This window comes from Calyptranema fuscum S582 (assembly GCF_055793305.1).
Window position 1 is genome coordinate 1 of sequence record NZ_JBSLYH010000048.1, and the last position, 56,243, is coordinate 56,243.

46 protein-coding genes and 1 tRNA gene are annotated in these 56,243 nt (G+C 48.4%); 25 read left to right on the forward strand and 22 right to left on the reverse strand.

Annotated features, from left to right (window positions below; translation table 11 throughout):
• The first annotated feature begins 337 nt into the window (after positions 1-337).
• The 3 genes from sir (at position 338) to ACR6Z4_RS25295 (ending at position 3,506) form a co-directional block, all read left to right on the forward strand.
• A complete protein-coding gene (sir, locus tag ACR6Z4_RS25285) occupies positions 338-2,263 on the forward strand; it encodes a sulfite reductase, ferredoxin dependent (protein ID WP_479720114.1) in 1,926 nt (641 codons plus the stop codon).
• Between the two features lie 98 nt (positions 2,264-2,361).
• Positions 2,362-2,559, forward strand: a complete 198-nt coding sequence (locus ACR6Z4_RS25290; RefSeq protein WP_479720115.1) for a hypothetical protein — start codon at positions 2,362-2,364, stop codon at positions 2,557-2,559.
• A gap of 185 nt (positions 2,560-2,744) precedes the next feature.
• Positions 2,745-3,506 (forward strand): 16S rRNA (uracil(1498)-N(3))-methyltransferase, encoded by a 762-nt coding sequence (locus ACR6Z4_RS25295; protein WP_479720116.1) that lies wholly within the window; start codon positions 2,745-2,747, stop codon positions 3,504-3,506.
• Here ACR6Z4_RS25295 and ACR6Z4_RS25300 read toward each other — a convergent pair.
• The 8 genes from ACR6Z4_RS25300 to psbV form a co-directional block, all read right to left on the reverse strand.
• Positions 3,498-4,088, reverse strand: coding sequence for an HD domain-containing protein (locus tag ACR6Z4_RS25300; protein ID WP_479720117.1), 591 nt, complete (start codon positions 4,086-4,088; stop codon positions 3,498-3,500). The genes ACR6Z4_RS25295 and ACR6Z4_RS25300 overlap by 9 nt on opposite strands.
• Before the next feature lie 28 nt (positions 4,089-4,116).
• Positions 4,117-4,866 carry an ABC transporter permease gene (locus ACR6Z4_RS25305; RefSeq protein WP_479720157.1) on the reverse strand — a complete coding sequence of 250 codons (750 nt, stop codon included), beginning with the start codon at positions 4,864-4,866 and terminating at the stop codon, positions 4,117-4,119.
• A gap of 133 nt (positions 4,867-4,999) precedes the next feature.
• The gene (locus ACR6Z4_RS25310) at positions 5,000-5,911 is read right to left on the reverse strand and encodes an ABC transporter permease (protein WP_479720118.1); all 912 of its coding nucleotides are present in this window, start codon (positions 5,909-5,911) and stop codon (positions 5,000-5,002) included.
• 47 nt (positions 5,912-5,958) lie between these two features.
• Positions 5,959-7,146, reverse strand: a complete 1,188-nt coding sequence (locus tag ACR6Z4_RS25315; RefSeq protein ID WP_479720119.1) for an ABC transporter substrate-binding protein — start codon at positions 7,144-7,146, stop codon at positions 5,959-5,961.
• 118 nt (positions 7,147-7,264) lie between these two features.
• Entirely contained in the window at positions 7,265-8,392 is a 1,128-nt protein-coding gene (locus tag ACR6Z4_RS25320; protein ID WP_479720120.1) for an ABC transporter ATP-binding protein, read from the reverse strand.
• A gap of 571 nt (positions 8,393-8,963) precedes the next feature.
• Positions 8,964-9,371: a plastocyanin gene (petE, locus tag ACR6Z4_RS25325; protein WP_479720121.1), complete on the reverse strand. Its 408-nt coding sequence runs from the start codon at positions 9,369-9,371 to the stop codon at positions 8,964-8,966.
• 113 nt (positions 9,372-9,484) lie between these two features.
• Positions 9,485-9,982: a photosystem II cytochrome PsbV2 gene (gene psbV2, locus ACR6Z4_RS25330; protein WP_479720122.1), complete on the reverse strand. Its 498-nt coding sequence runs from the start codon at positions 9,980-9,982 to the stop codon at positions 9,485-9,487.
• Positions 9,983-10,364: 382 nt separating this feature from the next.
• Positions 10,365-10,862 (reverse strand): photosystem II cytochrome c-550, encoded by a 498-nt coding sequence (psbV, locus tag ACR6Z4_RS25335; protein ID WP_479720123.1) that lies wholly within the window; start codon positions 10,860-10,862, stop codon positions 10,365-10,367.
• A 1,034-nt stretch (positions 10,863-11,896) separates the two neighbouring features.
• Here psbV and ACR6Z4_RS25340 point away from each other — a divergent pair.
• The 3 genes from ACR6Z4_RS25340 to mutS all read left to right on the forward strand — a co-directional run bounded on the left by ACR6Z4_RS25340 (position 11,897) and on the right by mutS (position 15,903).
• Entirely contained in the window at positions 11,897-12,268 is a 372-nt protein-coding gene (locus tag ACR6Z4_RS25340) for a response regulator (RefSeq protein WP_479720124.1), read from the forward strand.
• Positions 12,269-12,345: 77 nt separating this feature from the next.
• Positions 12,346-12,777, forward strand: coding sequence for an NUDIX domain-containing protein (locus ACR6Z4_RS25345; RefSeq protein WP_479720125.1), 432 nt, complete (start codon positions 12,346-12,348; stop codon positions 12,775-12,777).
• A 399-nt stretch (positions 12,778-13,176) separates the two neighbouring features.
• The gene (gene mutS / locus ACR6Z4_RS25350) at positions 13,177-15,903 is read left to right on the forward strand and encodes a DNA mismatch repair protein MutS (RefSeq protein WP_479720126.1); all 2,727 of its coding nucleotides are present in this window, start codon (positions 13,177-13,179) and stop codon (positions 15,901-15,903) included.
• Positions 15,904-15,947: 44 nt separating this feature from the next.
• On the opposite strand, the gene ACR6Z4_RS25355 is transcribed toward mutS, so the two are convergent.
• Positions 15,948-16,400 carry a tetratricopeptide repeat protein gene (locus tag ACR6Z4_RS25355; protein ID WP_479720127.1) on the reverse strand — a complete coding sequence of 151 codons (453 nt, stop codon included), beginning with the start codon at positions 16,398-16,400 and terminating at the stop codon, positions 15,948-15,950.
• 729 nt (positions 16,401-17,129) lie between these two features.
• On the opposite strand from ACR6Z4_RS25355, the gene ACR6Z4_RS25360 reads away from it, so the two are divergent.
• The 5 genes from ACR6Z4_RS25360 to ACR6Z4_RS25380 all read left to right on the forward strand — a co-directional run bounded on the left by ACR6Z4_RS25360 (position 17,130) and on the right by ACR6Z4_RS25380 (position 22,644).
• Positions 17,130-17,273 carry a hypothetical protein gene (locus ACR6Z4_RS25360; protein WP_479720128.1) on the forward strand — a complete coding sequence of 48 codons (144 nt, stop codon included), beginning with the start codon at positions 17,130-17,132 and terminating at the stop codon, positions 17,271-17,273.
• A gap of 100 nt (positions 17,274-17,373) precedes the next feature.
• Positions 17,374-19,722 (forward strand): DNA helicase PcrA, encoded by a 2,349-nt coding sequence (pcrA, locus tag ACR6Z4_RS25365; RefSeq protein ID WP_479720129.1) that lies wholly within the window; start codon positions 17,374-17,376, stop codon positions 19,720-19,722.
• 188 nt (positions 19,723-19,910) lie between these two features.
• Positions 19,911-21,344, forward strand: coding sequence for an MFS transporter (locus tag ACR6Z4_RS25370; RefSeq protein WP_479720130.1), 1,434 nt, complete (start codon positions 19,911-19,913; stop codon positions 21,342-21,344).
• Positions 21,345-21,367: 23 nt separating this feature from the next.
• Positions 21,368-21,880, forward strand: coding sequence for an N-acetyltransferase family protein (locus tag ACR6Z4_RS25375; RefSeq protein ID WP_479720131.1), 513 nt, complete (start codon positions 21,368-21,370; stop codon positions 21,878-21,880).
• A complete protein-coding gene (locus ACR6Z4_RS25380) occupies positions 21,874-22,644 on the forward strand; it encodes a TPM domain-containing protein (RefSeq protein WP_479720132.1) in 771 nt (256 codons plus the stop codon). Before ACR6Z4_RS25375 ends, ACR6Z4_RS25380 begins: the two co-directional genes overlap by 7 nt.
• Before the next feature lie 116 nt (positions 22,645-22,760).
• Here the strand turns inward: ACR6Z4_RS25380 and ACR6Z4_RS25385 are convergent, their stop codons facing one another.
• The gene (locus ACR6Z4_RS25385) at positions 22,761-24,038 is read right to left on the reverse strand and encodes a serine hydrolase (RefSeq protein WP_479720133.1); all 1,278 of its coding nucleotides are present in this window, start codon (positions 24,036-24,038) and stop codon (positions 22,761-22,763) included.
• Positions 24,039-24,207: 169 nt separating this feature from the next.
• On the opposite strand from ACR6Z4_RS25385, the gene ACR6Z4_RS25390 reads away from it, so the two are divergent.
• From ACR6Z4_RS25390 to crtD, 3 genes are all read left to right on the forward strand, one after another.
• Complete coding sequence (locus ACR6Z4_RS25390) at positions 24,208-24,507, forward strand: putative quinol monooxygenase (protein ID WP_479720134.1); 300 nt, start codon at positions 24,208-24,210, stop codon at positions 24,505-24,507.
• A 411-nt stretch (positions 24,508-24,918) separates the two neighbouring features.
• Positions 24,919-25,971: a glycosyltransferase family 4 protein gene (locus ACR6Z4_RS25395; protein WP_479720135.1), complete on the forward strand. Its 1,053-nt coding sequence runs from the start codon at positions 24,919-24,921 to the stop codon at positions 25,969-25,971.
• A 184-nt stretch (positions 25,972-26,155) separates the two neighbouring features.
• The gene (gene crtD, locus ACR6Z4_RS25400; RefSeq protein WP_479720136.1) at positions 26,156-27,661 is read left to right on the forward strand and encodes a C-3',4' desaturase CrtD; all 1,506 of its coding nucleotides are present in this window, start codon (positions 26,156-26,158) and stop codon (positions 27,659-27,661) included.
• A 210-nt stretch (positions 27,662-27,871) separates the two neighbouring features.
• Here the strand turns inward: crtD and ACR6Z4_RS25405 are convergent, their stop codons facing one another.
• From ACR6Z4_RS25405 to ACR6Z4_RS25435, 7 genes are all read right to left on the reverse strand, one after another.
• Positions 27,872-28,516: an ABC transporter ATP-binding protein gene (locus ACR6Z4_RS25405; RefSeq protein ID WP_479720158.1), complete on the reverse strand. Its 645-nt coding sequence runs from the start codon at positions 28,514-28,516 to the stop codon at positions 27,872-27,874.
• Positions 28,517-29,055: 539 nt separating this feature from the next.
• Complete coding sequence (locus ACR6Z4_RS25410) at positions 29,056-30,294, reverse strand: FtsX-like permease family protein (RefSeq protein WP_479720137.1); 1,239 nt, start codon at positions 30,292-30,294, stop codon at positions 29,056-29,058.
• 594 nt (positions 30,295-30,888) lie between these two features.
• The gene (locus tag ACR6Z4_RS25415) at positions 30,889-32,097 is read right to left on the reverse strand and encodes a 4-hydroxy-3-methylbut-2-enyl diphosphate reductase (RefSeq protein WP_479720138.1); all 1,209 of its coding nucleotides are present in this window, start codon (positions 32,095-32,097) and stop codon (positions 30,889-30,891) included.
• Between the two features lie 182 nt (positions 32,098-32,279).
• The gene (locus ACR6Z4_RS25420) at positions 32,280-33,113 is read right to left on the reverse strand and encodes an SGNH/GDSL hydrolase family protein (protein ID WP_479720139.1); all 834 of its coding nucleotides are present in this window, start codon (positions 33,111-33,113) and stop codon (positions 32,280-32,282) included.
• A 437-nt stretch (positions 33,114-33,550) separates the two neighbouring features.
• The gene (locus ACR6Z4_RS25425; protein WP_479720140.1) at positions 33,551-35,170 is read right to left on the reverse strand and encodes an ammonium transporter; all 1,620 of its coding nucleotides are present in this window, start codon (positions 35,168-35,170) and stop codon (positions 33,551-33,553) included.
• Positions 35,171-35,856: 686 nt separating this feature from the next.
• The gene (locus ACR6Z4_RS25430) at positions 35,857-36,246 is read right to left on the reverse strand and encodes a cupin domain-containing protein (RefSeq protein ID WP_479720141.1); all 390 of its coding nucleotides are present in this window, start codon (positions 36,244-36,246) and stop codon (positions 35,857-35,859) included.
• Between the two features lie 126 nt (positions 36,247-36,372).
• Positions 36,373-37,587 carry an anion transporter gene (locus tag ACR6Z4_RS25435; RefSeq protein ID WP_479720142.1) on the reverse strand — a complete coding sequence of 405 codons (1,215 nt, stop codon included), beginning with the start codon at positions 37,585-37,587 and terminating at the stop codon, positions 36,373-36,375.
• Positions 37,588-37,783: 196 nt separating this feature from the next.
• Between ACR6Z4_RS25435 and ACR6Z4_RS25440 the strand changes: the two genes are divergently transcribed.
• The 7 genes from ACR6Z4_RS25440 to ACR6Z4_RS25470 all read left to right on the forward strand — a co-directional run bounded on the left by ACR6Z4_RS25440 (position 37,784) and on the right by ACR6Z4_RS25470 (position 44,987).
• Positions 37,784-38,356, forward strand: coding sequence for a metal-dependent hydrolase (locus ACR6Z4_RS25440; protein WP_479720143.1), 573 nt, complete (start codon positions 37,784-37,786; stop codon positions 38,354-38,356).
• 186 nt (positions 38,357-38,542) lie between these two features.
• Positions 38,543-39,397 carry a protein phosphatase 2C domain-containing protein gene (locus tag ACR6Z4_RS25445; RefSeq protein ID WP_479720144.1) on the forward strand — a complete coding sequence of 285 codons (855 nt, stop codon included), beginning with the start codon at positions 38,543-38,545 and terminating at the stop codon, positions 39,395-39,397.
• Positions 39,397-40,179 (forward strand): ADP-ribosylglycohydrolase family protein, encoded by a 783-nt coding sequence (locus tag ACR6Z4_RS25450; protein ID WP_479720159.1) that lies wholly within the window; start codon positions 39,397-39,399, stop codon positions 40,177-40,179. The genes ACR6Z4_RS25445 and ACR6Z4_RS25450 overlap by 1 nt, the downstream gene beginning before the upstream one ends.
• Before the next feature lie 160 nt (positions 40,180-40,339).
• Positions 40,340-40,885, forward strand: coding sequence for an opioid growth factor receptor-related protein (locus ACR6Z4_RS25455; RefSeq protein WP_479720145.1), 546 nt, complete (start codon positions 40,340-40,342; stop codon positions 40,883-40,885).
• 62 nt (positions 40,886-40,947) lie between these two features.
• A complete protein-coding gene (locus ACR6Z4_RS25460; protein WP_479720146.1) occupies positions 40,948-42,885 on the forward strand; it encodes a hypothetical protein in 1,938 nt (645 codons plus the stop codon).
• Positions 42,886-43,007: 122 nt separating this feature from the next.
• Positions 43,008-44,048 (forward strand): cysteine hydrolase family protein, encoded by a 1,041-nt coding sequence (locus ACR6Z4_RS25465; protein WP_479720147.1) that lies wholly within the window; start codon positions 43,008-43,010, stop codon positions 44,046-44,048.
• Between the two features lie 150 nt (positions 44,049-44,198).
• Positions 44,199-44,987: a hypothetical protein gene (locus ACR6Z4_RS25470; RefSeq protein ID WP_479720148.1), complete on the forward strand. Its 789-nt coding sequence runs from the start codon at positions 44,199-44,201 to the stop codon at positions 44,985-44,987.
• A gap of 147 nt (positions 44,988-45,134) precedes the next feature.
• On the opposite strand, the gene ACR6Z4_RS25475 is transcribed toward ACR6Z4_RS25470, so the two are convergent.
• Positions 45,135-45,207: transfer RNA gene (locus ACR6Z4_RS25475), tRNA-Val, on the reverse strand.
• 58 nt (positions 45,208-45,265) lie between these two features.
• A complete protein-coding gene (locus ACR6Z4_RS25480) occupies positions 45,266-46,753 on the reverse strand; it encodes a DASH family cryptochrome (protein WP_479720149.1) in 1,488 nt (495 codons plus the stop codon).
• 96 nt (positions 46,754-46,849) lie between these two features.
• On the opposite strand from ACR6Z4_RS25480, the gene ACR6Z4_RS25485 reads away from it, so the two are divergent.
• Complete coding sequence (locus ACR6Z4_RS25485) at positions 46,850-48,178, forward strand: class I SAM-dependent methyltransferase (RefSeq protein ID WP_479720150.1); 1,329 nt, start codon at positions 46,850-46,852, stop codon at positions 48,176-48,178.
• Positions 48,179-48,556: 378 nt separating this feature from the next.
• Here ACR6Z4_RS25485 and ACR6Z4_RS25490 read toward each other — a convergent pair whose 3' ends face one another.
• Both ACR6Z4_RS25490 and ACR6Z4_RS25495 read right to left on the reverse strand, forming a co-directional pair.
• A complete protein-coding gene (locus tag ACR6Z4_RS25490; protein ID WP_479720151.1) occupies positions 48,557-49,555 on the reverse strand; it encodes a putative 2-dehydropantoate 2-reductase in 999 nt (332 codons plus the stop codon).
• Between the two features lie 463 nt (positions 49,556-50,018).
• Positions 50,019-51,332 carry a glycosyltransferase family 4 protein gene (locus tag ACR6Z4_RS25495; RefSeq protein WP_479720152.1) on the reverse strand — a complete coding sequence of 438 codons (1,314 nt, stop codon included), beginning with the start codon at positions 51,330-51,332 and terminating at the stop codon, positions 50,019-50,021.
• 733 nt (positions 51,333-52,065) lie between these two features.
• Here ACR6Z4_RS25495 and ACR6Z4_RS25500 point away from each other — a divergent pair.
• Both ACR6Z4_RS25500 and ACR6Z4_RS25505 read left to right on the forward strand, forming a co-directional pair.
• A complete protein-coding gene (locus ACR6Z4_RS25500) occupies positions 52,066-52,530 on the forward strand; it encodes a hypothetical protein (RefSeq protein ID WP_479720153.1) in 465 nt (154 codons plus the stop codon).
• Between the two features lie 261 nt (positions 52,531-52,791).
• A complete protein-coding gene (locus ACR6Z4_RS25505; RefSeq protein ID WP_479720154.1) occupies positions 52,792-53,586 on the forward strand; it encodes a DUF5602 domain-containing protein in 795 nt (264 codons plus the stop codon).
• 754 nt (positions 53,587-54,340) lie between these two features.
• Here ACR6Z4_RS25505 and hisH read toward each other — a convergent pair.
• Positions 54,341-54,991, reverse strand: coding sequence for an imidazole glycerol phosphate synthase subunit HisH (hisH, locus tag ACR6Z4_RS25510; RefSeq protein ID WP_479720155.1), 651 nt, complete (start codon positions 54,989-54,991; stop codon positions 54,341-54,343).
• A gap of 257 nt (positions 54,992-55,248) precedes the next feature.
• Here hisH and ACR6Z4_RS25515 point away from each other — a divergent pair, with 257 nt between their 5' ends.
• Entirely contained in the window at positions 55,249-55,998 is a 750-nt protein-coding gene (locus ACR6Z4_RS25515) for a hypothetical protein (protein ID WP_479720156.1), read from the forward strand.
• Positions 55,999-56,243 lie beyond the last annotated feature (245 nt).

The window sequence follows — 56,243 nt, forward strand, 5'->3', positions numbered from 1 at the left end:
AATCCACGATCCTTAGTGATTTTTTGAAACGCTCACGGCGTGAGCGTTTCAAAAAATCACTAACCTATTTGCCACACAACCCCCACTTTGTCCGCTATGACCGGGTAATTACTGCTAAGTTGGAGGATAGCGAAGAGTGGGGAGTGACCTGAGACTGAAGCCAATGGTGGCTTTTGTAACAAAGCATATGAACCCTCTTCAAGATTCGAAACTTTTGCTAAACACCTGGCTTTGAACAGCCTAAGGAATGGGATGATATGATCAGAGATTGCATCCCCCAAATTCCGATCGGCTTACCGGGGATCGCAACCTACTGTTCAATTCACGCACTCGTCTAATGGTTACATCTCCGCCCATTTCTACTCAGCCCAAGCTTTCGAAAGTCGAAGGCATAAAAGAACGTAGCAACAGTTTGAGAGAGCCTGTTGCGACTGAAATATTACAAGATACGACCCACTTCAGCGAAGATGGGATACAGATTCTGAAATTTCACGGCTCTTATCAGCAAGACAATCGTGACAATCGGGTTAAGGGTCAGGAGAAAGACTTTCAGTTTATGTTGCGGACGCGCAGTCCGGCTGGCTATATTTCGCCAGAGTTGTATCTGGTCTTAGACCGACTTGCCGATGAATATGGCAACCAGACCCTCAGAACAACGACTCGTCAGGGGTTTCAGCTACACGGTGTGCTCAAGAAAAATCTGAAAGTGGTGATGTCTAACATCATCCGAGCAATGGGGTCAACCTTAGGAGCCTGCGGGGATTTGAACCGCAATGTCATGGCTCCCCCTGCGCCGTACCAGAATCGACCGGAGTATCTCTATGCCCGCGAGTATGCCAACAATATTGCTGATTTGTTAATGCCCTTGACGGGTGCCTATTATGAAATTTGGTTAGATGGAGAAAAATCGATTACCTCTGAGGTTAATCCTGAGATCGAAGCCATACGTCAGCAAAATAGTAATGGCACCGTCTTCTCAGACAAAGAGGAACCCATCTATGGCACTTACTATATGCCGCGCAAGTTTAAATGCGCAGTGACGGTTCCTGAAGATAATTCTGTTGATCTGTTTTCTCAGGATGTCAGTCTGGTTGTTATGACCAATGATCAGGGTGAGTTGGCAGGCTTTAATGTCTATGCAGGTGGCGGGTTAGGTCGAACCCATAACAAGGAAGAAACCTTTGTGCGGGCTGCTGATCCCCTTGGATATGTTGCTAAGGCCGATGTTTATGACCTGCTGAAAGCCATTGTTGCTACTCAACGGGATTATGGCGATCGCACCAATCGTCGTCATGCCCGGATGAAATATTTGTTGCATGACTGGGGCATTGAGAAATTCCGCCAGACGGTCGAAACCTATTTTGGCAAGTCGATTGAGCCGTTTAAGCCTCTACCTGAGTTTAAGTACCTGGATTATCTGGGCTGGCACGAGCAAGGGGATGGCAAGCTATTTTTAGGGATCTCGATCGAAAATGGTCGAGTTAAAGATGACGGAGCATTCCAACTCAAAACTGCCCTCAAAGAAATTACCGAACGGTTTGCGTTGCCTATGCGGTTGACGCCCAACCACAATGTCGTGTTGTACGAGATTGATGCGGCAGATCAGGCAGCCATTCAAGCCATTCTCGATCAGCGGGGAGTGAAAAAAGAAACGGAGATCGATCCGCTGGTGCGCTATTCCATGGCATGTCCTGCATTGCCTACCTGTGGACTGGCAATTACCGAATCAGAGCGCGTTCTTCCCAGCATTTTGGAGCGGGTTCGCGCTGTTCTTAAGAAAGTCGGGTTGCAGGATGAACATTTTGTCATTCGCATGACCGGATGCCCCAATGGCTGCGCTCGTCCCTATTTGGCTGAGTTAGGGTTTGTCGGGCAATCGCCCAAAGCCTATCAAATTTGGTTGGGAGCGGATCCCCATCAAACTCGAATGGCAGAACCCTATCTCGACAATATGGCGATCGCCGATTTGGAGAAAACCCTAGAACCTCTGTTCGTCTACTTCAAAAAAGACCAGAAGCCAGACGAAAGTTTTGGAGATTTTTGCCATCGGGTTGGATTTGACGCCCTGCGAGCATTTTCTGCTGCCTACAAACCTAAATCGACTAAACGTCAGCATGTGGGTGGCTCTAACCGACATCGCTTAGGGGTGCGGGAGGATGTGTTTGATCGGCTCAAAGCCGCATCTAGCAGTAAAGGCATCCCGATGACAGAGTTGGTCAACAAAGCGATCGAGACGTATCTAGAATCATTAGATGCAGAGTAAGCAGCGATCGGAGCCATGATTTTGCACGCCCTGCGGGCGTGCAAAATCATGGCTCCGTCACTGTTCAGATAGATTGCTGTCCAGATAGATTTTAAGTGATGTCTGAGATCCCGCCTCAACTCACCCCCGAAGAAAGACAGGAATGGCAGCTGATTATTGCAGCTGCTAACCTGCACAATATTTTGCATCACTGCCGTCAGTGCGATCGCGAATGGGTGGCATCTGTGGCAGAAGCTTGTCAGTGTGGCAGCAGTAATATTGAACGCATTGCTTGCTGGCAATTTCCGGATGACTAGCGTTTTGGTGATGGCTATGAACCCGGATGCGAGATGCAGCAATCCTCGTCATCACCATCCTATATAAAATTCGGTATTACTCAATCTTGGTATGAATTTGAATGGGAAACCTTTGGTTTCCCATTCAAATTCATACCCAAACCCAGTAACGCCTAAAATTCTTATCGAAATATCAGGCTAAAGTCGTGCCTCAGTTGCAACGGTTGGCGATCGCGCTTGACCAACTTTCACACAATCTGATTCGCCTCACAGAACCGCAGCAGCACTATCTTGGGCGAGTGTTACGGTTGCGTAGTGGCGATCGCTTCATTGCCATGGATGGACAGGGTCATTGGTGGTTAGCCGAATTAGAAGCATCACCTGATCAAGCCCGTGTTGTCCTGCCCCTTGACTACCATACGGAACTGGCTACCTCGATCATCCTGTTGGTCGCGATGCCCAAAGGCAACGGCATGGAAGAGATCGTCAGACAAACTACAGAATTAGGCGTCGCAACCATTGTCCCGGTCATCAGCCGTCGTACCCTGCTAAAGCCCAGCCCAGCCAAATGCGATCGCTGGCAACGAATTGCCCAAGAAGCCGCAGAGCAATCTGAACGACAACTGATTCCTACCATCCTGGAGCCGCTCACCTGGTCTGAGGCACTGGTTCAATGGAATTCGAGCAACGCCATCTGCTATCTCTGTGCAGCTCGTGGCAATCCGCCTCACCTGTTGACCCAGTTACAAGGAAGTCTTCATTCGCCATCGCCACCACTGCCGATCGCACCGACTCCTCTCCTGATCGCTACGGGTCCCGAAGGAGGCTGGACAGACGACGAAATGGATCAGGCGATCGCTGCTGGGTATCAACCAGTCTCATTAGGGCAACGAATTTTAAGAGCGGTCACAGCCCCCGTTGTTGCGATGTCTCTGGTTGCTGCCGTGATCGAGAGTCGTTCAGACTAACGGTACTTCCGCCTCATAGATCGTGGCAAGTCTCTCGATTTCTGAAACCACCCGATCTAACTCCTCAATCAACGCCGTTGATTCCACCTGACGAAACGCCTGGACTAACGCCCGGTAGTACCACAAGGTTCCTTGTTTGCCCCCTTTAAACCGATCCCATACTGATTCCCCGATCAGCCGATAATCTTTTAAGATCGAGCGGGCATTGTGCAACTTGTCACAGGCAGACACTAAGCGAACGGAAGCCGACGCTGCTGGCAAGTGACTGATATATATCTGTTTTCGCTCTCGCCACGGAGGTTTTGGCGTGGCATCAGAATCTGTGCAGCCATCGACGATCGCCGTCACCGTTTCTCCAAACTTTTGCCGGATCACCTCTCGGACAACAACGCCACCCTGATCTTCAATCGCATCGTGCAATAGAGCCGCGATCGCCTCGTCTTCGTTCGCCCCGTATTCCAACGACAGGCTGCATACCGACATCAGATGGGAAATATAGGGAATTCCAGACCCTTTACGCGTCTGTTCGCTATGCAATTCTGCGGCATACACTAATGCCTCCGTAAACCGATGGGTCAGCATAGGTAATCCCAGACTCAATTCCCCAGACTCAATTACTCAGGCGCTTTTGATCGCCCCTGTAGCGAATATATTCTGCCAAAAACGCTAATAAACCAGACCCCAAAATCAGCACAACACTCAAGGCATTAATGTCCGGTTTGATCCCCGTTCGCACTCGACTAAAAATTTCCATCGGCAGTGTATTGGCTCCGCCACCCGCCGTAAAACTAGAAATCAGCAAATCGTCCATACTCAAGACAAATGCCAGCAAACACCCCGAAACGATCGCTGGCATCAATTCAGGCAGTAGCACTTTAATAAATGCCTGAAATGGAGTTGCTCCCAAATCAAGTGCTGCCTCTTCAAGATGGGGATTTAAGCCTGACAACCGAGCAGACACAACAACAGCAATATAAGAGATGCAAAAAACCATATGGGATGCCACGATCGTCCATAGGCTTAAGGGAATTGCGAGGGATGCCAAAAACACCAGCGTAGCCACTGCGATCGCAATATCTGGAATGATTAACGGTAGATAAGAAACCCCCCGATATAACCCTTTCCCCAAAAACTGATACTTTGCCAACCCGACAGCCATCATCGTTCCTAAAACCGAAGAAACAGCCACCGCACAAATAGCCACTGTTAAGCTATCTTGCAAGGCTGAAAAAATTCTGGCGTCGCGAAACAACGCGTCATACCACTTGAGGCTAAACCCTTCCCAATTCGAGCTAAATCGGGACGCATTAAAACTGTAAAAGCCCAAAATTAAAATGGGCAGATACATAAAAGCAAACATGATGGCAGTAAACAATGCTTGCCAGGATAGACGCAACTTAGAGAAAGATGAGAGGCTGTTCACGGCTGTTGAATAGACTAAGGACACACTAAAAAACAGGGGAGTACTATCTGAATTTGGCTTGAGCCATCATCTAGACAGCTTCCGCATCTTTGTCACCGTATTTGATCAGTAAGGCGATCGCAACACTAACCGCCAAGATCAAAATCATACTGAGACTAGACCCCAAACCCCAGTTACGCGTAGCTCCCAAAAACTGGTTATAGATCAATCGGGCGGTTGTCATGCTAGACGCCCCACCCAACAACTCTGGCACAACAAAGTCTCCGAGCGTGGTGATGAATACCAAGAGACACCCTGCCGCGATCCCTGGCATAGTTTGAGGCACCGTAACTTTCCAGAAAGCTTGTCGTGGATTCGCCCCTAAATCGGCGGCAGCTTCAAGTAACCGTCGATCGAGCTTCTCCAGAGAAGCATATAGGATCAGCACGATATAGGGTAAAAAGCTGTAACTCATACCAATGAAAACAGCAGGACTACGGTTCAGCCAATCTTGGGTAGGCAAGCCAACCGTTGTCAACAGAGAATTGAGAATGCCGGTAGGGCGCAGAATCGTAATCCAGGCATAGGCTCGCAATAAGGATGATGTCCATAAGGGCAAGACAAAGCTGACGAGCAATAAACTCTGCCATCGTTTGGGTGCCATCAGTGCAATCCAATATGCCACTGGAAACCCCAGCAATAAGCAGAGAAACGTCGTTCCCACCGCAAAGGAAACCGATCGCCCAATCACTCGCAAATAAACAGGCTGGAAAATTTCTGTATAGTTACCCAAGCCATAGCCACCGGCGGGCTGACCAGGACGAATGCCCGGAATCAGACTCAATTCTAAAATCAAGAGCGTCGGCAACACCAATAACAGCAGCAGCCAAACACCCGAAGGCATCAGCAAAACAATCGGTTCAATCAGCTTAGAGAGTCTACTTTTCCAATTGGGAAGCAAGCGAGACTCTGGTGTAGCAGGCTGAGATGTAGACGTTGACATAAGCTCTGAAGCCGCTAAATGGTGAGATCAGGAACAATCAACAAACGCTATGCACTGGTCAGCTGAGTCCAATATTTATCAAACTCTTCCGTTGTCTTCTGGGAAAGAGGAGCGATCCCTTCGCACTTATCAACCACGTCGTCAGGCGGAAATAAATCCTGATCCTGTTTCAGTTCATCCGCAAGCTGCTCAAAAGCAGCTTTGTTGGGTGTCGCAAACTTCAGACGTTCTACCGTCTGTGCCGCATTAGCAGGCTCTAGCATAAAGTTAAGCCATTCATAAGCCGCATCCACATTAGGAGCTGATTTAGGAATAACCATCGTATCTGTCCAGATCGACGATCCCGTTTCAGGGACAACATATTGCAAATTAGGATTATCGGCAATGAGGGCGATCGCATCCGCAGAGTAAGCCATAGAAATCTGCAAATCACCGCTGGCAAGCTGGTCTTCCCAACCATTTGTAATAAAGTTGGCGACTGTGGGCTTCAAGCTCACGAGCTGATCGTAAGCCTGCTTAATCTCGTCCACATTCTCGGTGTTGTAAGAGTAACCCAGATAGCGAAGAATTGAACCCATCACTTCGCGAACATCATCCAGCAACGTCACCTTTCGCGTCAATTGCCCTTTCTTGTCGAACAAATAATCCCAACCTTTCAACTCTGCACCCAGTCGCTTAGGGTCGTAGAGCATACCCGTCGTGCCCCACGTTGCCGGAACACTATGCGCATTATCTAGGTCGTAAACTGGGCTTTGCCACTTATCCCACAAGTTTTCCAACCCTTTAAGGCGAGTTTTGTCCAGTGGCGTTAGCATATCTAACTCAACCATCTGAGTCACCATGTAATCAGACGGGAAAATAATGCTGTAAGCACTGCCTCCCCCTGCCTGCATCTTTGCCAGCATGGTTTCATTGGAATCATAGGTATCTACAATTGCCTCGATTCCCGTTTTCGCCTTAAAACTTGCCAGCAACTCATCATCTGTATAATTTGTCCAACTATAGAGCCGCAAGATTTTTGCATCTGCGGTTGAGCCACTACTGGCAGAGCTGGTTTCAGCCCCCCCCGGATCCGCAAGATTACGCGCACAGTTGGATAAAACAGCTCCCGAGAGAGCTGCGGTAGATAGCTGCAAAAACCGCCTTCTGGTTGAACCCATCAGGAATGACGCACTCTCAGAATGCAGCATTGAACCTGCATACAATCGAGAATTGCGCGAGTATTTAGAGGGCATTGCTCTCTCCTAACCTTGCCATAAGGGACAAAAACTATCAGATGCCAACATCGATATTGCCAACACCTAAACATCTACGTTGGTGTCATTCGATGCCAACTATTGTAAAGCCTATGGTTTACGCAGTGAGCGCCAAACAATCGGTCGCAGACCAGTGAATGTGGATCGGCGTTTGCGGGTCAGGTGCACCCTCTAATCGACTGGGCTGCAAGATCGTCAACACATCCCCCGACAATAATTCCACAACGTAATGAACATGGGTGCCTAAATACATCGTGTGCTTGAGGCGTCCTTCAAAACAGTTCACCGGAGTACTCGGCTTCTCTAAACTGACTTGAATCTTCTCTGGTCGAACACTAACAACCACCTGTTGAGACAGAGTATGGTTTCCATCTCCACGAGCCTTCGCAATAATTTTCAACCCCTTGTCAGTAACGATTTTCAAGGTTTGGGCATCATGTCCCTGCACCTGTCCCTGAAACAAGTTAGTGTCTCCAATAAAATCAGCCACAAAGGGAGTAGCGGGAGATTCGTAAATTTCGCTAGGAGTGCCGATCTGCTCAATCTTGCCTTCGTTCATCACGGCAATTTGATCAGACAAACTTAGCGCCTCTTCCTGGTCATGTGTCACCATCACAAACGTGACACCCAACTGTTTGTGCAAGTTCGAAAGTTCAACTTGCATCTCCTTACGCAGCTTCAGATCTAAAGCTCCCAAAGGTTCGTCTAACAACACAACCGTTGGGCGATTAACCAGTGCTCGGGCAAGTGCCACACGTTGCTGCTGTCCACCCGATAGTTGCGATGGAAACCGTCGCACAAACGATTCCATCTTGACGAGACGTAGAGCTTCTCTAACCCGGTCTTGTACCTCCGCTTTACCGCAGTTTTTAATCCGCAGACCAAAGGCAATATTGTCCCACACCGTCATGTGGCTAAACAGGGCATAACTTTGGAAGACCGTATTCACAGGTCGTCGATAGGCTGGCACATGCACCATCGATCGCCCCTGAATCAAAACTTCCCCAGCAGTCGGATCTTCAAAACCAGCAATCAGACGAAGTGTTGTGGTTTTGCCGCATCCAGAGGGCCCCAGAATGCTAAAAAACTCTCCTTGCCTGACATTGAGGTCAATCCCCCGAACTGCCGTTTCACCATTAAAAACTTTAAAGACCTTACGAAGCTCAACATCAAACTGAGTATCAGTTTCGACCCCAGAGCGATCTTTTGTAGCTGCCTGAGACATATTTGCAATTCCCCACAGAAATTCTCAGTAAAACCTCACACGGGCTTTGGGCTGAGTAGACCAGGCGATAGAAAAGCAGCGATTTCCAGTACTTTCTGAAAATTTAGACGATCTAAAAGTCACATAAAAATTTGCTTCTCAACCCCCTGAGTCTGTCCCATTCATCTTTAAATAGTCAGACAAAATCAATCGTTCAATAGAATACAATTTCGATTTAGCCCACTAGCATAACTCACTTGCATGCTATCGCCTATGTGGTAACCCAGCAGGACTATCAAATTTAGATCAGGTCAAATACCCGTAAAAACGAAATTCTGCTTTTAGTGTGCTTTTAAATACTTTTGAATAGGCTCTAAGAATCCTAACAATAGGGTTAAGGGGCAAGATACTCAGATGGTTGGACGCATGACGTAATATCATGAATCACCTTCAGAACATCTTACCCCTTTGCAGATTTAACCTCGCTCAGAAAAATCTTAAGCTTAGTCAAATTGTCACTCTGGTATGAGTCTTAAAAAATTTAGAAGGCTGAGCAATGAACTCAATTGCCTCAGTCAAACTAAAGATCCAATTATTCGACGGTAATCTTACCTACCATGCCAGCGCCTCTATGAGGAGCACAATAGTATGAGTAACTACCAGCAGTGGTGAACGTTAGTTCGTAAGTCTCTCCGGGAGAAAACAACAATTGCTCGTGAGACAGCTTGTCAGCTAGCTCTTTGCTAGCACCAGGAACTTGCTTGTCATCGAACATAATGTTGTGGGGAGGGAGCTTATTGTTAACCCACTTAACCGTATCACCAGTATGAATTGTCAGGGTTGAAGGCTCAAACGCCAACATGCCATTGTCAGCACCCATCTTGACAGTAAAGGTTTCAGCGGCAGCAGGAGAAACTGTGATCAGAAAACTGCCGATGAATACAGCGATTGTCACGAGGGCGAGACTTAAACCCCTTGAAACTCGAGCAATCAATTTCATGGTTACCTCGGGAGATTTAAGTTGAATTCGTCGTTCAACTAGTCATTCTATCTTGAATACTTGCACTTAAGTCTTAGATCTCAAGGATTCGGGGTGCAAATCATAGGAGATGTCTAGAATTTTGTTCCACCCCATCCAGGTGCTTTTTGAGCAGCCCGCACGATGAAAGCAGCCAGATTTTTTATTGTTTTTTGATCCATCCAACTCTCTGGTACCTGACGGCATAACAAATTTTCTTCGCTGCCGTCGTAGGTCATAGGTTGTCGAATATAAGCAACTAGACCCGCGATCGTGTCACGCGGTGGCACTGCATTTTGCAAATCGTTTAAGGAGAGGGAAACTGCGGGATTGGGCAGAGTAGACCCACCAACATGGCAATTTAGACAGTTCTCTTCAAACAGCAGCTTTCCTTGAGAGATGTCAACGGCAGTGAATAGTTGGGTATTGCCCTGATGGTCTAAAGCCAGGGCAGTAGGTTCATTGACCTGCAAATATCGTCGAACGTACGCATCAATGGGTGCAGCATGAGCCGACGAATAGATTGGAAAAAAGAAGATTGAGTTGACCACACACCAGAATGTTGCAATCCACCCAATGAGTTGATGTCGCATTAGCTATAGACGTTCTAGGATTCTGAAAGTGATGTTCTAGATCTGTTATTCATGGTTTGGCAAGGCGCGCTGAGCGCGCCTTGCCAAACCATGAGTAATAAATTTGAAACACACCGATTTTGAAAAAGGAGCCAGATTTCAGACTTTAAAGTTACGCTCTGAAAGCTGACCCCTTCAATATGTTGAGATATGTTACCAGGCTCGTAAAGCGAGGGTCTTAGAATTTAAGGGTGTAGAGTAGCGCTCTAAATGTAGAACTGTTCCCTTTTCCCTTAAGTCCTGAGTCTATGAGTTTACATAGCACAGCAATCTTTTGAGTTGCCTCTTCTGATTGAGTCAAGGTCTTTGACCGCAATCGTGAGCGGAAGCCAGCAGAAAAGCGTTAGCTAGAGAAGTAAATCTTACCGCCTCCCCATTTTGAACCAATCACTTTGGGCTGAAGGAGGATGTGACCCGAAATATTAAACAAGTCATCTTCCGTCAAATTTCTCATTTTGGGGAAAATGTCAGAACTCTGGGTGCTGGGATGCAATTCAGCAATTGATTCTAAGCCGTCGTAAGTAGTGGGATTGTGTAGATAATCGACCAGGGCTTCGATGTTATCGCGAGAGGGCGTTGCAAGTGCTAGTGCTTCAGGCTCTAGCCCCACGTTTGGGTCGGTTTTGGTTACCCCTCCAACATGACACTGACCACAGGCATAGTTAAACAACCGCTTACCTTCCGCAACCTGTTGTAGGCTAAGGACGGTAGTGTCTCCGCTGGCATTAAGTGGGACAGTGCGAGTGGCTGCATCAAGTTCGGCAGCGATCGCCCTTCCAGTAAATAATTGGAAGGTGAAAGCCAGCATCGCCACAAAAAGCCAAATATACTTCTTAAACATGATTCTCCTCAAAAACGTAGCTCAGTCATTAGAATTCCAACACAGCTAGGCTCAATCTCCTCGATTTCAGTGCTGCAAATGATTTGCATACTCTGCTGGGGAAATACCCGATTAAGCAGGCGATCGCTCTTATCTGACCCTAAATGAATCAATATATGAATTTGAATCATGAAGACGGATTAGATCCGGATCAGGGCTGAGAGAGCTAGGACATTTACTTGTCAGGACATTGAGCCAGTCTTCAAGCGGGCTAACTGTAACAGTCAGACCCCATTGAAACCTATCCTCAAGTAAGGAGTTTGGTCTAAGTGCCTTGACATCCTCCAAAGCCAAACAAATTTTAGAGGTTTTGTAGGAAATACCTAGCTACTCACAGAGATTTGGGTATGCCTTCTATGAAGAAGACAACCACCCTCAGCAATCTCGGCGATCGACAGGTTTGCGAAACCCATGACAGCTACTCACTGACTAGGCAGAATTAAGCTTTTCTAATTCAATATCATGCCACCGATCGGGTGCTTTCCCAAGGTGGTTTCGGTGCAAATCTAAACTAAATCTAACCTTGTCAGGGTTGATACCAACTTGACAGAATATGGAATGGGGTTTCAGCTTAGATTTCAGAAAAGCTTAATTGAATAGCAAGTTTAGGGTAAACCTGTGGGAACACTAAGGATCGTGGATTGAATAAAACCCTAGTCTTGTTGAGAGAGCGGCGGCTGAGCCGCCGCTCTCTCAACAAGACTTACAGGTTAATTAATCTGCGATCCTAAGGAAGTTAGGCGATCTAAGGAAGTGAATAAGGGCACCGTCTAAATCTGTCTAGGTATCGTCAATAGACTCCTTACAAAAACGTTCTCAGAGGATCAGCTATTGAGAGACGGATGGCACTTATGGGAACAGGAATGAGTGTCCAGATCCCCGGATTTGATGAAGAAATCCGGGGATCTTAAAATTCCTTAAGTAAGTGTCATTCTCTTGAGAGACAGATAGTATCTGCCATTACGTCCAAGACATCCAGGGGTAAGTATGAAGTTATGAGCACAGTCCTGATCGTGGATGACAGCCAAACATTGCGGCAAATGCTCTCGGATCTTTTGCGAGATCAAGGGATTCAGGTGGTTGAGGCGATTAACGGTGTAGAAGCCAAAGAACAAATTCAGACGAACGTTCCAGATTTAGTGATCACAGACCTGATCATGCCTGAAATGAATGGGTATGAACTGTGTCGATGGATTAAAAATCGCCCTGAGACTCAAGGGATTCCAGTCTTAATTTGTTCAACCAAAAGTGAAGAGTTCGATCGGTATTGGGGCATGAAACAAGGAGCGGATGCCTACATTACCAAACCCTTTCATCCACCAGAATTGTTAAAGACTGTTAAGCAATTATTGCGGGGCGTTCGTTAACACCGACTGTCTGAGCGTGATTTAAAACTTCAACATAATGCGTTACTTTTCATGTATGGCTTAATTTTTAATTTCTTGTGACTTATAAAAACCCAACTCCCACGGTTGACCTAATTATTGAGTTGATCGACCGTCCTCATTGCCCAATTATTCTGATTGAACGACTCCACCCCCCCTATGGTTGGGCATTGCCGGGGGGGTTTGTTGATTATGGTGAATCTGTTGAAACAGCCGCAAAGCGGGAAGCCAAGGAAGAAATTGGCCTGGACGTTACCCTGATCGAGCAATTTCAGGTGTATTCCGATCCTGCACGGGATGCTCGTCAACACACGATCAGTATTGTATTTCTGGCAACTGCCACAGGCGAGCCTACTGCTGGCGATGATGCTGAGAATTTGAGTGTCTTTGAGCTGTGGCACATTCCCAGCAACTTATGCTTTGACCATGCCAAAATTTTGCAAGACTACCGCCATTATCGGCACCATGGGTTGCGTCCCCGATTGATTTAGCATCTTTTTTCGGGGAGGGTGTGGCAGAGCCGCACTCTCCTCAATGAAAACTCCTTAAAAATATTCTGTTGCCCTCTTTAAGGATCGTGGATTTAATAAAACCCAATTCTTTTTGAGAGAGCGACGGCTCCGCCGTCGCTCTCTCAAAAAGAATTACAGGTTATAGCGGTACGCATTAGGGTTAGGACGGGGTGCAGGGGTGGAACCCCTGCGTGGGGGCGGTGCCCCCACCACCCCGATGTCCTAACTAGATTGCATAGAACCATATTCAACTTGTGATCCTTAATAAACGATTGAGAGCGATCGCCAAAATCGGCAACTGAGATTCCGACGCCAGACTTGAGATTTGTCATAGACTGTCTAAGCTAGAGTTGAGAGTCTACAGTTCTTGCGATCGCCATGTCTGATTTTGTTGCATCTTCTTCTGAGCCAGGGGCTGATCCCGATCCGATGGCTGAGTTGCCCGAACGGCTGATCAAGCACGCTGTGCGCTATGTCGATCATCGTCTGGTTAACCGTGACGGCTTAACCCCCATGATGCGGCATTATGTAGAACTCAAAGACCAGTATCCCCATGCCTTATTGCTCTATCGGGTTGGCGATTTTTTTGAGACGTTTTTACAAGATGCCATCACAATTGCCCGCGAACTGGAACTGGTCTTAACCGCGAAAGATGCCGGTAAAGAAGTGGGGCGGGTTCCCCTGGCTGGTATTCCACACCATGCGCTCGATCGCTATTGTGCGTTGCTGGTCGAAAAAGGGTTTGCGGTTGCCATCTGCGATCAGGTAGAAGATCCGGCAGATGCGCAGGGGCGCTTGGTACAGCGCGAGGTCACCAGGGTGATTACTCCCGGAACCGTGCTGGAAGAGGGCATGTTGAATGCCCGTAAGAATAATTTTTTGGCAGCCGTTGTAATTGCCGGAAACCATTGGGGGCTGGCGTATGCAGATATTTCGACCGGGGAATTTCTGACAACTCAAGCGAAGGAATTGGATCAGCTGACACAAGAGCTGATGCGCTTACAACCGTCGGAAATATTAGTACCCACCAATGCCCCAGATCTGAGTGGATTGATGCGATCGGATCGAGGTAAGGGATTGGGACAAAGTGCGCCTACAGGAATCCCCGATGGTTTGCCAACACAGTTTTGCTATACCTTGCGATCGCAAACACCGTTTACCCATAGCGAAGCACGGCAACGATTGCTCCAACAATTTCGTGTGCGATCGCTAGAAGGCATGGGTTGTGACCATTTACCACTAGCTGTTAGAGCCGCAGGTGGTTTACTGGAATATCTAGAAGATACCCAAAAAACCATCCAGGTGCTATTGCAGCCGCTCTGTACGTACCATATCAGTGCTTATTTGGTGCTTGACCACCAGACGCGACGTAATTTGGAAATTACCCAAACGGCTCGCGATAATACGTTTCACGGCTCCTTACTCTGGGCATTAGACCGAACAGTGACGGCAATGGGGGGGCGGGCATTACGCCGCTGGCTGTTGCAGCCGCTGTTGGATGTTAAAGGAATTCGCGCCCGACAAGAGACGATTCAAGAATTAGTAGACGATGGGTCGCTACGGCAGACGTTGCAACAGATGCTGAAGCAGATCTACGATTTAGAGCGCCTGACGGGACGGGCAGGGTCGGGAACTGCCAATGCGCGAGATTTAGTGGCACTGGCAGAATCGTTAGAAAAATTGCCCAATTTAGCCAGTCTGGTGGCAGGACGGCGATCGCCCTATTTGCGCAAACTCCAGACCGTTCCCCCGCAGCTAGAGCAACTGGGACGGCATTTAAAAGCCCATCTGGTGGATCATCCGCCGCTGTATTTAACCGAAGGAAATTTGATCCGCAGAGGCATCAATACCCAACTCGACAGCTTACGTCTGCAAGTCGAAGCCGATCAGCAGTGGATTGCTCAACTCGAAGCCATCGAACGCGATCGCACAGGCATCTCTACCCTCAAAGTTGGGTTTAACAAAGCCTTTGGTTATTACATCAGCATTTCTCGCGCCAAGGCAGAGCAAGCACCCGACGACTACATTCGGAAGCAAACGCTGACGAACGAAGAACGCTACATCACCTTAGAACTCAAAGATCGGGAAACTCGTATTTTCAATGCCCGCGATGATTTAAACCAACTGGAATATGACATCTTCAACAACCTGCGGCAAGAGGTCAGCCAGGAAGCTGAACCGATCCGCGATATTGCCCAGGCGATCGCGGCTGTAGATGTTCTCTGTTCTCTAGCCGAAATCGCGGTATACCAGGGTTATTGCTGCCCAGACATGGTTGAGAGCCGCGAGATTCTGATCGACAATGGTCGGCATCCCGTGGTCGAACAATCGCTTCCGGCTGGGTTTTTCGTGCCCAACTCCACAGAAATGGGGAATGAAGCCGCAAACCGCTCCAGCACCCTGCACCCTGATCTGATTATTCTGACAGGTCCCAATGCCAGTGGCAAAAGCTGTTATTTGCGGCAGGTTGGCTTGATTCAGCTAATGGCACAGGTGGGTAGCTTTGTCCCGGCAAGCTCAGCGGTGTTGGGAATCTGCGATCGCATTTTTACCCGTGTTGGGGCAGTGGATGATCTGGCAACCGGACAATCGACCTTTATGGTAGAAATGAACGAAACTGCCAATATTCTCAATCATGCCACTGCCCGATCGTTGGTGTTGTTAGATGAGATTGGTCGTGGAACCGCTACGTTTGACGGTCTTTCAATTGCCTGGGCAGTCGCAGAGCACCTGGCAACAGAGATCCGCGCTCGTACCATCTTTGCCACCCATTATCACGAACTGAATGAGTTGGCATCGATTTTGCCTAATGTTGCCAACTATCAAGTAACGGTTAAAGAACTGCCCGACCAAATTATATTTTTACATCAGGTGCGTCCCGGGGGTGCCGATCGCTCCTATGGCATTGAAGCCGGACGACTGGCAGGTTTGCCCAACTCTGTGATCAAACGGGCAAAGCAGGTGATGGCTCAGATCGAAAAGCACTCTCGAATTGCGGTTGGGCTGAGGAAGAGTAATCCCCATGCGGTTTCTGAGAAGAATGGCAAAAGCAGGCGCGAGTCTGACGATGAATCGATGGAAGAGCAACTCGATATATTTGGCTAAAAAGTTTTGGCTCAAACGTGGAGTATTGGGATCACAAAGCCAGATCAAAACCATAAGCTGGCGATCGCTTCTGTTTCTCGACCCATTTTCATCAAAATACTGGAACGATACGCCAATGTATCGTACCGATCAGGCTGCAATTCGAGTGCCCGATCGAAACTGATCAATGCCCCGGCATAATCGGAAAGAGCGGCTAGAGCATCACCCCGACTGTGCCAAATTTCGGGTTGGTTGGGCGAGATTAGCAGAACCCGATTGAAATAGGCGATCGCTTTGGCATAATCGCGTTTTGCTAACGCCCGCAAACCACGCTTGTACCACAATTGATCGTTGCTGGGTTGTGCTGATTGACGAGTATGCAGACGTTGACTACTTTTACTTTTTTGCGTTAGCCATTGCCAAAATACTTGCAGCATCCCCGTCTTACGAGGCTGTACCGGGGACACATAAAGCTCAGAAGAACGGTGCAAGCGAGTATTTAGAACAGAAACTGGCATATCAAAAATTCCCTCAAATTTTTTGGGTTGGTTTCCATTTGGATGGTGTTGATTTGAAAGCTCGCTGTGTAAACTTTCGAATTCATCAACACTCTCTATAGCGCTGTGCAGGTTGATTCAGTACGGTGTTGTGGGGCGCTCCGCGCCCCACAACACCGTTTCTGTACTTAACGAACTTGCACACCGCTATAGAGCAGGATCAATTTCTTTAAATAACGTCTAACCCGTTACTCGGCTCGATTGAATATACATGGGAGAGATGCACATCTCATGTAATCGGCTCTAACGGAGTTTTTGTAGACTCAGATCTCATCAATCTGTACAGGGTTCTTTTACAGACCCGTGCAAGACATAGCATTTCCTGATGAAAAAATGTTGTGAATTGGGAGGCTTGAGAAGGTTAGATTTTCTCAATTGCTGTCCCAATTCACAACGCCCCTGAAATCCGGTAAGGTACGAAAACAGCAGCTTCTCAAGGTTTCCTTAGCGCCGCTATCAAATTTGTAAAGCCGCTGTCAACGCGTTACAAATCTGACCCAAATACGCAGCGCGAAAAGAAATAAAGATGAACTACAGTCATTTCATTCTCAGGTTGAACCCCAGATTTGCCATCAGGAGAAATGACACCTTTATGACTCAGTGACCTTTCGGGCAGAAAGATCAGTATCTACGAATACATTTTTGCTCTTTCTCGGCTCCAGGTCTGTTTCATCTGGATACTCAATACCTATGTCAAGATCTGGCGATCGCCTCAAGTCCTTACTAAAACCAGGGTTAAACGCTTTTGCTGGGCGGGTTGCCGGCTTTGAAATTGTGACGAAAATGTGGCTTTCTAACGATTGGCTCTGTGTAATTACAGAGCTGACCTACTGAGATACGGAGATAGGTTCTACGCAGGGGTGAACGGTCGAAGCAGAGATAAATACGGTACGCTTGGACTAGAAATGATCCATGATGCTCAATCTCTTTGGCAATGACTCAAACCGTTGATTTTCTCGCTCATCTGAATCCGTCTCAGCGTCGTGCAGTTGAACATTTCTGCGGACCGTTATTGGTTGTCGCAGGAGCTGGGTCAGGCAAAACGCGAGCGCTCACGTATCGAATTGCCAATCTGGTGTTGACCCATCGAGTCGATCCAGAAAATATCTTGGCAGTGACGTTTACCAACAAAGCGGCACGAGAAATGAAAGAGCGGATCGAAAAACTCTTTGCCGAACAAGAGGCGCAGGCTAAGTATGGTAAACCACTGGATGCGTTGGCGGCAATCGAGCAAACCCGGTTGCGATCGTACGTTTACAAAAACATTACCAAAGAACTGTGGATTGGCACATTCCATGCGTTGTGTGCGCGTATTTTGCGATTTGACATTGAGAAATATCAGAGTGCGCAGGGGCAACAGTGGAATCGCAACTTTTCTATTTTTGACGAATCGGATGTGCAAAGTCTGATCAAAGATATTGTCGTCAACCAACTCCAACTTGACGACAAAAAGTTTGATCCGCGTTCGGTGCGCTACGCCATCAGCAATGCCAAAAATCAGGGTCTATCTCCGGAAGCCTTTGAGCGAGATCAACCCAATTTTCGCGGACGAACGATCGCCAGCGTTTACTCTGAATATCAGAAACAGCTCTCGGCTAACAATGCGCTCGATTTTGATGACTTGATCTTGATTCCTGTGCAATTGTTTCGTCAGAATGAGCAAGTTTTAGCGTACTGGCATAAACGATTTCGACACATTTTAGTAGACGAATATCAAGACACCAATCGCACCCAATATGATTTCATCCGCTTACTCGTCACCAATGGGGCAGACTCTCGCCAATTTGGCGATTGGACTTATCGATCGGTCTTTGTCGTAGGCGATGCTGACCAGTCAATTTATTCGTTCCGCGCCGCCGATTTTACAATTTTGATGGGCTTCCAACAAGATTTTGGGGATGAGTTGCCCGATGATGATACGCGGACGATGGTGAAGTTAGAGGAAAACTATCGTTCGACCGAAAATATTCTGGAAGTTGCCAATTATCTAATTGAAAACAACACCGAACGGATCGATAAAGTGTTGCGCCCAACCCGAGGGGCTGGGGAATCAATTTTTATCTATCGGGCAGATGATGAGACGGCTGAAGCGCAGTTTGTTGTCAACCAAATTCGCCAACTGCAACTCAACAATCCGGAATTAGATTGGGGCGACTTTGCCATTCTCTATCGCACCAATGCCCAGTCGCGGGCATTTGAAGATGTTTTGGTGAATTATGGGGTTCCTTACAATGTCGTGGGGGGTCTACGATTCTACGATCGCCGAGAAATTAAAGATGTGTTGGGCTATTTAAGGGCGATCGCCAATCCAGATGACTCGGTCAGTATCGAGCGGGTGATCAACACCCCACGACGGGGCATTGGCAAAACCACAATCGACCGTCTTAAAAAAGCAGCTCAAGAGTTAAATACCTCGCTGTGGCAAATTCTTTCTGATGAAACGTCTGTGCAAACGCTGGCAGGGCGATCGGCTAAAGCTGTGATGGGCTTTACGCAAATCATTCAAAAATGGCGACAGGAAATTGATACCCTACCTGCCACACAAATCGTCCAGGGTGTCCTGGATGATTCGGGTTATGTCCAGGATCTGAAGTTACAGGGCACCGATGAAGCGGACGATCGCCTGGGCAACGTCAAAGAGCTTTATAATGCCGTGTTGCAATTTGAAGAAGACAACGAAGAAGCCAACCTGCCCATGTTTTTGGCAAGTGCCTCGCTGGCTTCTGACCTCGATAACTTGCAAGAAGGACAACAAAAAGTCTCGTTGATGACGTTGCACTCTTCGAAAGGGTTAGAATTTCCGGTTGTGTTTCTGGTGGGTATAGAGCAGGGTTTGTTTCCCAACTTCCGCTCCATGGAAGACCCCAAAGCTCTGGAAGAAGAACGCCGCCTGTGTTATGTCGGCATTACCCGTGCCCAAGAGCGGCTGTTTATGACCTATGCGCGGGAACGTCGCCTCTATGGATCGCGGGAGCCTGCCAGCCCTTCCTTATTTTTGGCAGAGTTACCCAAAGAACTCTTACTCAGCAACGTGGCGGCGGCTATTCCCAAACGCATGGGCACCCCCATCCGGGAGATTAAACAGCAGACGGCTTCTAAATTGCCCAATACCCATGAGAATGATTGGACTGTGGGCGATCGCATTATGCACAAAGCCTTTGGTGCAGGACAAGTGACCCACATTTTTGGAGCGGGCAACAAAATTTGCCTTGCGATCAAATTTCCCAGTGTGGGGCAAAAGATCGTTGACCCCAAACTCACCCCCCTGCAAAAGGTTGAGTAATCTTCTGATCCTTATCCCAAAGGTGATGGTGGGAGTCACACCATGAAATCTCGAAACCTGTGTACTGCCCGCGTAGCGGGCAGTACACAGGTTTCGAGATCGTTTTTAATTCGGTTGAGGACTAACCCAAACAGATCTACTCAGGATTCTGTGAGATTCTGGGTATAGCTGATTCTCCCGATATCGTTATGACGTCTGCTCTGCCCCCAAATCCTGCTGTAGCACCTGCGCCACGCCTGAAACTGCGAACTAAACTTGCCTATGGCGTGGGTGAAATTGCCAGTTCGTCAGTGACAAACATCCGCGTCTTTTTTCTTCTGTTTTTTCTTACCAACGTCGCCGGACTTAATGCCGGTCTAGCCGGAACGATTTTGTTGATCGGTCGCATCTGGGATGCGATCAATGATCCACTCATTGGTTGGTTGAGCGATCGCACTCAGTCTCGTTGGGGAAAACGTCATCCCTGGATGCTGTTGGGTATCATTCCCTTTGCGATCTTCTTCTTTTTGCAATGGATTGTGCCCTCATTTGGGTTAGATGGGGGGTCACGTCAGGGGCTGTTGTTTTGGTACTACGTCATTATTGCCCTGTTATTTGACACGGCATACACTGCCGTCATCCTGCCGTACTCAGCCCTGGCACCTGAGATGACGCAGGATTACAACGATCGCACCAGCCTGATCAGCATTCAAATGGCATTTTCCGTCGCCGCCGGAATTGCTTCGTTGATCGTGGCACAAGTGATCTTTTCGATCGTTGAAGATGCGCAACTGAAATATTTGATATTGGGTAGCTTTTGTTCATTGCTGGCGGTGATCACCATCGTTCTATGCGTCTGGGGAACTCGGAGTCATTTCGCTACGCTTACATCCGCCTCATCTACGACATCCCAGGTATCGTTTGGGGCACAAATTCGTAGTGTATTTAGTAATCGAGCCTTTCAATTGGTCACCGGAGCCTATGTGTTTGCCTGGGTATCGGTGCAGGTGTCGGCGGCGGTATTGCCCTACTACGTTGTGAATTGGATGGGTCTGTCAGAAACCCATGTGACGCAGATGGCGATCGCGGTGCAGGCAACCACCTTTGGCATGATGTTTATCTGGGGTTGCGTAGCGCGGCGACTGGGCAAAAAAGCCGTGTTTTTTCTGGGCATTCCCGTCTTGATCTTGAGTCAGACTGGATTATTTTTTGTCCAACCGAACCAACTTGCCTGGATGTATCTCTGCGGTGTGGGAATCGGGATCGGCTTGTCTACGGTATATCTTGTGCCCTGGTCGATGCTGCCCGATGTGATTGATCTGGATGAGTTGCACCATGGACAGCGGCGAGAAGGTTTGTTTTATGGCTTTATGGTGCAGATGCAAAAAGTAGGATTGGCGATCGCCCTTTTCCTCGTAGGGAAAGGCTTAGACTGGGCAGGTTTTATTTCATCAACCGCCGATCAAGCCGCACCGACTCAACCAGACGCAGCCCTGCTAGCCATTCGCTTAGAAATGGGACCCCTACCCACCCTGGCATTATTTGTTGCCTTAGCACTGGCGTACTTTTATCCGATCACTCATGACATTCACACAGATATTCTTTTAAAACTAAGAGAACGTCAGGCAAATCAAACGTCCTGACATTGCTGAATCCGAGTCTAAGATTGACGCATCCAACACTAGAGTTTAAACCGATCGATCTCGACCGAAATGCCGACCTTTGCGTTCAATTTCGGCAAGATTCCTATGTCTGTAGCTTTGGCTCTGCCGATCGTTTTCAAACCAGTGAGGGGGGTATACCGGGCTATTTTCGCTGGCTACGAAAACGCATGGCTGAACTGCCCAATAGCTGCGTCCACGTCTGGCATGAAGACACCATTATTGGGCAAATCGAACTCGGTCGATGGCGCTATGATGCCGCGGTGGGCTACGTCAATTTGTTTTATCTGGTGCCTGCTTACCGGGGGCAGGGATGGGGTCACCAGTTAGATGCCTACGCAGCAGCGTTTTTTCAGCAATTGGGGTATACCACAGCTCGTTTGAGTGCCAGCCCAACGAACACAGCCGCAGTTCGGTTTTATCAAAAGCTGGGTTGGTCTGACTTAGGAATCCGACACGATAGCCCTGAAGTTCACTATTGGGAAAAACACTACGGCATAGGGGAACCCCCATGTTGAAACGACTGGTGTTGGGGCTGACGTTGATTTTGTGGCTGGTTTTACCCCCCACATGGAGTTGGGGTTTATCGCTGGAAACATTGCTCAATCCACAACCAACCCTGGACGGGTGGGTGTTGGATGAAGCCGATATGCTGAGTTTGTCTACCAAGACGACGCTAAATCAGGAGATTGCTCAGCTCTATCGCGAAACCGGGAGCAAAATTGTCATCGTGACCCTACCCGACATCCCGATGGATCAGACTGCGCATCAGGTTGCCCTGGAATTATTCGATCGCTGGGCAGTCGATGATCACGCCAAGGAAATCGGGGTCTTACTTTTGGTAGTGCAGAGCGATCGCGCCGTTGAGATTCATACAGGAATTCGTTCTGCCGTCCTGTTACCCGATCAGCGTCTGAGTTGGATTTTAAACCAACAGATCTTGCCCCAGTTCAAACAAGCGAAGTTTGATCAGGGAATGCTATCCGGCACCACTGCCCTGATCAAAAGCCTCCATTCCCATCCGGATCTTCCCAATGGTGGCAAAATCTTGTTGATTGCGATCGCTGTCTCTGGGGTTTTCATACTGTCCAGATACATTGCGCCGGGTTGGGGAAAAACCTTTGCAGGAGTATCGGAAGACAATTTTCGGATGATTTTGCAAAATTCCAAGCTGGTCGGCGGTGATGGTGAAGGTAGCTATGGAGATGGGAGTACCGGAGATTGCGGCTATGGAGACATCGGCGGTAGCAGTAACAGTGGTGACGCAGGTGGACACTGGTAAATACACATATGCGCTTCGCGTCTGGATAGACTACGGTTTTTGAGAGAGAGCCGCGCTCCGCGCGGCTCTCTCTCAAAAACTTGTATTTTATGGAATTGAGCATTGCGATAGGCTCTCTAAAACCCGCCCTTTTCCATCAAATATTGAGCAATGCCTTTGACAGATTGGCGCATCGCATACTCATCGGCAGTGTAATCCAACACAATGCTGGCAATATAGAGTTCTCCTTTCAGCTGAAAGGCAAAGGTCGTACCCAACGCTTTTGAGTTTTGCCCCGTTTTTTCACCCATCCAAATCGCATTGGTGCCGCGTAAGCCGTCGTAGCCCAAGACCGTATCCTGTTGGCTGGTCAGGGCATCGATTAAAACGTCGTCGCCAGGATGAGCAAGACGGAAAATTTGCCGCATCATCTCGGTCAAATCGTTTGTGTCCATTGTGTTGGGCATCGAACCGGCATCGTCTGGGTACGTGTATTCCCCTACCAACTTGTAATCGACAAACGTACTGCTATAGCCGCGATCGCGCATCACCTGGTTAATATAATCCCGTCCCAGATAATCGATCAGCTGGTTGGTGGCAATGTTGCTACTCTGGTTGATCATTCGCATCAACAACTGGCGCAAGGGATACTCCGTTCCTACCCAAATATCGGAGGCATCTTCGGTATAGTTGCCATTGCTGACAAAAATCTTGGTATCTAGACTAATGTTTTCGGTCGTCAGCTTCTCCATTAACGCGATCGCAACGGGCACTTTAATCAAGCTGGCAGGGCTAGCCGGTAAAATATCTCCATTCAAGCGCCGACATTCGCCCTCAATATGACAGACCGTGATGTGAACTGATTCCAGGGGCAGCCCTGTTTGCTGGGCAATGTCTTTCAAAAAGTCAGACTGCGCCGTTTCATAAGCGTGGGTGGCAGTTTTTAACTGGTCGCGATACTCCTCTAACCTGACAGGCACATCGGGTGAAACTAACGATAATTCAGATATCTCTTCTAAGGAATTGACCGCTTCGTACCACAGGTCATAGATATTTTTGAGGGATTCGACAGAAGCATCTGGAGTCGATCGTCCCAGTCGCTCAGCTTGGGTCGCTGCCCGAGATGCTCGCTCCCATAAGTCTTGAGCTGTTTCTTCAATCTGAATGCGGATTTCAACTGCTTGCAGCGTACCCATTACCTCTGATGAGGCAGCAGAATTTTTTAGTTGGGTTCGCAGGCGATCGCGCAGCCGATACATGTCATCTACCGACTGAAAATCAGGCAGTTGAGACGTTTTTGAGTCGGGGGGTTCTAAGGCAGGAGCCAGTGCTGAAGAGGGATGCAGCAGAGCCGACCCACCCAACCATGTCAAAGCACCCATCAGGGCAAGGAGTAGATACCAAACCCGTTTCATTCCCATAACCTCATCCACCAACGCTCAAGCGTTACATTAAGCCATAACCCGTTTATCTTGGAAACTGGGAGTTTGCCATCGGCAAAACTCTAGCCCACAAAATACATTGGGTTTAATTTAGCAAATTCATCATATAGCAATCCGATTTGAATGATGTCAGGTTTTGAATATGGCAGACGCCCCCCTTTATGTTGTTGCCCGCATCGTGGCAAAAGCTGGATATGAAGATCGGGTCAAAGCGTTACTCCAAGAGCTGATTGAACCGACTCGCCAGGAAGCTGGGTGTATGCGATATGAGTTGTGTCAGAGTGCGGCGATCGCCACTGAGTTTGTTGTTCTGGAAGTCTGGCGCAGCGAAGCGGAGATGGAAGCTCATTTAGATTCAGACCATGTCCAGGAAGCTCTGCTAGAAAGTGGAGAATTCTTGGCTGAGCCACCTGAGATCCGACGATATCAAGTGTTGCAATGAGGCATACCCATAAGAAATGGTGATGCTCTCGATCTGGTGTTAATGGTTTGGAAAGGCGCGCGGAGCGTGCCTTTCCAAACCATTAACACCACAATTGAAGCACTTCCTGAGAAATGAGCTGACCTCTAAATCTTAAGACCCACCGATTCAATCACCTCAGGAGATCTCAAACTCCACTATCATCTATCAATAAAACTGCAACGCAATTCACAAAATCAGGTATAAATTACTAGAGATACACTAATCTTTAATGATGAAGGCACTTTGTCCTGAGCTTTATTGATCTGTGCTGAAAGAGTTGCTAGGCGGGGTGGTTCATCAGAAATTCCCTTACAACTCTAGCTATCAGGGCAAAAGTTCATGTAGACTCTGCCTGACGTTCTCATTTGACCAACTGTTATTGACGCCAAAATGCAAGTCCACCCATATCATTTGGCTGCCTTTATAGTATCTGCTGCCGTCGTCTTCGTGAGTACGCCAATTGTTAAACAAATTGGCTTAAAGAGTCGCCTTTACGATCCACCTGGAGGTCGTAAATTGCATAAGCGTCCGATGGTACGCCTGGGAGGTGTTTCCATCTTTCTCGGCACCTTAGTGGCACTCCTCACAGTTTGGGGCTTAGGCGGGTTTGGCATCTTACCGCACGATAAAGAATACGAAATTTGGGGCGTCACGGTCGGAGGTCTTGCCTTCTTCCTCATCGGGCTAGCCGACGATGTTTTCAACCTGTCGCCGCTGGTTCGGTTGCTATTGCAAGCGACGGTGGCAGGGTTCGCCTGGAATGCAGGGGTTCATATCGACTTTTTGACCGTTCCAACTATGGGCTTGGTCTCTTTACCTGCCTGGCTGAGCCTGCCGATCACAGTCATCTGGTTAGTGGGCATGGCGAATGCCATTAACTGGATTGACGGCTTAGACGGTCTTGCTGCCGGTGTCTCCGGAATTGCAGCCGTGATCATGTTGATCGTCTGCTTGTTTATGAACCAGCCCGCCGCTGCCCTGATTGCTGCGGCTCTAGCAGGGGGAACCCTTTGCTTTCTGCGTTACAATTTCAATCCCGCTCAGATCTTTATGGGGGATGGAGGAGCCTATTTTATTGGCTTTACCCTGGCAGGTGTGGGCGTGGTTGGCTTGGTCAAGAGTGTCACCACGGTAGCCGTGCTGTTGCCTTACTTGATTTTGGCAGTCCCGATTTTAGATATGTCTGCCGTCATTCTCGATCGCTTGCGGAATGGCAAATCTCCTTTCATTGCCGATAAACGACATCTGCACCATCGTCTGCTTCAAGCAGGGTTATCCCATCGATTTGCCGTGTTGTTTATTTATTCGCTGACCCTTTGGGCAGGCAGCCTGGCGCTCGCTTTCTCTGGAATTCCCAGTGGTGCAGGCTATGCGATCGGCGCAACGGTTTTGCTCAGTTACACTGGCTGGAAAGTCCGTCAATATTCTACCCGACAGCAATAAGATCACCAATAGAATCAGCAACAGTCATCCGTTGGAACTAAGATGATTGCTGAATCCAGCTATGAAATTGGGTGTGGGTGCCTCGCAGAGCGAGGCACCCACACCCAATTTCATAGCCCAAATCCACAGCACCGTTTATGATAATGAATATTAAGAAATGTAAAAATCTAGATTGAGAATGCGCATGGGACAGCGGCGAACGAACCGGGTTGTGGTGATCGGTGCAGGTATCGGTGGACTCACCACCGCAGCATTGTTGGCGCGTCGTGGGTACTCGGTTTTAGTCATTGATCAGGCACTGGTTCCCGGAGGATGCGCGTCTACATTTAAGCGACAGGGGTTTACGTTTGATGTGGGTGCCACACAAGTGGCTGGCTTAGAGCCAGGTGGAATTCATCACCGAATTTTTTCAGAGCTTGAAATCGATCTGCCAGCGGCAACACCGTGCGATCCCGCGTGTGCCGTTTATTTACCTGGTGAATCTGAACCCATTAGTGTCTGGCGCGATCGCCAACGCTGGCAACACGAACGACAACGCCAGTTTCCGGGTAGCGAGCCTTTCTGGCAACTTCTAAATTCGCTATTTCAAGCCAGTTGGCAATTTCAATCACGAGATCCCATTTTGCCACCCCGTAATTTGTGGGATGTTTGGCAATTAACTCAGGCAGTTCGACCTAATACGTTGCTGACGTTGCCCTATACCTTCGCCACAGTGGGTCAGGTATTGCGCGCTTATGGATTGGGTGAAGATCTACGGTTGAAAACCTTTTTAGACCTACAACTGAAGCTATATTCTCAGGTTGATGCCGAAGAAACCGCCCTGCTTTATGCAGCAACCGCATTAGGGGTATCTCAAACCCCTCAAGGGTTATATCACCTGCATGGCAGTATGCAAGTTTTAAGCGATCGCCTGGTTGCGGCACTGGAACGAGACCACGGCAAACTAATGATGCGTCATACAGCAACCCGAATTCACACCCATGCCGGGGCAGTCACGGGCGTTGAAATCCAAGACCTGAGAACTGGAAAAAGCTGGATTGAGCCAGCCGATCAGGTGGTTGCCAATGTCACTGTGCAAAATTTAGTAGACTTACTGGCAGAGCAAACTCCCTCAGGCTACCGACGACGGGTTGATAAATTGCCCCCCTCATCTGGCGCATTTGTGGTGTATCTAGGCGTTGATCAGGCTGCAATTCCACCCCACTGCCCACCCCACCTGCAATTTCTTTACGATTACGAAGGGGCGATCGCCGAGAACAATTCGCTATTTGTCTCGGTCAGCCATCCTGGAGACGGTCGGGCACCCGCCGGACAAGCCACTATTATTGCCTCATCCTTTACGGATCCCGCGATTTGGTGGCACTGTTCCGATTATGAAGCCCTAAAAGCAACCTATACTCAGCAGGCGATCGCCCGTCTAGCCCAATTCTTTCACCTCACGCCAGGCACCTTGCTATATCAAGAAGCTGCCACACCCAGAAGCTTTGCTCGGTTTACAGCTCGCGCTCAAGGGGTTGTCGGCGGGATTGGTCAACGAGTCTCGACCTTTGGACCCTTTGGCTTTGCCAATCGCACCCCCATCCAACAGCTCTGGCTCGTCGGTGACTCTACCCATCCCGGTGAAGGCACCGCAGGGGTCAGCTATTCGGCATTGACCGTAGTCCGGCAAATTGAAGCAATGGGTGTTTAAAACACTGTAGAGACGCGATGTATCGCGTCTCTACGGTTAACGGTTCTATTTTTCCAGGGGTGGTGAATCATGAATCATCCTGATCCCTACTTTCCAACTTCTACCCCCTAGTGTTGCAACGACTAAGTTTTACAGTGTGGACGGTGGGGGCGGTGCCCCCACGCAGGGGTGAAACCCCTGCCCCCGTTGCAAAATTTTTGATTGAGTCTACTAATTTTTGACTAACATGCCATCTTCCAGGTAGGTGACGCGATCGGCAACGTCAATAATGCGGGGATCGTGTGTCACCATCAGGACGGTGTGTCCGTTTTCTTTGGCTAATTTGCGGAGTAGATCAATCACAGCGTGACCACTTTGAGAGTCTAGGGCTGCGGTTGGCTCATCTGCCATGATCAGGGGAGGCTGTCCGGCTAAAGCGCGAGCGATCGCCACCCGTTGTTTTTGTCCACCCGATAATTCTTTGGGTAAATTCTTAGCCCGGTCGGCTAGACCGACTTGATCTAACAGCTGCATCGCTTCTAAGCGAGCCGCGCGTTCACCTACTCCTTTTACAGTCAGACCTAAGGCGATATTTTCCATTGCCGTCAGGGCAGGAAAAAGGTTGAATCCCTGGAAGATAAAGCCGATGTTATGCAACCGAAACTTGGATAGTTGGCTACGAGACATTTTGGTAATGTCTTTACCCAGCAGATGAACACTACCAGAGGTGGGGGTTAAGATTCCAGCCAGGATCGAGAGCAGGGTCGTTTTTCCAGACCCAGAGGGACCCATCAGCAGGTGGACATCTCCGGTATTAATCTCTAGATTAATATCTTGGAGAGCATGGAAAGACTGATTTCCCGCTTGGTAGATCATCTCCACACCCTGAGCTGCGATCGCCTTCGTCCTGGGCTTGAATTGGACGACGCTTCCCTGAGTTGCGAATTTTGTAACTTTGTTTTTCAAATCAATTTGAGCAGTCATGCGTTTGAATAAACTAGGGTGTGCATCTTGGGCAGCATTAACAAGTGAAGACAAGCAGTGTAGAGTGCGAGGAGATGATCAATTGAGAAGCTTTTCTTAGCTTAAGGTCTGAGCTTACTTCAAGACTTCATCCAATCGACTAGCCCTGTCAGGTGGTAGATGACATAGCTTATTTGTCACTGTTGTCGTCCGGATTTATGCAAAACTCAGTGATTTGATTCTTAACCCCATCATTAGCTTCACCACTGTTAGACTCATCTCCAGATTTCTCAAAAAATACCTGATAGCGCTTCGCGTTTGGATAGACAACGGTTCTTGTATAAGAGCCTCCGATTAACGCCCTGAGGCATTGCCATACATTTCATTATTGAGTTTACGCACAAGCAAGCTAACAGCTCAGTAATACCCTACACGGAATATTTATCTAAGGTTCATGCCTTGAAGACAATTGCTGGATCAACACGGGTTACCTTTTGAATCGCAAACACAGCGGAGCCGACACACATAAGAATTGTGATGCCAAAAATTCCGGCGGCGGTGATGGGTGTAATTAAAATCATGATGCCCTGAGTGGCAAGAGTCCAAGCTCCCAAACCCAAGCACAGTAAGACACTGGGCACATATCCTAAGACCGCCATCCAAAGGGATTGTTCCACAATGACTCGATAAAGCACCCAGTCGGATGCTCCCATTGCTTTTAGAGTGCCAAATTCTTTCAGGTGATCTGACACCGAAGCATAAAGAATTTGTCCGACGATGACCATGCCAACAATAACCCCAACCACAGCGCCCAATCCTAAGATGAAACCGATGCCGGTTCGGCGGATCCAGTAATTACGAGTTCGACTCGCCATTTCTGTTTGGGTCAGAGCAGTCGTTCCTGATAACGCTGAGTTCAGCCGTTGTTTCAGGGCTGTCAAATCTTGCCCTGGCTCCGCTTCAATCAACACGTAGGTGATCGCATCGCTGGCAGTCAGTGGCGCTGGCGCAGCCACAGCAGCGGTCGGGTCAACTTTAGAGTAGACGTTGGTGCAAACCAATTGCCCGGACTCCAAGTTGCAACTGGTTGTCGAGGTTAACCCCGAATTGCTGTAAGCATTGGCGGATACGAGGGAGGTAAATAGATAGGAACTAGACGCAATAAATTGGGTTCGTCGCGTTAGCCCAACCAATTTGGCTGGCAAAGCACTGATGGTGGCAGTTTCATTAAGATGGCTGAGGTCTAACGAATCTAAATTCGATCGATCCAGGATGAAACTGTAGGGTTGACTCAGATTTTTCCAATCGCCTTCAACAATTTGACCAGGGGTAAACAATTTACTTGCCGGGTCAAAGCCAATCAGGCGAACCGGAGCAATTTTGCCTTGGGGACTGCGCAAAACGGCACCTTTAATGCTCAACGCTTCGGCACGTCTTACCCCTTCCACTTGCTTAGCCTGATTGACTAAACCCGCCGGAATAGGAAGAGTTAGCTCTAGATAAACCATTTCGCTCGCAGAGATCCAAATATCTGCCCGAGAATTGTCAATCAGCGTTGTGGTTGAGCGGGTAAATCCGCTGAGAATGCCAGTTTGGATCGTCACAAGACTGACTGCAAACATAATCCCTGCCTGGGCAACCAAGAAGCGGGGAATATCTTCGAATAAGTTCTTGCGGGCGATCGAGGGCATGAATTAGGAGCTGGGAATGAGGGATTGGGGCTTGGGTGTGAGCGGAACCAGAATTTGGATATCGGTTGAGTTGGTGGAACGTTGAATCCCTTAATGTTGAGTCTAGGCTTTGGGGCTAGGGTTTAGATTAGCCCTATCTAAATTTATCCTGAGCCTGGTTTCTGTAGCGTTCGACATGTGACAGTGACGAAATTGTAGGGCGATCGCCACCCAACTTACGACATTGCTTCTAGCCCGTACACTTTTTCTCAACAGAATTTTCCTGATTCTGATAGATTTTGTGTCGGAGTCATTAAATTCTATAAGGGCTTAGCCTTTGGGCAAGGATTTTCGAGCTAAGTCAAGGATTTTTTACCCAATGCTAAGCCCCTACGCCAGGCGAATCTAACCAAACCCAATTCTGTTTGAGAGAGCGGCGGCTCCGCCGCTCTCTCAAACAGAAAAGACTTTCGGTTTATTTTTGGAAGCGCGGCGGAGCCGCGCTTCCAAAAATAAATCTTCGGTTTTATTAAATCCATGATCCTAAGGACATAGGGTTTGAGGCACAGCCAGGATACCCGTCAGGCGACCTCCCTGGATTAGATATGTCTGAGATCAGGCGATCGCCATGGCACCTTTGAGTTCAAAGATTTTCTCAATTACACTTTCTACAACGCGATCGGGCGTTGAAGCCCCAGAAGTGATCCCCACGACAATCGAACCATCGGGCAACCAGTTTTCTTTGACGTCTAACGGTTGATTCAACGGTTTGTGTTCGATGCGATTGCCCGAACCAATGCGATCGCTACTGTCGATGTGATAAGACGGAATGCCTCTTTCAACTGCGATTTCTTGAAGATGGGTAGTATTTGAGGAATTGTAGCCGCCGATCACCACCATCAGGTCTAAAGGTTCATCGACCAGGGTCAACATGGCGTCTTGGCGCTCTTGCGTGGCATCACAGATGGTATTGAAGCTGAGGAAGTGCTGATTTAAGCGATCGGGCCCGTACTTTTTCATCATCGTGTGCTCAAACAGCTTGCCGATTTGCTCGGTTTCCCCTTTCAGCATCGTGGTTTGGTTAGCAATCCCCACTCTTTCTAAATCGCGATCGGGATCAAACCCAACCGAGTGAGCCTTGCTAAATTTCGCCATAAATTCATCGCGATCGCCACCGTTGAGAATGTAATCGCAGACGTATTGCGCTTGCGCCAGATTGAGCACAATCAAATAGGTTCCGGCAAAAGAACTGGTCGCGATCGTCTCTTCGTGGTTGTACTTACCGTGGATGATCGACGTATGCTCTACTTTTTTGTGCTTTTCGACCGTATTCCAGACTTTTGACACCCAGGGACAGGTTGTATCTACGATGGTGCACCCTTTGTCATTTAGCAATTGCATCTCCTGGACACTGGCTCCAAACGCAGGCAGGATGACGACGTCACCCTGTTCCACCACCGAAAAATCTTTAACCCCTGCATCCACGGCAATAAAGTGGACGTTCATCTCCAGCAATCGTTGATTGACCGATGGATTGTGGATGATTTCGTTGGTGATCCAGATGCGTTCGTGGGGAAAATGCTGACGGGTTTCATATGCCATTGCGACTGCCCGTTCCACCCCCCAACAAAAGCCAAATGCCTCTGCCAACCGAATCGTCACTTGACCCCGCGTCAGGGTGTAGTTTTGCTCACGAATCTGCTGAATCAGATGACTCTGATATTCAGACTGCATCATGTCCGATACTTCAGTTTCGTGCCCGAACCCTTTGCGATGGTAGTTATCAGAGTGGTTGAGCGATCGCTTAAATGCTTTTGTGTCCATACTGCTTTTTATGGGTACACCGTCTGGCTAGAACTATACAAACAGCCTATCAGATTGAGAGGCAGAGGGACGGAGCGGTCGAGACGCGATTTGGGGCGATGAAATGTGATGTGAGTGCCGCGCTCCGCGCGGCACTCACGCCACATTTCATAAAATTCGTGGAGATGCAATTCATCACGCCTCTACTCTGGATCTAATTCCATCTGGCTATAGAGTTCCAGGGCAGTGCGCCAAACTAAGTAGCCCTGATCATTGAGGTGTAAGCCATCGGTGGTCAACGAGGGCGTGAGATTGCCTTTGGCATTGGCAAAGAGGGGATAAAGATCGAGGTAATTGACCTTTTCAGCCGTAGCCACAATTTTGATGCGATCGTTGAGACGCTGAATTCGACTATTGGGGATCTCTAGCAGGCGATCGCGTCCTTCCCAGGTTGAGGCTTCTGCGGCATGGGGCAAAATTGACTGCACGACCAATTGGGCACGGGGATGAGCGCGTTTGAGCGCCCGAATAATTTCTCGTTGGTTGGCAATAATCGTTTCATCGCTCACACCCCGAATCAAATCGTTGATGCCGATCATGAGAAAAATCGTTTCGGGTCGGGTCGGGTCGAGTAAATCTACCCGTCGCAATAAACCCGCTGTAGTTTCCCCGGAAACCCCCTGATTTAGCCAATTTCGCTCTACTGAGAGTAACTCCGGCGGAAACCAAAGACTCAACGAGTCGCCTAACAAAACTGTCAAATGAGGCGGTTTATTTTGGGCAGCGACTTTTGCTTCTTGGGCAAGGAGATCGACCCATTGCTGGTAACTCAGTTGATGACGGGGACCCAACTGAGGTGGTTGTGGAGATGGGGTAGCGTTAGTGGCGATCGCCCTTGTGGTTGAGGCGTTTGCCTGAAAACCTGGAGCAAAATCCAGACTTCTGAAGAGAATCAGAAGCATGACACTGGCTAGCACACCATTAACGGCTAGAAGGATTAATGTCCAGGTGTGAACACGTTTGAAAGAGTTAGACACCAGAGCAAACTAGAATATGGGGCTGAGCAGAACAGAACGTTGAAAAGATTTTAGCGATAAAACTCAGCAAAGTTTCCTCAGATTTATAGCAATTTTTAATGATGAGGCGATCGCCATAGCACCTCCCACAAAATACCTCGTACTTCGCGCAATTGAGGATTGCGATAGCCGTCCTAAGGATCACAAATTAATTAAAACCCGGAAGATTTATGTTTGGACGCGCGGCGGAGCCGCGCGTTCAAACATAAATCTTCGGTTTTATTAAATCCACGATTCTAAATGAGTTGCAAGATCAGTGGGTTGTGAGGCACGGAGTGCCCCATAGCGCCGTGCTGAAGCAACCCGTACCACGCTACACAAAAAAGAGTTTCTCTAAAACCTAGAGAAACTCTACCATTCACTTTGGAGTTAGTTATTTAAAGGAGAACCGATAAGTATTAGAACGTTGTTCCAGCCACTCCTCCAGCACTGCTGGCACTGCTCACTGAACTCACTGGCATACCGCTGGAATCTTTGACGAAGCCTGCATACGCCTCCATGCCATGTTCGCCAATATCCAACCCCATGAGTTCTTCTTCCGCAGTCACGCGAATGCCCAAAGTTGCCTTCAGAACAATCCAGAAAATCGAAGATAAGACGACCGTAATCAAACCACACAGCAATGTGCCAGCGATTTGAATCCCCAGTTGGCTAACTCCACCCCCGTGGAACAAGCCTGCGGCGGGTCCAAATCCTTCGGTATACAATGCACCCACTTGATCACTCGGACCAACGGCAAATAAACCGACGGCGATCGTTCCCCATGTGCCATTGACCAGGTGAACAGAAATAGCCCCGACGGGATCATCGATTCGCAAGCTATCGAAGAAGCCAACGGCAAAGACAACCAAAATACCGCCGATCGCGCCAATCACCGCAGCCTCACCCACTGTGACAAACGCGCAAGGTGCTGTAACCGCCACCAAACCTGCCAGAAGACCGTTGATGATCATCGACAGGTCAGGCTTACCCATGTACAACCAGGCCACGATAGTCGCGGCAACGCTACCGAATGCTGCTGCCGTATTGGTCGTCAGAGCGATATGGGCAATCAGAGAACCATCGCCTACCGCCATGGTCGAACCGGGGTTAAACCCAAACCAACCCAACCAGAGGATTAAGCATCCTAAGGTGGCAATGCTCATATTGTGACCGGGCAGAGCCTGAGGAGTGCCATCTTGCGAATACTTGCCAATCCGTGGACCGAGGAACGCAGCCCCCATTAGTGCTGCCCAACCGCCAACCGCGTGAACCACGGTAGAACCGGCAAAGTCCCACAGTTTACCACCCAGCAGACCGCCACCCCAAACCATATGACCTGTAATGGGGTAAGCAATGCCGACCAACAGCAAACTGAAAATCAAAAAGTCAACGAATTTAATCCGTTCTGCAACCGCACCAGACACGATGGTTGCAGCTGTTCCGGCAAATACTAACTGGAAGAAGAACTTAGCCTTGAGAGGCACACCTGTCCAGCTGATCGCGTTGTAGACGCCCTCATAGGCATCGCCCGTTGCCGGACTGTTATCCATTCCAGAGAGGAAGAAAAGACCCGAGGTGCCGAAGAAAGGATTGCCATCGCCAAACATCAGACCCCAACCAATGACCCAGTAGGCAATGGTAGATAGGGCAAACACAATCAGGTTTTTGCCCAACACGTTGACGGCGTTTTTCTGGCGACAGAAACCCGTTTCTAACATACAAAAACCAGCGTTCATGAAGAACACCAGCATGGCAGCGACCATGACCCAGAGCGTATCTAGACCCACTTTCAGCCCATCCACGCTAGACGCGACAGTTTCAAGTGTCGGTGCGTCTTGAGCGACGGCAGCAAAGCCACTGGCTAAGACAATCAAGCAAGCGAGGGGAATGCAGGCTTGCCAACTAGGAGAGAGGTTTCTAACCGAATTTGGCAGATCTTGAAAGAAGTCTGAAACATGGGCAGCAGCAACTTTAACCGTTAAAGTCGTATGCCTGTTTCTACTTCTCCTTTTTTTGAGAGCTAGTTTAGACATCATTACCGGACGTTCCTTAAGCAACAAATTCAACTCGAAGGTTTAGACCAATTGAAATGATTCCAGAATTTAGATCAGAGGAATAACCATCGTGATCAATAAAGATTAAATCTCAAAGAGCCCTTGAGTCTGAGATCAGCCCCCTACTCGATCAGTAGGGATTACCTCAGTAGCAGCCAACACACAACCTGAAAACCAGATGTCAACAGATTTGAACAACTGTCCTGAGGAGGGTCTTACAACAGTAGATGAATCATAAAGATTGCACCAATTCTTAAGAAGTGAATTCTGTATAGTGGAATACATTTGATTTTTTGCTCCCCGGTCGAGTCCGGACTTTCTTGCTCGTAGAGAGGAATAGAGAATTCTGGAGCCATATTTGGAATTTCGAGAATTTTAGGGTTTTGCTTGAATCTCACGGACTCACCCACGTCAATTTGGTCACGTGACGTTTGCAAGAAAGCCGTAATCCTACTTTTTCTAGTTTTGGTAGTCTTTTGGTAGTCCCAGAAATATCATGATTTTTTGTGGCGCGAGATAGGCGGGTTGTGAGAGGCGCACCCCTTCGGGGTGCGCCTCTCACAACCCATTTGGGATTGCCATAGCAATTGAATGGTGAATTAGACGGGGTGCCGGGGTGGAATCCCCATCCGGGAGCACAGCCCCGCGCCCCTGTTTTAACCAGCCCTTCAGTGGCTATGGCTGGGAGAATTTGGTGCGGCATAGATGGTTTCATCTTCTTTGCGCCACGCCGGGTCAACGATGCAAATAAAAATCAAGGGTTCAGTGCCACAATTGTGGATAAATTGTCTGGCATTGGGTGGGATGTAGACGGTATCGCCAGGTTCTAAAACTTGAGTCTCATCGTCAATGTGCATTTCACCCTGCCCACTCAGAATGTAATACACCTCTGATGTGGTCAGAGAATGAGCAATGGAGGTCTGACCGACCGGGACAATCGCATGGGCAAGGCTATAGCGAAGGGCGATCGCCTGTTTGTCAGGATGGAGCATTTCACGCAACAGTGTGCCATCCCCGGCAGTGAATTCTTCACAATCGCTTAATTTGCGGACAAGCATAAATTTTTTATAGCGCTTCGCGCCTAGTTATCAATAACAGGTGTGGTGTGAGAGCCTCGCTCCGCGCGGCTTTCACACCACAGCTTACACTTCACGCCATTGAAAATTGCGATCAATCAACCCAGCTTAAATCAAGCTGTAGGCAAGGATAAGCGTCAACAGCGTTAAGGGCAAGCCAAATCGTAAATGTTCCCAAAATGTTAGCGTATAGCCTAAGTTTGCAGCGGCTTCGACCACAATTAAGTTGGCAACAGAGCCGAAGATCGTCATATTCCCGGCAAGCGTTGAGCCTGCGGCTAAGAGTAACCAGGCATGAGTGTCTGTCGGGTCGATCAGCGGTTGCAGCAGGAGGACGGCAGGAACGTTGGAAATCAAGTTAGATAGCACGGTGACGACACTCAATAAGCCCAGAGATGAACTGGCAAACGGCGTTAGCACGGTCAGCAACCCCATTTTTTCCGTCGCCGTGGTGAGAATGAACAACCCAGAAAACAGGACGAGCAAATTCCAATCCACCTCTTTCAAGACGCGGTTGGGTTTGACGCGACGGGTGATTAACAGCAACGCCGCCGCCGTCAGGGCTGACACACCCAGCGGCGCACCCAGAGCGAACGCCAGCAATAGCCCTGTGGTAATTACGACCGTTTTAGTCAACAGGGGTTTGATCAGTCGATAACGCAGTTTGGGCAGGTCTGGGTGAGGTTGGAGCGATCGCACTTCTGGATAAACCAACGCCAGCAGGATGAGTTGTAAGACCAATCCCATCAGGGCAACCGGCGCAAGCGCCTGGGCAAAGCTGAGATAGCCGATGTGAGAGAAGGAGCCAATGAGAATGTTTTGGGGATTGCCGCTGAGGGTTGCCACGGAGCCAATGTTGGTAGCAGCAGCGATCGCCAGTAGATAGGGCACCGGATTGAGTCGGAGGGCTTGGGTCAAAGTCAGCGTTAAGGGAGTGCAAACAATTGCCAGCGTGTCATTGAGAAAAAAAGCTGACAAAATGCCACTGCCAAAGCTAAGCAGAGTCAGCAAGCCAAAGGGACTGGAAGTTAACCGCAATAATGAAACCAGTGCCAGTTGAAAAAACCCGGAGTAGGACAGATGAGCATTGACAATCATCATGCTGAGCAAAAAGACGATGGTTGCCGGATCGATCGCATTCCAGGCATCGTCCAGTGTCAAGACACCCAACGCCACAAGTAAGGCAGACCCTACCAGGGCGATCGTCGGGCGATTCATCCGTAAACCAGGCAATTTACCTAACCCCAGCCCCAGATATGTTAGTCCTAACAGTCCATATTGAAGAACCAGTTGTAGCACCGCCAGCAAAACGATTTCCCCCAATCATGGTGTCTTTAGGATCGTGGATTTAATAAAACCCAATTCTGTTTGAGAGAGCGACGGCTCCGCCGTCGCTCTCTCAAACAGAATTACAGGTTATTTCATTTGCGATCCTTATCATGGTGTCTTTGATTGTAGAGTTGTGGAGCGCTTGCACGGCACCACCCACCCCCCATTAGCTGGAGCAGTGAGATTGCGGATGAATACTCCCACCCATTTCCTCATGACGGCGACACTTAACCAGGCATTGCCCCGAGTTCCCATTGTGACCAGCGCCTTTTTGTTGGGTTCCGTTGCGCCCGATCTGCCCCTGTGGTTGTTGTCCGGGGGTGGGGGGTTATACCTTCACTATGGGCTGGGTTGGGATATGTCAGCCATTGCCCATTTGATGTTTGACGATCTGTACTTTCATAACCCGGTATGGCTGGCAGCCCATAACTTTTTGCACGCACCTTTATTGTTGCTATTAGGGTTAGCCATCGTGTGGCGATCGCGTCGTCAGATTGGGTCTCCTCAACGCTGGCTATTTTGGTTTTTTCTCGCCTGTTTATGGCATTCTGTGGTGGATATTTTCACCCATGTTGATGATGGACCGCTGATCTTTTTTCCGTTTGATTGGACGACTCGATTTCGTAGTGCCATTAGCTATTGGGACGATCGCTATTTTGGACGAGAAGTGCAACGGTTTGAGCAAATCATGGACATCGGGTGTCTACTCTATCTCCTCACCCCTCGGATTTATCGCTCTTTACGCAAGCTAAAACACGGCTGAGGGACGAGTGCTTCGGAACATAAGACCTCCGAGGTTTTCGAAAACCTCGGAGGTCTTGGGAGAGCCATCAGCAACCAGAGATCCTGAAGATCAAGGCTGACAAGGCAAGAGAGAGCAACTTATAGATAAAGTTGACATCGTGTTTTTTGAACACTAAGATAGGTGTTATAAGAACACAAAAATCCCATGAAACAACGATTTGAGATCGCCACAGGTTCGGTCATTGGGAGGGACCATCTCCGCTTAGGAAAAAACAATCAGGATGCTTACTACAGCTTGATGACAGACCAATGTGCGATCGCCGTCGTCTGTGATGGCTGCGGCAGCGGTCGGCACAGTGAAGTGGGAGCCAAATTGGGGGCACACATCATTGTCAACACCCTGCATCAAACCTGGCTTAACGTTTCACAGACCGAAGCGTGTGATAGCCAGGAGTTTTGGCACTCGGTTTGGCGATCCGTTCTCTATCGGCTGAAGGATCTGGTGATGCTGTTGGGCGCAGATGGGTCTGGAGCAAACCCCGGCACAGCCATCTGCCAAATTGTGCAAGAGTATCTGCTCTTCACCACGGTTGGGGTTCTGATCACCGACACGATAACGGTGTTGTTTGGCAATGGCGATGGGGTGATGCGGCTAAACGGCGACGCCATTCCCCTGCCCAAATTTTCTAACAATGCCCCGCCCTATCTGGCATACGCATTGCTGGAAACTCTCCCATTTCCACCCGACCAATTGCAGTTTCACCTCTATCGCACCGTGCCTACCGAAACGGTGCAGTCTCTCTTAATTGGCACGGATGGGGTAGATGATTTAATCGCGATCGCCGATCAATCTCTACCGGGACAGTCAGAACCGATCGGAGCGATCGCGCAATTTTGGCAACGCGATCGCTACTTCACCAATCCCGATCAGATCCGCCGCCGGTTATCGTTGATCAATCGGGAGGTGAACCAGCCTGATTGGCAGACTCAGCAGATCAGGCGAGAAGGAGGATGGTTGCCAGATGATACGACCTTGATCGTGATGAGAGGAAAGCGGTGATGTTGGGAGCGATCGCAGGTGACATGATTGGCTCAGTGTATGAGTTTAACAATCGCAAGACCAAGGACTTTCAGCTATTTAACGCCACCAGTAGTTTTACGGATGACTCCATTTTGACAGTGGCGGTGGCGGATGTGCTGCTCAATGGCGGTGAGTATGGAACAGCATTTAAGCAGTATTATCAGCGCTATCCCAACCCCATGGGGGGATATGGTGCCCGGTTTGCAGCCTGGGCAGCATCGCCGCAATCCGCACCCTACCACAGTTGGGGCAATGGGTCGGCGATGCGGGTCAGCCCCATCGGGTTTGCCTTTGAGGACTTGGATACTGTCTTGCACAAAGCAGAACGAACGGCAGCCGTTACCCATAACCATCCCGAAGGGATTAAGGGGGCTCAGGCAACCGCTGCTGCCATTTTCCTGGCACGTCAGGGGCGCAGTAAGGTGGAAATCCAGGCCTATATCGAATCTCAGTTTGGTTACGATTTGAGGCGATCGCTGGATGACATTCGTCCGCTGTATCAGTTCAATGAATCCTGTCAGGAAACAGTGCCAGAAGCCCTGATTGCTTTTTTGGCATCCGTTGATTTTGAAGATGCCATTCGCAACGCCGTGTCGTTAGGAGGTGATTCAGATACGTTGACCTGCATTACTGGGGGAATTGCCCACGCCTTTTATGGCAATGTTCCAGAGGCGATCGCCTTAGAGGTATTGAATCGTTTAGATCCGTTTCTGCGTCAAACCACCGAATTATTTATGGCTCGATATGGTGTCATGCCTTAGGATCGTGGATTTAATAAAACCGAAGATTTATTTTTGGAAGCGCGGCGGAGCCGCGCTTCCAAAAATAAACTTCCGGGTTTTAATTAATTTGTGATTCTTAACCATCCAATTTTGTCAGGGCGTAGCATTTAGACGTTGAACCGTAAGGAGTCCAAAGACAATGGCAAATTCACCGCTTGTGGATTTTTATTGGGGTCAGGCTCCGGACGCTACCGGACGGATGATTGATGAGATTTGGGGATGGCAGTCTCGCCAGTTGGAAGGGGTTCACGACTACATCCAATGGTTGTTTCCTTTACCAGAACGGAGTCAATTTAATCGTCACGCTCCTGTATTAACTCAGGCAGATATGAAGACGTTTAGAACGCATCCTGATTTACAACAGCGTGTAGAGCGATCGCTCCTAGTCATGCTCAAATTTTACGGGTTTCAGCGTCAAATCACTGCCGATCATCAAGTTGCCGTAGAACTCTTAGAACGCACTTCAAATCGTAGTTTGCATTGGCTTAAGCTAAGCAACCATAACTACTTAAGATTGACGCGAATTTTAACCAGTTTACGCTTATTGGGGCTGGAAGATTACGCTCAAGCCTTGTTTGTTGCATTAGATCAAGTGTATCAAACGCATAGCCACAGTATTGGCGATCGCACGTATGATTTCTGGCGCGAAGCAGTGACAAAAGTTATCCCTCCGATAGAACCCTAAAACGCTGCTCAACTCAACATGATTACTCTATCAACCACGCTCACCAGTGGTTCCATCTTCCTATGGACATTTTTATCAATGGGAAAAAACTACGATTAAAGCCGACCCAGGCGATCGCCAAAGGGGGTGAAGCCGATATTTTTGATATCGGGAATGGAACCGTCTTGAAGTTGTTTAAACCACCCCATCACCCCGATTACCAAGCCTTTCCCCACGAACAACACGCCGCACGCGATCGCCTCGCTCGCCATCAGCAAAAACTACCCCAATTTCCCCAGCATTTACCTCAACGGGTCATCGCTCCCACCGCCTTAGCCACGGATAAAACCGGACAGATCCTGGGCTACACGATGTCTTTTATGACCGGAGCCGACCTGTTACTGCGCTATAGCGAACGCAGCTTTCGCCAATCGGGCATCAGCCATGCGACCGTTGTCGATATTTTTCAAGATTTACACGACACTGTTGCTAAATTGCATTTTGCCGGAGTGGTGATCGGCGATTTCAATGATCTAAATGTGCTGGTGAAAGGTACGGACGCTTACCTGATTGACGCTGATTCTTTTCAATTTGGTGGGTTTCCCTGCACGGTGTTTACCGCACGGTTTGTCGATCCACTGTTGTGCGACCCCCACGCTACCCAACCGATTCTACAGCAGCCTCATACTACTGACTCCGATTGGTATGCCTTTACAGTGATGCTGATGCAGTGTCTACTCTTTGTTGAACCCTATGGTGGTGTCTATAAGCCTCAGAATACAACGAAACGAATCGTGCAAACGGCACGATCGCTGCATCGCATCACGATCTTTCATCCAGACGTTAAATATCCCAAACCTGCAATTCCTTACACAGTTTTATCCGATGATTTACTTCATTACTTTCATCAGGTATTTGAACACGATCAGAGAGGTGAATTTCCGCGATCGCTCCTGGAAAATTTACGCTGGCAAACTTGCACCCACTGTGGTCAAGAACACGCTCGTCCAAGCTGTCCCCAGTGCCTTAGTCTACACTCGATTCCCTCTCGATCAACGACCTCAAAAACGGTCAGAGGAACGGTCACAGCCACCTATTTATTCCGCACAGATGGCGTTATTGTAGTGGCGTCCGTAACGCAAGATCAGCTGCATTGGCTCTACCACGATCAGGGTCAGTTCAAACGCGAAGATAGCTCTGTGGTGTTAACTGGCGATCGCCATCCTCACTTACGCTGGCGCATTCAGGGCAAGACCACATGGCTGGGATATCAGGGGCAGGTTGTGCTGTTAGGTCGCAATTCATCCACTAGTAGCGAACTATCTACTCCAGAACGCATTGCTGTCGATAGCCAAACCCATACTCCCCTATTTGACACCAACGAGTCTGATATTTACTGGATTCATCAAGGGCAATTGCTCCATACGTCCCACAGCCTTTTTCCCACTCCCTATCCCCAGGCTTATATCGGCGATGTACTCGCCGGACAAACCCATTTTTGGGTCGGTTCTCACTTCGGATTTGGATTTTATTGCGCTGGCGATCTCAAGGTTGCCTTTGTATTTGATGCCCACCGACCCGGTATCAACGACCGTGTCAATCTTCCCACCTGGCAAGGGCAATTGATCGATACCACCTGCACCTTCAGCCGCGATCGCCTCTGGTTATTCCTCACCACCCAAGAACGGGGTCAGCTTCACTATCGCTGTGTTGTGATTCATGCCGATGGCAGCGTCATCGCTCAGGCGCAAGCGGTGCAAGGAGATGATCACTGGTTAGCAACCCTGGGGAATGGGCGATCGCACACTCAAACCTGCCCCTACTGTGCCGTCGGCAATTTTCTCCTAGCTGCCACCGACGACGGCATCATCCGCATCGAGCCGCTCAACGGACAACTTCTACTCAGCAAAACCTTTCCCGACACCGAACCCTTTGTTGACAGCCACTCCCAACTTCTGGCAGGGCAACACGGTTTATACGTCATTCACCCCCACCAGATCTACCACCTCCAACTCAGCTGAAACAGGGTTTGGAGGCTAGCCCCCAAGACATGACACCCATTAAACAATGACCGCTCAAAAAATGGTGCGTTACGGCTGCGCCTAACACACCCTACCCACTCAATAAACCCTGGAGACTTATTATGACCACCCTGACCCAACTTCCCATCCCCAGCACCTTCAACCCCATTCACGTCAGCGACATCTGGCGCGTCCCCTACCAAGACCGTGCCACACAAGCCAAACAGTGGGCAAAACAGCACTCGATCCAACCGGCTGCCAAAGATAAAACTCGCATTTGTTTAATGGTGATCGATGCGCAAAATACTTTTTGCATCCCCGATTTTGAACTCTTTGTCGGCGGACAATCCGGCAGGGGTGCTGTAGACGACAACATTCGGCTGTGCGAATTTATCTATCGCAACTTAGGCGTGATTACCGAAATTGCGCCGACGATGGACACCCACACCACTCTACAAATCTTTCATGCCGCGTTTTGGTTGAACGATGCCGGTGAACATCCTGCACCCATGACGATGATTTCCTTAGACGATGTGCAAGAGGGGAAATGGAAGGTCAATCCAGCGATCGCCTATAGCCTGACCAAAGGCAACTACATGGCATTGCAACACTATGCCCATCACTATGTCAAACGCCTCAGCAACGATGGCAAATATCCCCTCACCATTTGGGGCTATCATGCCATGCTGGGTGGCATCGGTCATGCCCTGGTATCAGCCGTCGAAGACGCGTGTTTCTTTCACAACATTGCTCGTAATAGCCAAACTAACTTTGAAATCAAAGGTGGCAACCCACTCACCGAAAACTATTCCGTCCTGCGTCCTGAAGTGCTGGAGGGTCCCGACGGTCGCCCCATTGCCCAAAAAAATACCCGGTTTATCCAAAAGCTCCTGGAATTTGATGTCGTCATCATTGCCGGACAAGCCAAAAGCCACTGCGTTGCCTGGACGATTGATGATCTGTTAACCGAAATCCAGGCAAAAGATCCAACCCTGGCAAAAAAAGTGTATCTGCTAGAAGATTGCACCTCACCCGTCGTCGTTCCGGGTGTCGTGGACTTCACTGACGCCGCCAACCAGGCATTCCAACGATTTGCGCAGGCTGGAATGCATATTGTCAACTCTACTCAAGCGATCGCCGACTGGGCAGGTGTGACGCTTTAATTTGCCAGCGCGGCCTGGTGGATCTTGAGGATGAGTTGGACTATGAACCATTCCGTTTCACCCTCCAACTCATACCCGGATTCAGTCAAACCCCATGAGAATTCCCCAGTTTAACGTGTCATCTTTACCCCAACAATCAAGAGAAAACCTATGTCTCACGCTCCAAATTTCAACCAGCTCTTTCAATCAGCCCAAGCCGAAGGCTTACTTTCAGCCGCATCTCTCAATGCCCTCAATGTCCTGGATATTGGCGCTCAAATCCAGGCAGGCTTAGGCATTTCAGTCGATGATGTGATGGCAAGTGAAGTCGTTTTGGTCACCCTCATGCCCGATGATTCGGGGTCGATCCGCTATGGGGGCAACGATGCCATTGTGCGAGCAGGGCACAACACCGTTTTAGATGCCTTGCTGAATTCCAACCAAAAAGACAATGTATTAGTCCACAATCGCTATCTCAACGGTTTTGTCCTGTATCCCTATTGTCCTGTAGCTCAAGCTGTGCGGATGGACAACCACAACTACAACCCCGACCAGGGGACACCGCTCTACGACCAAACGGTAGTTTTACTCGGAACGGTGCTTGCCAAAGCCCAGGAATTTTCAGATAACGGCGTCCCTGTGCGAACGGTAACGTTAATTATTACCGATGGAGCCGATGCCCATTCCAGCCACGCAACAGCAAAAACAGTAAAGGCGATCGCCCAAGATATGCTGATGGCAGAAAACCATATTATTGCGGCAATGGGAATTGACGACAGTCGCACCGATTTTCGCCAGGTCTTCCAGGACATGGGGATTCGGGATGAATGGATTCTGACTCCCGGCAACAGCCAAAAAGACATCCGCAATGCCTTCCAGGTATTTTCGCAATCCGCAGTCCGTGCCAGTCAGAGTGCCGGAAGCTTCAGCCAAACATCGCTGGGAGGCTTTGGTGCATGAGTCAATGTGTCAGGGAGCGGCGCATACGCTTGTGATGATGGCGGGATGACTTTTAAAACGTCCATGCCAATTTGATGAAAGGCTGTTGGTCGCTCTCGCGGTACAGTTCCCTGAATGGGCTATTGAGCCATAACAGTAATTCAAAAATGGGCAGTACTGGACTCGAACCAGTGACATCCTGCTTGTAAGGCAGGCGCTCTACCAACTGAGCTAACCGCCCGTGCATTTGCACAGCGATTTATATAGTAGCAGATCATTTGCGCAAGTTTATCAACTGATCAAAAATTAGTGTCTACGAACTTTTTTCTTGCCATAGCGTCACGATAGATTTGCTCGTTGGCTTTGGCAGACTGGAACAAATCCACGATGGGGTTAGGATAATCAACTCCCAATCTAACGTGAAATTGGGTTTGTTCAGCCCGTGACAAGGTCCAGGGTTGATGAATAGTTGAGCTGGGCAGGGCTGCCAGTTCGGGTAGCCAGTGTTTTACATAGGCACCTTGCGGATCGTAGTCTTTGGCTTGTTTGAGAATGTTGAAAAAGCGAAACCCGCGGGCATCGTTGCCAATGCCTGCGGCATAGTTCCAGTTGCCGTAGTTGCTGCATACGTCATAGTCAATCAACAGCGATTCAAACCATTCGGCTCCCATGCGCCAGTCGATCCCTAGATTTTTGGTGAGAAAGCTGGCAACGTTTTGTCTGCCCCGGTTAGACATAAATCCGGTGGCTGCCAGTTCTCGCATATTGGCGTCAACCAAGGGGAACCCTGTTTTACCCTGTTGCCATTGCTCAAATCGTTGCCAGTCTTGCTTCCAGGCGATCGCTAGTGATTGCAATCCCGATGGATAAAATACGCGATCGCCATATTTGGCACAAACAAAGCGGAAATAATCGCGCCACAACAGTTCAAACACGAGCCAGTACGTCGAATCATTTTGCACCCGCTGTTGTTCATAGGATTGCACTTGCTCATAGATGAACCTGGGCGATAGACACCCCAATGCTAACCAGGGCGAAAATTTTGAAGAATAGTCGGCACCCAGCAACCCATTGCGCGTGTCTTTGTAAACCCTGAGGCGATCGCGTGTCCAAAAATAGTCGTGCAACCGAGCCATGCCAGCCGTTTCGCCGCCGGTAAAGGGAAGAACGGCACGCGGATCACAGGTGGGCGATCGCAATCCTAATTCGGAGAGGGAAGGTAGTTCTCCTGGGGCGATCGCAGGCAGGCAGGGTAAAAGGGTGGGGGTTGGCAGAGTTGCTCGAACGGGCAACGTTGGCTCCACTGCTTTACGGAAGTGGGTAAAAACATCTGGCAATGCTGTGATCTTGAAGGGGAGATCGTCAGGATGGCACAGGGTCTGTCCCCAAAAGGCTTGGTAGGTAACGCCGATTTTTTGTAGAGCAGTGGTCAGCGCTGCCTCAACTGCACGTTCTTCGCGGGTCACTTCCTGGTGGTAGTAGACAGCGGTGATGCCAAATTGTTCAGCCAATTGGGGAATCAGGACTTCGGGGAAACCCTGACGCAGGATCAGATCACTCTGACGCGACCGCAACTGCTGCCGCAAATCAGCAATACTCTGCCATAAAAACTGTGCCCGAAAAGCCCCGGTTTTCGGGAAACCCAAACCAGTTTGCCCAAATTGCCGGGGGTCAACGCAGTAAATGGGAATAATTTGAGTAGCAGCAGCGATCGCTCGAGACAAAGGTTCGTGGTCATGCAGTCGCAGGTCATTGCGATACCACAGGAGAATAGTTGATTTGGTCAAAGTAGGACTCTTTCAAACTTGCTTTAGCTATGATATGTTTTACAATTCAAAAATTAGTGCATACCCTCATCTCTTTACGTTATAGGGTTTTAGCATATGGGCAACGAATCGTCTGAACTCCTAGAAAAAATTCGCCAGCAATTTGACTTTAGCCCCTACCCCAATGTTCCACTAGAAAATTCTCCAAAAGGAGATTTTAATACTCTATACGTCCATAATTGGATCACATCCTTTTATCTGAGAAATCAGGCACTTCCTCCCGTTGATAAACCCCTGATTTTAGATGCGGGTTGTGGAACAGGCTATAAATCTTTGATTCTGGCAGAGGCAAACCCCAATGCCAAAATTGTCGGAATTGATTTATCCAAAAACTCGGTCGATCTTGCCCAGGCGCGACTCACATTTCATGGATTTGGTAATACAGAATTCCATACGATCGGAATTCAAGATTTACCCATCTTGGGCTTGAAGTTTGATTACATCAATTGTGATGATGTGCTGTATTTATTGGATGATCCACTGAGTGCATTACAAACGTTTAAGTTAGTTCTTAAACCTCATGGCATCATTCGAGGCAATCTCCACAGCGCTTTAGAAAGAGCCGATATTTTTCGGGTTCAGCGAGTCTTTAAACTGATGGGCTTGCTAGACCATAACCCTGAAGAGATGGAAATGGAAATGGCGATCGATGCCATAAAAGCCTTGAAAGATCAGGTTAATTTAAAAGCAAGAACCTGGACTGGGGCTTATGAGCAATCAGACAGCAAACAAGTCTTATTGATGAACTATCTATTTCAGGGAGATAAAGGATACACCATTCCTGATTTATTTAACCTACTTCAACAATCTGATCTGGAATTTATCAGTATGGTCAATTGGCGACATTGGGAGCTAATAGATCTATTCCAAAATCCAGATGATTTGCCGATTCTGTGGGGTTTAGGAATTCCTGAATTGACGACCGAACAAAAATTGCATTTATTCGAGTTATTACAACCCATTCATCGCCTACTCGATTTTTGGTGCGGTCATCCTGACCAAGCACAACCTCATTTGCCCGTCAGCGAATGGCAGGTTTCAGATTGGAATTCAGTTCGGGTTCATCTTCATCCCCAACTCAACTATGATTCAATCAAAACCCATTGGATGGAGTGCATTTCCCAGCAAACATCTGTTGATATTAGTCATCATCTCAGCTTTCCAGTCAACAGGTCATTTTCAATCGAAAGTAGTTTGGCTGCGTGTTTATTACCTCTATTTGAAAGTCCTCAACCCGTCCCCATTTTAGTGGAGCGCTGGCTTAAAATAAAGCCGTGTAATCTGGTAACGTTAGCAGCAACTTCATATGAAACAGCCTATCAAGAAGTGATAACGTTGCTAACACAATTAGAAGTCTTTTTATATGTGCTATTGGAGAAATTCTAATTGGGATGAATTTTGTGTCAGAGCCATCAAATCCTGTAAAGGCTTAGCATTTGGGCAAGGATTTTCGAGATCAATGAAAGATGGTTTACTAAATGCCAAGCTCCTATGCAAAGGTATGTTTTAAAACTCGCTAAGAGGGTTATTTTTTCGTGCGCTTCGCGCACGAAAAAATAACCACGAAAAAACAACCTTTAAACAGACCCTCAGGCAACACAACTTGAGTTAAACTCGCTCGCGCGCCCCATTGAGATGGCTATACCCATTCCTTTTGGATCACAAATTAATTAAAACCCGGACGTTTATTTTTGGAAGCGCAGCTCCGCCGCGCTTCCAAAAATAAATCTTCGGTTTTATTAAATCCACGATCCTTTGAGTTCATCAACGATTGAGACGTGCTATATTTCGTGTGTCTAAAAATTTCAATTGTTGATAGAGCATTTGGATTTTAGGTAGCGTTGCTCCGGCAGATTGAGCTGTTCGCAATGGATTGCCAAAAATAGCTTCGACTTCTAGCGATCGCCCTTCGTCATAATCAATTTTCATGCTGGTGCGATAGGGTTTCATCTTGGCGGTGTGATCGAGCATGGTATGAATAAAGGTATCTGGAATATGGCGATCGTTTGGGGTTGCAGAATGTTGCACACAAGCCGATGCACCGGCTACGACTTCCGTCATTAATTGTTCTGCCAGTTCACGAATATGGGGATCTGCCATCATTTGATCGGTGGTGGCATTGAGAACAACCGACAGTCCGTTAAAGGGGATATTCCACACCAATTTTTTCCAGCGTGCCAGAAACAAATCAGGTTCCAAATCGATCGGGATGCCAGCACGTTCAAAATCAGTGGCGATCGCTTGCATTCGAGGCGTAATTCCTACGGGTTCATATCCCGGAGCATAGTCAGCCAATGCCACTTTTTTGTAATCCAAATGATGAATATAGCCCGGTTTAACTTTATTCGAACAAAGAAAGCATAACCCTCCCATGACGCGCTCGGCACCCACAATAGCGGCAACATCCGGTTCTATGCCCAACCCATTTTGCAGCACCAACACCACTCCATCGGGTTTAACAACGGGGGGTAACAACTGGGGAAGCAGGTGATTTTGGGTGGTTTTCAGTGCCACGATCGCCACATCGCAGGGCGGCATCTCAGACACATTCGCATAGGCATGAACGTTAGGCAGCGAGAAGTTACCATCGGGAGAATCCACCACCAAACCATGCTGCCGCACATACTCATAATCACTGCGTAGCAAAAAGTGAACGTCTGCCCCTGCCTGCTGTAGCCGCGCCCCATAAAACCCACCCAGCGCCCCAGTACCAAGAATTGCATAGTGTCTTGAGGCTGCCGTGGCATTGGGAAAGCTGGTCATGGCAACCTACTCCCGTGATTGAACTGCACCATTGTCATCGACCTCCCAACTCCCATTCAAAAAGGTGGAGTTTTTCTGACGAAAAACTCCACCTTCCAAACTATATCAATTCTCAATGGCATGAAATACACGGTGTTGTGTGAGAGCCGCGCTCTGCGCGGCTCTCACACAACAGCCATCATTATTTCAAGTGCTTGATAGCTGTTATATAGCAATCCTATTTGATTTGTGAAAATGATCGGTTGTGAAAGCGTCCGCCCTTCGGGCGGGCGCTTTCACAACTGACTCAGGATCGCTATAGTGCTTCGCGATCGCAGAGAACCGACGCAATCATAAGCAGCCTGTTCACCTGTCGGGTTCACGTAGGATCGTGGATTTAATAAAACCCGGACGGTTATTTTGGGAAGCGCGGCTCCGCCGCCGCTCTTTCGAAAAGAATTACAGGTTAATTAATCTGTGATCCTTAGAGGCGGACGGGGTTGACTTTATTGGGAGACATGATGTGTTTAAGCGATCGCTTTTGCTGCCGTTGCACATCCCGCCGGATGACCTGTGAATATTGTTGAGCAATAATTTCGGGTGTGAAATGCGATCGCAAATAGAGCCGACCGGCTTTTCCCATCTGGCGAGCAATTTCAGGATGCTTTGCTAACCAACGAATAAAATTGGCAAGTGATGCACTATCGCTATGGGCAAACGCTTTGCCACAATTTGCTTCGGTCAGGATGGGACGCAAATAAGAATGAGCCTCACAGATGACCGCGACGGGTCGCCCAGTTGCCAAACTGCTATAAAACTTACTGGGTGCGACCAGGCCTTCCATGCCCGTGCTAATGCTAACCAGGGTCAGATCACACGCCGTTAGAGAATAGGGCAAAACCTGTTGAGACTGATAGGGCAAGAAGCGGCAGTTCGATAGCTTAATGGCATCAACGCGATCGATAAATTCCTGACGTTTTGCCCCATCGCCAATAAATACAAACTGAATCGGCTCATCTTTAAGTTGGATTGCAGTTGCCAGAATCGTGTCCATGTCATGACACCGCCCCATGTTGCCCGAATAGAGAACGGTAAATTTTTCGGTTAAATCATGGGTTTTCGCAAACCAATTGTGTTCTTTGGCGATCGGTACAATTTTGTTGGGATCTGCCCAATTATGAATGACCGAAATTTTATCGATCACAGTCGGACAACTTGCCACAACTCGATCTCGCATCGTAGAACTGAGAACGATTAATTCTTGAGCATGTTCCCATGTCTTCTTATTCAGAAACGTCCACAGATGAATGAGCCAATGTTGAGGAGATACGACATTCAGTTGTACGGCAATATCAGGATGCAGATCGTAAATCAGGCAGATGTAAGGAATGCCAAATAATAAATGAATGAAATATCCTAATGCTGGCAAATACGGAGGTGCTGTTGTTAGTAATAAGATGTCACCTCGGTTTGATTGATTGAGGAAATAAAGCAGGGTACGCAGGCAAAATAAAAAGCCATTAATGGCTTTTCCTCGAATTCGTTTTGCCCAAAGTCTTGAAGTACGCGATCGCTTAACCGTCAAGTAATCAAACGATTCGACGTTAGGTGCAGATTCGTTTTGAAAAGCATACCCCGGTTGTCCTGTGAATACCTTAACTTGAATTCCCTGTTGCCCTAATTGATGAGCTAACTCTTCAATTAATTGCCCAGTTGCAGCATAGTCAGGTGGATAAAATTGAGTAGCAATGGATAGTTTGATCGAGCTTGAACGGACTTCAGGATGTTTTTTTCGCATTCTAGTGAGTCGCTGTTTTAATACAGCAAATCTGATATCCAGTGTGTTTGAACGGATAGAGAACAACCCTGTTGTAGACGAGGATGAAGAATCTATTTCAGATATTATTTTTTATACTCTTAAGTAGAAAATAATAGGTCTGACAGCGTTTGAAATAGACTCTCAAATGTCTTGAATATGGAGCGTGATCGTGCATAAAGACGGCAATCCAAGTTTTTGATTGGGTTGCAATCTTGCGATAGGTGCCTTAATTTTCATCTTCGCTGGCACTACCCTAAATCCGGATATTTTCGCGTCTGGTGTTGTTTTAACGTGAGATTTTACCCACCCTTCATTAGCCAAATCACAAACTCAACGCTAGGTTTTTCTGTTCTGTAAAATTTTCGTTAAGACGGATTGTGGATAGCATACCCTCCAATTCTTTCTGAGCGAGCGACGGCTCTGCCGTCGCTCGCTCAAAAAGGGCAAGGCGTCAGGTTTCGGAGGTTTTCAAACGCTTAAGGTCTCATAGAAATTTTCAATCACGTGGAGTACAGATGATAGTTTGAAAGCCACGTGAGGTATGGGTTTCAAACCATAATCTGGTTCTAGCTAGGCGCGACGCTATAGGGAATACAACGTTCTCTTCATTCGCTTCTCTACTTCTTCTCGATTGCATTTTAGGATGCCAGATAGAGTTACTTCAAACCCTATTGTGGTCATCGTCAGAAGCGTTTAAGGAACGATACATACTATGCTTCATCACATTTCGATTGCGGCTGAAAATCCTGCTCACGTTGCCTCTGTGATCGCTGAAATCTGGCGTGGGCAAGCTTTTCCCTTTCCACCCTTCCCAGGTGCCTATATTGTTCTTGCCAATGATGCGTTTGGTACAGCCATTGAGATTGCGCCTCTGGGGTATGAGTTAATGCCGGGTGAAACAGAAGTGACTGCCCAGGCGATCGCCAATCCTTCGCCCTTTAGTGCCACTCATGCCGCCGTCTCCGTCCCCACAACTCGGACTGAGATTGAAGCGATCGCCCAACGTGAAGGTTGGCGGGTGTTGTACTGTAATCGGGGGGATGTGTTTGATGTGATTGAACTGTGGGTCGAAAACCGACTGCTGCTAGAACTGCTATCTCCTGAGATGAGCGATCGCTACACCCGATTTATGACACCCCAAAACTGGGAACAATTGCTAGCAACGGCAGCAGCTTAAAGCAGCCTTTTCAAACGAGTCTTTATAGCAGTGCGCACATTGGTTAAGTACAGAAACAGTGTTGTGGGGCGTTCCGTGCCCCACAACACCGGACTGCATCAACCCGCACAGCACTATATAATCTGCATTGTTTTATAGCAAGTTTCAATGGCGTAACGTCCAAATGGTTGAGAGAGAGCCGCGCGGAGCGCGGCTCTCTCTCAACAGCCATAATCTATCTCGACGCAAAGCGCTATATGGCATAATCCTGAGGAATTTAAAATGCACATTACACAAAAATTGGCGATCGCTGCACTGACCACCGCCTTGGTGACCACAACGGCACAACTCGTTCGCGCTGAAACGATACTGGGCGATCCACAACCCTTGGGTGAGGGAACGGCACGTTGTTTTATCACCCTCGATGAACACGGGTATCCAACAGAAATTGGCGTTGTTTTATCGGCAGATGCGCTGTCTAATTTACCAACAGAGATGACAGAAGTGAATTTGTCGTTACCGCCGCAGGGCTATCTCACGGCATTTACCCATGTCGGCTTAGATTGGAACCCGCATGGTCATGATCCCAATCCCATCTACGGCAGTCCGCATTTTGACTTTCACTTTTACACCATTAGCCCAGAGCGATCGCAACAAATTACAGTGCGGGGTGCGGATGTTGCCAGAACCTATGCAACTCCTGCCCCAGAGCTGATCCCGGCAGGCTATATTATGGCTCCTGATAGCGGTGTGCCTAAGCAGGGGGTGCATTGGATTAATCCCGGAGCTACAGAATTTCAGGGACAGCCGCACGGGTTTGACTACACCTTTATCTACGGGTTTCATAACGGAGAAATGACGTTTTTAGAACCCATGATTTCGCAGGAGATGTTAGAAAGCCAGCAGTCTTTTTCCCAACCGATCGCTTTACCCGCTCAATATGCCCAAGGGCGGTTTTATCCAACCACCTATAGCCTCACCTATGACGCGGCAAGCCAGGACTATCGAGTGTCTTTGGGCGATTTGACATTGCGATCGGCGCGCCCGGCTGCCGAAGTTGCAGACAGTCAACCTTAGGATCACACCTCAACCATATAGCGTGCTGTGCAGGCTGATTCAGTATGGTGTGGTGGAGTGCGGAGCGCTCCACCACACCGTTTCTCTCCTTAACGAACGTGCACACTGCTATAAACCTGGGAGGGTATTCAATCAACGATCCCCAGAGATCGGGATTAGCTAAACAGCACAACGATTGGACAGGGAAACGTGGTTTCCCTGTCCAATCTTCATATTTAGCTCAATTAATATTGTTTTTAGCCGCCGTAACCAGATGTCATAATTTGGTACTGATGAGATAGGCGATCGCCTTTAATAGCATCCCTCAGTTTCGCAGGGTGGATTTTTACTTTGTAGATCGGGAAGAGAGTGAGTTGGAGCATCGATCAGTAAATACCCGTTCGACAAAACAGATGTGACAAAAATGACAGCTGAGAGAAAGACTTCCATATGCTTTTTCGATAGAATGCAACCCTGTCAATATGATGCCTCTTTGTTGTGCCTATTGCGATCCGAAACATTTCCCAAAAATAAACACCCGCTATCCCAAGACTGGGTAGATTTACGGGTGTTTCGCCAGTGATGTAGTTTTTGGGTCAATTTAGACGCTACGTAATTTTATCTAATCTTAAGGATTGAACTGGATCGGGAATAGAATGTTTGAGGTCTGAAATGGGTGTTTAGAAGAATGCTGATTCATCACACCATCCTTTCCAGTCACGTACATTCACGAAAGATAGATGAAGGGTTGTGGATTGCTTGCGATCGCGCTTGATCAGGAGGCTGTTGATCCAACCAATTGCTGCTGTTTGACCAGCACGACAAAGTTAGACAACACTTGCAAGCCTGCGGTAGAAGATTTTTCAGGATGAAACTGGGTTGCCATTAAGTTGCGTTGGGCGATCGCCGCTGTCACCGTTTGAGTGCCGTGGGTGATCGTCGCGGCATTGACGCTGGGATCTAGGGGATCAGCATAATAAGAATGGACGAAATAAACCCAGGGATCGGGAACCAATGAATCCCACAAGGGTAAATCGGGTTGGGTCAGTTCCAGTTGGTTCCAACCCATATGGGGAATGGTGATGCCGGGTTCTGGGCGAAAGTGTCTGACCATGCCAGGAACCACACCTAATCCGGATTCCTTGCCCTCTTCGCTACCGTCAAACAAAATTTGTAAGCCCAGACAGATGCCCAGGAAGGGTTTGCCGCTGGCAATGACATCTTTGATTGGCTGGATCAAATCACGCGATCGCAAATGTTGAATTGCCGGGTCAAAGGCTCCAACCCCCGGAAGCACGACTGCATCGGCTTGCTCTAATTCTTTCGCAGAGTCAGTAATTTTGGGAATAGCACCGGCATTTTCTAAGCCTTTACAGGCAGAGTGCAGGTTTCCCATGTCATAGTCCACAACAGCAATTACAGTCATGCCCCTATCCTTTAATATTTCGTGACGGACACACACTTACTATAGCGTTAGCCCTGCTGAGATCAAGAGGGGCGATCGCTTTCACAGCTGATTTAGGATTGCTACATAACGCTGTGCAGGTTGATTCAATCCGGTGTGATGGGGCGCGGAGCACCCCATCACACCGTTTTCTGTATTTAACCAACGTGCGCACCGCTATACATTTCAGATCAAGTAAGATTCAAATGATCAAAGAAGCAATTTCATAATCAAACGTGATGACGCCTGAAGTTCTTACCGCAATCATTGCTGCGATCGTTGCGGTGATTAGTGCAGTGATCAGTATTTACGGTCAAACTCGCGTTACCCGATTAACCGATCAACTGACCAAGCAACGTGAAGCTGAATCACGTGAAGCTCAGACGGCTGCTTTGATGTCTAAATACCGAGATCCGCTATTACGCTCAGCGATCGATCTTCAGAGCCGTTTGTACAACATTCATCAGCATGAATTTTTAGGACGGTTTTATCATCAATCCCCAGCCGCACAGAGTTATGCCGTCAACAACACCCTCTATGTGGTTGCCGAGTATTTAGCATGGGTAGAGATTCTCCGCCGAGAAGTTCAGTTTTTAGATTTGGGCGATCTGGAGCAAAATCGTCGATTGAGTGAACTCTTGGTCAATATCAATCACGCATTTGGTCACTTCAAACCTGAAAGCACCTTTCAACTCCATAATGGCGAACAGCGAGCGATCGGCGAAATCATGACAGTTTCTCGTGCCAGCGATGAAGCGCTTGGATATGATTGCATCGGTTACGCAACCTTCGTGAAGAAAATGGGTGACCCGGAATTTGCCAATTGGTTTACAAAGCTAAAACAGGATATCGATATTATGGGAAATGCACCGCAGGTGCAGGCAGCAAGGCTTGTTGTCATTCACAGCAAGCTGATCGATTTAATCGATTTCCTCGATCCGCACTGTATCAGGGTGCCACCTAAATATCGAACCCGGATTAATACTTAGACCAGCATCCTCCTGCATTCTGGCGTAGGATATGGCGCTCTACCCGTTTCTGTACGTGACGAACGTGCACCCTGCTACCAAGAACAAGAATCTAAACGCATCGATGTATACGGCTGTATTACAACGCTTCAAACGTAGCCGTAAAACCGTCTAACATGGCACATTCTTCCATAAACTCTTCGGCATCACTGACCTGTTCCAGTTGATATTCCATGATGCGACGCTCGTCATCTTTCATCTTTTTA

Excerpts from the sequence above, each read along its gene's own strand:
- ACR6Z4_RS25450 (WP_479720159.1), top strand. The coding sequence starts at position 39,397 with ATGTTGGGAGCGATCGCAGGTGACATGATTGGCTCAGTGTATGAGTTT.
- ACR6Z4_RS25290 (WP_479720115.1), top strand. The coding sequence starts at position 2,362 with ATGTCTGAGATCCCGCCTCAACTCACCCCCGAAGAAAGACAGGAATGG.
- ACR6Z4_RS25355 (WP_479720127.1), bottom strand. The coding sequence starts at position 16,400 with ATGCCAGTTTCTGTTCTAAATACTCGCTTGCACCGTTCTTCTGAGCTT.
- ACR6Z4_RS25460 (WP_479720146.1), top strand. The coding sequence starts at position 40,948 with ATGGACATTTTTATCAATGGGAAAAAACTACGATTAAAGCCGACCCAG.
- ACR6Z4_RS25505 (WP_479720154.1), top strand. The coding sequence starts at position 52,792 with ATGCACATTACACAAAAATTGGCGATCGCTGCACTGACCACCGCCTTG.
- hisH (WP_479720155.1), bottom strand. The coding sequence starts at position 54,991 with ATGACTGTAATTGCTGTTGTGGACTATGACATGGGAAACCTGCACTCT.
- ACR6Z4_RS25395 (WP_479720135.1), top strand. The coding sequence starts at position 24,919 with ATGCAAGTCCACCCATATCATTTGGCTGCCTTTATAGTATCTGCTGCC.
- ACR6Z4_RS25500 (WP_479720153.1), top strand. The coding sequence starts at position 52,066 with ATGCTTCATCACATTTCGATTGCGGCTGAAAATCCTGCTCACGTTGCC.
- ACR6Z4_RS25425 (WP_479720140.1), bottom strand. The coding sequence starts at position 35,170 with ATGATGTCTAAACTAGCTCTCAAAAAAAGGAGAAGTAGAAACAGGCAT.
- ACR6Z4_RS25470 (WP_479720148.1), top strand. The coding sequence starts at position 44,199 with ATGTCTCACGCTCCAAATTTCAACCAGCTCTTTCAATCAGCCCAAGCC.
- ACR6Z4_RS25390 (WP_479720134.1), top strand. The coding sequence starts at position 24,208 with ATGGCAGACGCCCCCCTTTATGTTGTTGCCCGCATCGTGGCAAAAGCT.
- ACR6Z4_RS25485 (WP_479720150.1), top strand. The coding sequence starts at position 46,850 with ATGGGCAACGAATCGTCTGAACTCCTAGAAAAAATTCGCCAGCAATTT.
- ACR6Z4_RS25465 (WP_479720147.1), top strand. The coding sequence starts at position 43,008 with ATGACCACCCTGACCCAACTTCCCATCCCCAGCACCTTCAACCCCATT.
- ACR6Z4_RS25430 (WP_479720141.1), bottom strand. The coding sequence starts at position 36,246 with ATGCTTGTCCGCAAATTAAGCGATTGTGAAGAATTCACTGCCGGGGAT.
- ACR6Z4_RS25380 (WP_479720132.1), top strand. The coding sequence starts at position 21,874 with ATGTTGAAACGACTGGTGTTGGGGCTGACGTTGATTTTGTGGCTGGTT.
- pcrA (WP_479720129.1), top strand. The coding sequence starts at position 17,374 with ATGACTCAAACCGTTGATTTTCTCGCTCATCTGAATCCGTCTCAGCGT.
- sir (WP_479720114.1), top strand. The coding sequence starts at position 338 with ATGGTTACATCTCCGCCCATTTCTACTCAGCCCAAGCTTTCGAAAGTC.
- ACR6Z4_RS25370 (WP_479720130.1), top strand. The coding sequence starts at position 19,911 with ATGACGTCTGCTCTGCCCCCAAATCCTGCTGTAGCACCTGCGCCACGC.
- ACR6Z4_RS25320 (WP_479720120.1), bottom strand. The coding sequence starts at position 8,392 with ATGTCTCAGGCAGCTACAAAAGATCGCTCTGGGGTCGAAACTGATACT.
- ACR6Z4_RS25340 (WP_479720124.1), top strand. The coding sequence starts at position 11,897 with ATGAGCACAGTCCTGATCGTGGATGACAGCCAAACATTGCGGCAAATG.
- psbV (WP_479720123.1), bottom strand. The coding sequence starts at position 10,862 with ATGTTTAAGAAGTATATTTGGCTTTTTGTGGCGATGCTGGCTTTCACC.
- ACR6Z4_RS25445 (WP_479720144.1), top strand. The coding sequence starts at position 38,543 with ATGAAACAACGATTTGAGATCGCCACAGGTTCGGTCATTGGGAGGGAC.
- ACR6Z4_RS25300 (WP_479720117.1), bottom strand. The coding sequence starts at position 4,088 with ATGCTGACCCATCGGTTTACGGAGGCATTAGTGTATGCCGCAGAATTG.
- ACR6Z4_RS25410 (WP_479720137.1), bottom strand. The coding sequence starts at position 30,294 with ATGCCCTCGATCGCCCGCAAGAACTTATTCGAAGATATTCCCCGCTTC.
- ACR6Z4_RS25515 (WP_479720156.1), top strand. The coding sequence starts at position 55,249 with ATGACGCCTGAAGTTCTTACCGCAATCATTGCTGCGATCGTTGCGGTG.
- ACR6Z4_RS25440 (WP_479720143.1), top strand. The coding sequence starts at position 37,784 with ATGAATACTCCCACCCATTTCCTCATGACGGCGACACTTAACCAGGCA.
- ACR6Z4_RS25455 (WP_479720145.1), top strand. The coding sequence starts at position 40,340 with ATGGCAAATTCACCGCTTGTGGATTTTTATTGGGGTCAGGCTCCGGAC.
- ACR6Z4_RS25360 (WP_479720128.1), top strand. The coding sequence starts at position 17,130 with ATGTCAAGATCTGGCGATCGCCTCAAGTCCTTACTAAAACCAGGGTTA.
- ACR6Z4_RS25490 (WP_479720151.1), bottom strand. The coding sequence starts at position 49,555 with ATGACCAGCTTTCCCAATGCCACGGCAGCCTCAAGACACTATGCAATT.
- ACR6Z4_RS25315 (WP_479720119.1), bottom strand. The coding sequence starts at position 7,146 with ATGCCCTCTAAATACTCGCGCAATTCTCGATTGTATGCAGGTTCAATG.
- petE (WP_479720121.1), bottom strand. The coding sequence starts at position 9,371 with ATGAAATTGATTGCTCGAGTTTCAAGGGGTTTAAGTCTCGCCCTCGTG.
- ACR6Z4_RS25310 (WP_479720118.1), bottom strand. The coding sequence starts at position 5,911 with ATGTCAACGTCTACATCTCAGCCTGCTACACCAGAGTCTCGCTTGCTT.
- psbV2 (WP_479720122.1), bottom strand. The coding sequence starts at position 9,982 with ATGCGACATCAACTCATTGGGTGGATTGCAACATTCTGGTGTGTGGTC.
- ACR6Z4_RS25305 (WP_479720157.1), bottom strand. The coding sequence starts at position 4,866 with ATGTTTGCTTTTATGTATCTGCCCATTTTAATTTTGGGCTTTTACAGT.
- ACR6Z4_RS25415 (WP_479720138.1), bottom strand. The coding sequence starts at position 32,097 with ATGGACACAAAAGCATTTAAGCGATCGCTCAACCACTCTGATAACTAC.
- ACR6Z4_RS25405 (WP_479720158.1), bottom strand. The coding sequence starts at position 28,516 with ATGATCTACCAAGCGGGAAATCAGTCTTTCCATGCTCTCCAAGATATT.
- crtD (WP_479720136.1), top strand. The coding sequence starts at position 26,156 with ATGGGACAGCGGCGAACGAACCGGGTTGTGGTGATCGGTGCAGGTATC.
- ACR6Z4_RS25385 (WP_479720133.1), bottom strand. The coding sequence starts at position 24,038 with ATGAAACGGGTTTGGTATCTACTCCTTGCCCTGATGGGTGCTTTGACA.
- ACR6Z4_RS25495 (WP_479720152.1), bottom strand. The coding sequence starts at position 51,332 with ATGCGAAAAAAACATCCTGAAGTCCGTTCAAGCTCGATCAAACTATCC.
- mutS (WP_479720126.1), top strand. The coding sequence starts at position 13,177 with ATGTCTGATTTTGTTGCATCTTCTTCTGAGCCAGGGGCTGATCCCGAT.